The organism is Lentzea atacamensis (genome assembly GCF_003269295.1).
Classification (GTDB): Bacteria; Actinomycetota; Actinomycetes; order Mycobacteriales; family Pseudonocardiaceae; genus Lentzea; species Lentzea atacamensis.
On the sequence record NZ_QLTT01000018.1, the window covers coordinates 1 to 56151 of the forward strand.

The 56151-nt window shown below is 68.6% G+C and carries 56 protein-coding genes, 3 tRNA genes, 1 rRNA gene, 1 other RNA gene and 3 pseudogenes (1 of these 64 only partly in view); 41 read left to right on the plus strand and 23 right to left on the minus strand.

Translation table 11 applies throughout. The features are described 5' to 3' along the window. The 3 genes from rrf to C8D87_RS43880 form a co-directional block, all read left to right on the plus strand. A 5S ribosomal RNA gene (gene rrf, locus C8D87_RS43870) occupies window positions 1-98 on the plus strand; the annotation flags it as partial. Window positions 99-415: 317 nt separating this feature from the next. Next, window positions 416-1060, plus strand: coding sequence for a GNAT family N-acetyltransferase (locus tag C8D87_RS43875; RefSeq protein WP_170166808.1), 645 nt, complete (start codon window positions 416-418; stop codon window positions 1058-1060). After that, window positions 1048-1857, plus strand: a complete 810-nt coding sequence (locus C8D87_RS43880) for a GNAT family N-acetyltransferase (RefSeq protein ID WP_112232516.1) — start codon at window positions 1048-1050, stop codon at window positions 1855-1857. The genes C8D87_RS43875 and C8D87_RS43880 overlap by 13 nt, the downstream gene beginning before the upstream one ends. Before the next feature lie 157 nt (window positions 1858-2014). Here C8D87_RS43880 and C8D87_RS43885 read toward each other — a convergent pair whose 3' ends face one another. Then, window positions 2015-2464: an Lrp/AsnC family transcriptional regulator gene (locus C8D87_RS43885; protein ID WP_112232518.1), complete on the minus strand. Its 450-nt coding sequence runs from the start codon at window positions 2462-2464 to the stop codon at window positions 2015-2017. Between the two features lie 80 nt (window positions 2465-2544). Between C8D87_RS43885 and C8D87_RS43890 the strand changes: the two genes are divergently transcribed. From C8D87_RS43890 to C8D87_RS43915, 6 genes are all read left to right on the plus strand, one after another. Continuing rightward, window positions 2545-2976 (plus strand): rhodanese-like domain-containing protein, encoded by a 432-nt coding sequence (locus C8D87_RS43890; RefSeq protein ID WP_112232520.1) that lies wholly within the window; start codon window positions 2545-2547, stop codon window positions 2974-2976. A 25-nt stretch (window positions 2977-3001) separates the two neighbouring features. Next, complete coding sequence (locus C8D87_RS43895) at window positions 3002-3757, plus strand: type 1 glutamine amidotransferase (protein WP_233440035.1); 756 nt, start codon at window positions 3002-3004, stop codon at window positions 3755-3757. 85 nt (window positions 3758-3842) lie between these two features. Then, window positions 3843-4976, plus strand: a complete 1134-nt coding sequence (locus tag C8D87_RS43900) for an inorganic phosphate transporter (RefSeq protein ID WP_112232522.1) — start codon at window positions 3843-3845, stop codon at window positions 4974-4976. Beyond that, window positions 4973-5158 carry a hypothetical protein gene (locus C8D87_RS43905; RefSeq protein WP_112232524.1) on the plus strand — a complete coding sequence of 62 codons (186 nt, stop codon included), beginning with the start codon at window positions 4973-4975 and terminating at the stop codon, window positions 5156-5158. The genes C8D87_RS43900 and C8D87_RS43905 overlap by 4 nt, the downstream gene beginning before the upstream one ends. 26 nt (window positions 5159-5184) lie before the next feature. Next, window positions 5185-8085 carry a bifunctional [glutamine synthetase] adenylyltransferase/[glutamine synthetase]-adenylyl-L-tyrosine phosphorylase gene (locus tag C8D87_RS43910; protein WP_112232526.1) on the plus strand — a complete coding sequence of 967 codons (2901 nt, stop codon included), beginning with the start codon at window positions 5185-5187 and terminating at the stop codon, window positions 8083-8085. Next, window positions 8082-9014 carry an NADP-dependent oxidoreductase gene (locus tag C8D87_RS43915; protein ID WP_109639729.1) on the plus strand — a complete coding sequence of 311 codons (933 nt, stop codon included), beginning with the start codon at window positions 8082-8084 and terminating at the stop codon, window positions 9012-9014. The genes C8D87_RS43910 and C8D87_RS43915 overlap by 4 nt, the downstream gene beginning before the upstream one ends. Window positions 9015-9078: 64 nt before the next feature. Here C8D87_RS43915 and C8D87_RS43920 read toward each other — a convergent pair whose 3' ends face one another. After that, the gene (locus C8D87_RS43920; protein WP_109639731.1) at window positions 9079-9312 is read right to left on the minus strand and encodes a hypothetical protein; all 234 of its coding nucleotides are present in this window, start codon (window positions 9310-9312) and stop codon (window positions 9079-9081) included. A 103-nt stretch (window positions 9313-9415) separates the two neighbouring features. Here C8D87_RS43920 and C8D87_RS43925 point away from each other — a divergent pair, with 103 nt between their 5' ends. Genes C8D87_RS43925 through C8D87_RS43930 form a run of 3 tightly spaced genes read left to right on the plus strand, consistent with a single transcriptional unit; the run spans window position 9416 to window position 10703 of the window. Then, entirely contained in the window at window positions 9416-9991 is a 576-nt protein-coding gene (locus tag C8D87_RS43925; protein WP_112232528.1) for a hypothetical protein, read from the plus strand. Window positions 9992-10022: 31 nt separating this feature from the next. Then, complete coding sequence (locus C8D87_RS46610) at window positions 10023-10184, plus strand: hypothetical protein (protein ID WP_170155163.1); 162 nt, start codon at window positions 10023-10025, stop codon at window positions 10182-10184. 18 nt (window positions 10185-10202) lie between these two features. Next, window positions 10203-10703 carry an NADAR family protein gene (locus tag C8D87_RS43930; protein ID WP_109639735.1) on the plus strand — a complete coding sequence of 167 codons (501 nt, stop codon included), beginning with the start codon at window positions 10203-10205 and terminating at the stop codon, window positions 10701-10703. Here the strand turns inward: C8D87_RS43930 and C8D87_RS43935 are convergent. Then, window positions 10648-11133, minus strand: a complete 486-nt coding sequence (locus C8D87_RS43935; protein ID WP_215732666.1) for an NUDIX hydrolase — start codon at window positions 11131-11133, stop codon at window positions 10648-10650. The genes C8D87_RS43930 and C8D87_RS43935 overlap by 56 nt on opposite strands. 153 nt (window positions 11134-11286) lie before the next feature. Here C8D87_RS43935 and C8D87_RS43940 point away from each other — a divergent pair, with 153 nt between their 5' ends. Further along, on the plus strand, window positions 11287-11547 hold the full coding sequence (locus C8D87_RS43940) for a hypothetical protein (RefSeq protein WP_112232530.1): 261 nt from the start codon (window positions 11287-11289) through the stop codon (window positions 11545-11547). A gap of 54 nt (window positions 11548-11601) precedes the next feature. Here C8D87_RS43940 and glnA read toward each other — a convergent pair whose 3' ends face one another. Both glnA and C8D87_RS49385 read right to left on the minus strand, forming a co-directional pair. Beyond that, the gene (gene glnA, locus C8D87_RS43945) at window positions 11602-13026 is read right to left on the minus strand and encodes a type I glutamate--ammonia ligase (protein WP_109639746.1); all 1425 of its coding nucleotides are present in this window, start codon (window positions 13024-13026) and stop codon (window positions 11602-11604) included. A 270-nt stretch (window positions 13027-13296) separates the two neighbouring features. Then, entirely contained in the window at window positions 13297-14349 is a 1053-nt protein-coding gene (locus C8D87_RS49385; protein ID WP_411711540.1) for a cupin domain-containing protein, read from the minus strand. Between the two features lie 23 nt (window positions 14350-14372). On the opposite strand from C8D87_RS49385, the gene C8D87_RS43960 reads away from it, so the two are divergent. Further along, a complete protein-coding gene (locus tag C8D87_RS43960; protein ID WP_170166810.1) occupies window positions 14373-14645 on the plus strand; it encodes a DUF1330 domain-containing protein in 273 nt (90 codons plus the stop codon). Window positions 14646-14705: 60 nt separating this feature from the next. Here the strand turns inward: C8D87_RS43960 and C8D87_RS43965 are convergent, their stop codons facing one another. Then, window positions 14706-15434, minus strand: a complete 729-nt coding sequence (locus tag C8D87_RS43965; RefSeq protein WP_109639753.1) for a DUF4191 domain-containing protein — start codon at window positions 15432-15434, stop codon at window positions 14706-14708. 62 nt (window positions 15435-15496) lie between these two features. Between C8D87_RS43965 and C8D87_RS43970 the strand changes: the two genes are divergently transcribed. The 5 genes from C8D87_RS43970 (at window position 15497) to C8D87_RS46615 (ending at window position 19697) form a co-directional block, all read left to right on the plus strand. Next, a complete protein-coding gene (locus C8D87_RS43970; RefSeq protein WP_112232536.1) occupies window positions 15497-17566 on the plus strand; it encodes an ATP-dependent DNA helicase UvrD2 in 2070 nt (689 codons plus the stop codon). A 135-nt stretch (window positions 17567-17701) separates the two neighbouring features. Continuing rightward, window positions 17702-17947: a hypothetical protein gene (locus C8D87_RS43975; protein ID WP_112232538.1), complete on the plus strand. Its 246-nt coding sequence runs from the start codon at window positions 17702-17704 to the stop codon at window positions 17945-17947. Between the two features lie 100 nt (window positions 17948-18047). Continuing rightward, on the plus strand, window positions 18048-18371 hold the full coding sequence (locus tag C8D87_RS43980; RefSeq protein ID WP_109639759.1) for a WhiB family transcriptional regulator: 324 nt from the start codon (window positions 18048-18050) through the stop codon (window positions 18369-18371). A 286-nt stretch (window positions 18372-18657) separates the two neighbouring features. Beyond that, complete coding sequence (locus C8D87_RS43985; protein ID WP_109639761.1) at window positions 18658-19530, plus strand: class I SAM-dependent methyltransferase; 873 nt, start codon at window positions 18658-18660, stop codon at window positions 19528-19530. After that, window positions 19527-19697 carry a hypothetical protein gene (locus C8D87_RS46615; protein ID WP_170155165.1) on the plus strand — a complete coding sequence of 57 codons (171 nt, stop codon included), beginning with the start codon at window positions 19527-19529 and terminating at the stop codon, window positions 19695-19697. The genes C8D87_RS43985 and C8D87_RS46615 overlap by 4 nt, the downstream gene beginning before the upstream one ends. Window positions 19698-20208: 511 nt before the next feature. Here the strand turns inward: C8D87_RS46615 and C8D87_RS43990 are convergent. The 4 genes from C8D87_RS43990 to C8D87_RS46620 form a co-directional block, all read right to left on the minus strand. Beyond that, window positions 20209-20793 carry a hypothetical protein gene (locus tag C8D87_RS43990; RefSeq protein ID WP_112232540.1) on the minus strand — a complete coding sequence of 195 codons (585 nt, stop codon included), beginning with the start codon at window positions 20791-20793 and terminating at the stop codon, window positions 20209-20211. 86 nt (window positions 20794-20879) lie between these two features. After that, window positions 20880-22190 (minus strand): ABC1 kinase family protein, encoded by a 1311-nt coding sequence (locus C8D87_RS43995; protein ID WP_109639765.1) that lies wholly within the window; start codon window positions 22188-22190, stop codon window positions 20880-20882. Next, on the minus strand, window positions 22187-22987 hold the full coding sequence (locus C8D87_RS44000; RefSeq protein WP_146772095.1) for a cyclodehydratase: 801 nt from the start codon (window positions 22985-22987) through the stop codon (window positions 22187-22189). Before C8D87_RS44000 ends, C8D87_RS43995 begins: the two co-directional genes overlap by 4 nt. A 45-nt stretch (window positions 22988-23032) precedes the next feature. Further along, on the minus strand, window positions 23033-23188 hold the full coding sequence (locus C8D87_RS46620; RefSeq protein WP_169774275.1) for a DUF5679 domain-containing protein: 156 nt from the start codon (window positions 23186-23188) through the stop codon (window positions 23033-23035). Window positions 23189-23383: 195 nt separating this feature from the next. Between C8D87_RS46620 and C8D87_RS44010 the strand changes: the two genes are divergently transcribed. Beyond that, on the plus strand, window positions 23384-23911 hold the full coding sequence (locus C8D87_RS44010; RefSeq protein WP_109639770.1) for a M48 metallopeptidase family protein: 528 nt from the start codon (window positions 23384-23386) through the stop codon (window positions 23909-23911). A 175-nt stretch (window positions 23912-24086) separates the two neighbouring features. On the opposite strand, the gene C8D87_RS44015 is transcribed toward C8D87_RS44010, so the two are convergent. After that, a complete protein-coding gene (locus C8D87_RS44015) occupies window positions 24087-25388 on the minus strand; it encodes a zinc-dependent metalloprotease (RefSeq protein WP_112232545.1) in 1302 nt (433 codons plus the stop codon). 44 nt (window positions 25389-25432) lie between these two features. Here C8D87_RS44015 and C8D87_RS44020 point away from each other — a divergent pair, with 44 nt between their 5' ends. Then, the gene (locus C8D87_RS44020; protein ID WP_233442576.1) at window positions 25433-26512 is read left to right on the plus strand and encodes a YlbL family protein; all 1080 of its coding nucleotides are present in this window, start codon (window positions 25433-25435) and stop codon (window positions 26510-26512) included. A 232-nt stretch (window positions 26513-26744) separates the two neighbouring features. Here the strand turns inward: C8D87_RS44020 and C8D87_RS44025 are convergent, their stop codons facing one another. Continuing rightward, window positions 26745-27284 (minus strand): PPA1309 family protein, encoded by a 540-nt coding sequence (locus C8D87_RS44025; protein WP_112232549.1) that lies wholly within the window; start codon window positions 27282-27284, stop codon window positions 26745-26747. Window positions 27285-27378: 94 nt separating this feature from the next. On the opposite strand from C8D87_RS44025, the gene C8D87_RS44030 reads away from it, so the two are divergent. The 3 genes from C8D87_RS44030 to C8D87_RS44040 all read left to right on the plus strand — a co-directional run bounded on the left by C8D87_RS44030 (window position 27379) and on the right by C8D87_RS44040 (window position 30824). After that, window positions 27379-30378, plus strand: a complete 3000-nt coding sequence (locus tag C8D87_RS44030) for a UPF0182 family protein (RefSeq protein WP_112232551.1) — start codon at window positions 27379-27381, stop codon at window positions 30376-30378. A gap of 53 nt (window positions 30379-30431) precedes the next feature. Then, window positions 30432-30505 (plus strand) — tRNA-Met (locus C8D87_RS44035). Window positions 30506-30750: 245 nt separating this feature from the next. Next, window positions 30751-30824: transfer RNA gene (locus tag C8D87_RS44040), tRNA-Met, on the plus strand. Between the two features lie 78 nt (window positions 30825-30902). On the opposite strand, the gene C8D87_RS44045 is transcribed toward C8D87_RS44040, so the two are convergent. Next, entirely contained in the window at window positions 30903-31103 is a 201-nt protein-coding gene (locus tag C8D87_RS44045) for a hypothetical protein (RefSeq protein ID WP_030470381.1), read from the minus strand. A 386-nt stretch (window positions 31104-31489) separates the two neighbouring features. On the opposite strand from C8D87_RS44045, the gene C8D87_RS44050 reads away from it, so the two are divergent. The 6 genes from C8D87_RS44050 (at window position 31490) to C8D87_RS44075 (ending at window position 36295) form a co-directional block, all read left to right on the plus strand. Then, window positions 31490-31990: a PadR family transcriptional regulator gene (locus C8D87_RS44050; RefSeq protein ID WP_109639780.1), complete on the plus strand. Its 501-nt coding sequence runs from the start codon at window positions 31490-31492 to the stop codon at window positions 31988-31990. Window positions 31991-32049: 59 nt separating this feature from the next. Further along, the gene (gene prfB, locus C8D87_RS44055) at window positions 32050-33153 is read left to right on the plus strand and encodes a peptide chain release factor 2 (protein WP_109639781.1); all 1104 of its coding nucleotides are present in this window, start codon (window positions 32050-32052) and stop codon (window positions 33151-33153) included. Window positions 33154-33329: 176 nt separating this feature from the next. Then, window positions 33330-34019, plus strand: a complete 690-nt coding sequence (gene ftsE / locus C8D87_RS44060; RefSeq protein WP_109639783.1) for a cell division ATP-binding protein FtsE — start codon at window positions 33330-33332, stop codon at window positions 34017-34019. A gap of 39 nt (window positions 34020-34058) precedes the next feature. Continuing rightward, window positions 34059-34961 (plus strand): permease-like cell division protein FtsX, encoded by a 903-nt coding sequence (ftsX, locus tag C8D87_RS44065; RefSeq protein ID WP_109639785.1) that lies wholly within the window; start codon window positions 34059-34061, stop codon window positions 34959-34961. Between the two features lie 30 nt (window positions 34962-34991). Continuing rightward, window positions 34992-35468, plus strand: a complete 477-nt coding sequence (smpB, locus tag C8D87_RS44070) for an SsrA-binding protein SmpB (RefSeq protein WP_109639787.1) — start codon at window positions 34992-34994, stop codon at window positions 35466-35468. Then, a complete protein-coding gene (locus C8D87_RS44075) occupies window positions 35468-36295 on the plus strand; it encodes an amidohydrolase family protein (protein ID WP_112232553.1) in 828 nt (275 codons plus the stop codon). Before smpB ends, C8D87_RS44075 begins: the two co-directional genes overlap by 1 nt. On the opposite strand, the gene C8D87_RS44080 is transcribed toward C8D87_RS44075, so the two are convergent. Both C8D87_RS44080 and C8D87_RS44085 read right to left on the minus strand, forming a co-directional pair. Further along, entirely contained in the window at window positions 36280-36921 is a 642-nt protein-coding gene (locus C8D87_RS44080) for a response regulator transcription factor (RefSeq protein ID WP_170166811.1), read from the minus strand. The genes C8D87_RS44075 and C8D87_RS44080 overlap by 16 nt on opposite strands. Continuing rightward, window positions 36909-38147: a sensor histidine kinase gene (locus tag C8D87_RS44085; RefSeq protein ID WP_411711538.1), complete on the minus strand. Its 1239-nt coding sequence runs from the start codon at window positions 38145-38147 to the stop codon at window positions 36909-36911. Before C8D87_RS44085 ends, C8D87_RS44080 begins: the two co-directional genes overlap by 13 nt. A 121-nt stretch (window positions 38148-38268) precedes the next feature. Here C8D87_RS44085 and ssrA point away from each other — a divergent pair. Next, window positions 38269-38641, plus strand: a transfer-messenger RNA (tmRNA) gene (gene ssrA, locus C8D87_RS44090). A gap of 245 nt (window positions 38642-38886) precedes the next feature. Next, a complete protein-coding gene (locus tag C8D87_RS48805) occupies window positions 38887-39681 on the plus strand; it encodes a zinc-binding dehydrogenase (protein WP_411711541.1) in 795 nt (264 codons plus the stop codon). A gap of 6 nt (window positions 39682-39687) precedes the next feature. Here C8D87_RS48805 and C8D87_RS44100 read toward each other — a convergent pair whose 3' ends face one another. Beyond that, entirely contained in the window at window positions 39688-40611 is a 924-nt protein-coding gene (locus C8D87_RS44100; RefSeq protein ID WP_112232557.1) for a saccharopine dehydrogenase NADP-binding domain-containing protein, read from the minus strand. A gap of 53 nt (window positions 40612-40664) precedes the next feature. Between C8D87_RS44100 and C8D87_RS44105 the strand changes: the two genes are divergently transcribed. Genes C8D87_RS44105 through menC form a run of 4 tightly spaced genes read left to right on the plus strand, consistent with a single transcriptional unit; the run spans window position 40665 to window position 44847 of the window. Continuing rightward, window positions 40665-41609 (plus strand): GlxA family transcriptional regulator, encoded by a 945-nt coding sequence (locus tag C8D87_RS44105; RefSeq protein WP_112232559.1) that lies wholly within the window; start codon window positions 40665-40667, stop codon window positions 41607-41609. 28 nt (window positions 41610-41637) lie between these two features. Then, a complete protein-coding gene (locus tag C8D87_RS44110) occupies window positions 41638-43050 on the plus strand; it encodes an amino acid permease (RefSeq protein WP_112232561.1) in 1413 nt (470 codons plus the stop codon). Next, window positions 43040-43747, plus strand: a complete 708-nt coding sequence (locus C8D87_RS44115; RefSeq protein ID WP_215732668.1) for a hypothetical protein — start codon at window positions 43040-43042, stop codon at window positions 43745-43747. Before C8D87_RS44110 ends, C8D87_RS44115 begins: the two co-directional genes overlap by 11 nt. Further along, on the plus strand, window positions 43744-44847 hold the full coding sequence (gene menC / locus C8D87_RS44120; RefSeq protein WP_112232563.1) for an o-succinylbenzoate synthase: 1104 nt from the start codon (window positions 43744-43746) through the stop codon (window positions 44845-44847). Before C8D87_RS44115 ends, menC begins: the two co-directional genes overlap by 4 nt. Here the strand turns inward: menC and C8D87_RS44125 are convergent. The 5 genes and pseudogenes from C8D87_RS44125 to hrpB all read right to left on the minus strand — a co-directional run bounded on the left by C8D87_RS44125 (window position 44832) and on the right by hrpB (window position 49444). Continuing rightward, entirely contained in the window at window positions 44832-45434 is a 603-nt protein-coding gene (locus C8D87_RS44125; RefSeq protein ID WP_112232566.1) for an HD domain-containing protein, read from the minus strand. The two genes, menC and C8D87_RS44125, sit on opposite strands and share 16 nt — an antisense overlap. Beyond that, complete coding sequence (locus C8D87_RS44130; RefSeq protein ID WP_170166812.1) at window positions 45431-46489, minus strand: macrolide family glycosyltransferase; 1059 nt, start codon at window positions 46487-46489, stop codon at window positions 45431-45433. The genes C8D87_RS44125 and C8D87_RS44130 overlap by 4 nt, the downstream gene beginning before the upstream one ends. Beyond that, window positions 46482-46763, minus strand: a pseudogene (locus tag C8D87_RS46625) (hypothetical protein); the annotation flags it as partial. The gene C8D87_RS44130 and the pseudogene C8D87_RS46625, both read right to left, overlap by 8 nt. Before the next feature lie 55 nt (window positions 46764-46818). Beyond that, window positions 46819-46995, minus strand: a pseudogene (locus C8D87_RS44135) (hypothetical protein); the annotation flags it as partial. Window positions 46996-47176: 181 nt separating this feature from the next. Beyond that, window positions 47177-49444: an ATP-dependent helicase HrpB gene (gene hrpB / locus C8D87_RS44140; RefSeq protein ID WP_112232572.1), complete on the minus strand. Its 2268-nt coding sequence runs from the start codon at window positions 49442-49444 to the stop codon at window positions 47177-47179. Window positions 49445-49470: 26 nt separating this feature from the next. Between hrpB and C8D87_RS44145 the strand changes: the two genes are divergently transcribed. From C8D87_RS44145 to C8D87_RS44160, 4 genes are read left to right on the plus strand one after another with little or no spacing between them, the layout of a single operon-like run. After that, the gene (locus C8D87_RS44145) at window positions 49471-50520 is read left to right on the plus strand and encodes a glycosyltransferase family 2 protein (RefSeq protein WP_112232575.1); all 1050 of its coding nucleotides are present in this window, start codon (window positions 49471-49473) and stop codon (window positions 50518-50520) included. Beyond that, window positions 50513-51322, plus strand: coding sequence for a GNAT family N-acetyltransferase (locus C8D87_RS44150; RefSeq protein ID WP_109640070.1), 810 nt, complete (start codon window positions 50513-50515; stop codon window positions 51320-51322). The genes C8D87_RS44145 and C8D87_RS44150 overlap by 8 nt, the downstream gene beginning before the upstream one ends. A 50-nt stretch (window positions 51323-51372) precedes the next feature. After that, window positions 51373-52659 (plus strand): MFS transporter, encoded by a 1287-nt coding sequence (locus tag C8D87_RS44155; RefSeq protein WP_109639808.1) that lies wholly within the window; start codon window positions 51373-51375, stop codon window positions 52657-52659. A gap of 46 nt (window positions 52660-52705) precedes the next feature. Beyond that, on the plus strand, window positions 52706-53488 hold the full coding sequence (locus C8D87_RS44160; protein ID WP_112232577.1) for a DsbA family protein: 783 nt from the start codon (window positions 52706-52708) through the stop codon (window positions 53486-53488). A gap of 114 nt (window positions 53489-53602) precedes the next feature. Here the strand turns inward: C8D87_RS44160 and C8D87_RS49035 are convergent. Further along, window positions 53603-54721: pseudogene (locus C8D87_RS49035) on the minus strand (phenylacetate--CoA ligase family protein); the annotation flags it as partial. 123 nt (window positions 54722-54844) lie between these two features. On the opposite strand from C8D87_RS49035, the gene C8D87_RS44170 reads away from it, so the two are divergent. After that, window positions 54845-54917, plus strand: a tRNA-Ala gene (locus tag C8D87_RS44170). A 205-nt stretch (window positions 54918-55122) separates the two neighbouring features. Here C8D87_RS44170 and C8D87_RS44175 read toward each other — a convergent pair. Next, a protein-coding gene (locus tag C8D87_RS44175; protein WP_112232579.1) for a tyrosine-type recombinase/integrase crosses the window boundary here: on the minus strand, window positions 55123-56151 show its 3' portion. Its footprint extends 177 nt past the window's final position; only the last 1029 of its 1206 coding nucleotides appear in the window; its start codon lies beyond the right edge, outside the window — the gene reads right to left on this strand; it ends in the stop codon at window positions 55123-55125.

A 56151-nucleotide genomic window follows, 5' to 3' on the forward strand; every position in this document is an offset into this window, starting at 1 on the left:
GGGAAACACCCGGTCCCATTCCGAACCCGGTAGTTAAGCCCTTCTGCGCCGATGGTACTGCACTGGTTACGGTGTGGGAGAGTAGGTCGCCGCCGGACAATCGTTCAGAAGACCCCTGCGGGTCGAGCACTTCAAGTGCTCCCCGCAGGGGTCTTTTGCATGTCGTGGGCCGGCTCGATCCGAATTTCGCTTGCCCGTCCTGATGTCATGGACCCATGGACGCGCGAGTGCATCCCACCCTGGCATCGTTCGACGCCGACACCCTCGATCGGCTCGCAGCCGATCCGGTGCGCAACACGGTGGCTCTCACCTCACTGGACCGCGCCCGCCGCCTACCCTCCGCCGACAACCCGCCAACTCTGATCACCTTTCACGACAACGGCGAAGTGGTCGGCTCCCTGATCCGCACGCCACCGTGGCCGTTCCAGGCAGCCGACCTCCCGGTCGCCGCCGCGACCTCGCGGCGCAGATCGCCGCCGAAGTCGATCCGGAAGCCCCGGGAGTCACCGGCCCGAGGCAAAGATCACACGCCTTCGCCACCGCCTTCGCCACCGCCTTCGCCGCTGACCGCAGCTTCACCGAGTCCCTGGCGACCAGGCTCTATCGCCTGGGCACCCTGGTTCCGCCCACCTCTCCCGGCACCGGCCGCCTGGCGACCGAAGCCGACATCGAGCTCCTCGGCGCCTGGCGCAAGGCCTTCACCCGCGAAGCTGTGCCGGAGGCCCCGGACGAAGAGGCGACCGAGATCGTGCGCAGCTCCCTGCGCCTCGGCAACGGCCACGCCCTCTGGGAGGTGGACGGCACCCCGGTCGCCTGGGCCGCGGCCAGCCTCCCGCAGGTCGGCATGACCAGGGTCGGTCCGGTCTACACCCCACCCGAACACCGCAAGCACGGCTACGGCGCCGCCGTCAGCGCGTTGGCCAGCCAATGGGCGCTGGACCAGGGCGCCACCGACGTCATCCTCTTCGCGGACCTGACCAACCCGATCTCGAACTCGATCTACCAACGCATCGGCTACCAACCACTCGACGACTGGGCGGAGTTCTGGTGGAAGCGCTGAGCCATGACGACATCAAGGACTTCGTGGCGGTGGCCGGCGACTTCCTCGAAGCCGACCCCGTGAACCACAGCGTCCACCTCACCGCGGTGGACGCCGCACTGCGTGGAGAACGACAGCCCGCGACGCTGATCTCGTTGCACGACAACGGAGCTGTCGTCGGCGTGGTCACCCGGATGGATGGTCGTCCGCTGCACGTCGCCGCGATGCCGCCGGCCGCTGCTCCCGTCGTCGCGGAAGTACTGCGGGAGCGGGAGATCGACGAGGTCACCGGCACGCGGGACCGGGTCGACGCGTTCCGGAAGGTGTGGCGGGACGGCGGCAGAGAGGTCTACGCCCTGCGGCTCTACCGGCTCGAGGACCTGGTGGTGCCGCAGGTCCCGGGAGAGGCGAGGCTCGCGACCGCCGCCGAGAACGACCTGATCACCGAGTGGTGGATCGCGTTCGTGGCGGAGCTGGACGGTCTTTCGCGCGAAGACGCCGAGAAGCGGGCGATGGACAGCCGGCGGATGTCAGCCGGGCACGTCCTGTGGCTCGTCGACGGGGTTCCGGTGTCCTGGGCGGGGAGCACCACGCCGGTCGGTGGCGTGTCCAGGATCGGTCCGGTCTACACCCCGCCCGAGCACCGCCGCCACGGCTACGCGGCCGCGGTCACCGCGGCGATCAGCCGATGGGCGTACGAGGCGGGCGCCGAGCACGTCGTGCTCACCGCGGACCTGGCCAACCCCACCTCGAACTCCGTCTACCAGGGGATCGGCTTCCGCCCGGTCTCGGACTGGTCGGAGTACCGCTGGAGCTAGTGGCGCGACCCGGAACGTCGGCTGGGTGATTCACGCTCAGCAGGGCACCTCGCGGCACCGCCCGCGCCCCCGTACAACCAGTACGAGGACGCGGGGGCGGCACCACGATGCACCCGTCTGACCGCGAATTCGCCCGGCGACGTTCCGGGCCACGCCACTAGTCGAAGAGCGACGGGGACAGCGGGCGGTTCCGCACGTGCGACGAGAAGACGAGCGAGGTGGTGGTGTCGCCGTACCGCTGCATCACCTCGACGAGTTCCTCCAGCTCAACCATCGACCGGCAGACGACGCGCAGCAGCCAGCAGTCATCTCCTGTCACGTGGTCGGCATCCAGGATCTGCGGCAGCGCCAGCACGGTGGAGCGGAACCGGGGCGTGTCCAGGGACCGGACCCGGACGCGCACGATCGACTCGATCGGCAGTCCCAGCCGGGACGGCGACACCACCGCCACGAAGCCGGTGATCACGCCCAGTGACTCCAGGCGGCGCACCCGTTCGGTCACAGCGGGCGCGGACAGCGACACCTCGCGGCCCAGCGCGGTGAACGACATGCGGCCGTCGGCCTGCAGTAGGCTCAGGATCTTCCAGTCCACTACGTCGAGTTCCACCTGGAAATCATAAGGAGAACGGCCCGAACGCCTGGATTTCCGCATGTCGCGGACAACGTGGTCCCAGCAAGATCATGCGCATGACCAACGCACTGCGCTTCCCCGCCGCCGACCCCGCCGCCGCGGCGAGCTTCTTCGCCGCCGAGCTCGCGTTCGAGGCCGATCCCGACGACGTCCACCGCGACCTGCAGGACGGCAACACTCACGGTTACGTGCTGGTGGAGACACGGAGCCCGGAAGCGTTTGCGCAGGCCCGCATCCCCGGCGCCGTCAACCTGCCCTACCGCGACCTGCCCGACGAGCTCGACCTCGACCCGGACCTGGTCTACATCTGCTACTGCGAGAGCTTCCAGTGCAACGCCGCCACCAAGGGTGCGCTGGCGCTCGCGCAACGGGGGTACCGGGTGAAGCGGCTTGCCGGAGGCATCACGGCGTGGCGCGAGGCGGGTTACCCGATCGAGTCAGATGCGCACAGCGTCGTGGGTGTTTCTAAGGTCGCGTGTCATTGCTGAGTCAACCCGACATAGGCTCACATGTGTGACCGCACCGCGTTTGCTCGTCTTGCAGCCCTCGCAGTCCGACCCGCTGGCCAAGCTGGGTGACTGGCTGGAGGCCGACGGCATCGAGCTGCACCTCGTGTCGCTGCAGGACGAGCCCGCGCCGCAGAACCTCGACGGCTACCAGGGCGTGGTCTGCCTCGGTGGCGAGATGGGGGCGCTCGACGACGTGCAGCACCCGTGGCTCGCCGACGCGCGCCGGCTGCTGAGCAACGCCGTGGCGCAACAGCTGCCCACCCTCGCCATCTGTCTCGGCGCGCAGCTGCTCGCGGCCGCCACCGGTGGTCAGGTCCGAAAAGGACCGCAGGGGCCTGAGGTCGGCGTGCTGCTGGTGGCGAAGCGTGATGGCGCGGGCAACGATCCGTTGTTCGCGGATCTGCCCTGGACGCCCGACGTGCTGCAGTTCCACAGCGACGAGGTGCACGTGCTGCCGCCAGGCGCGGAACACCTCGCGGCGTCCCCGAAATACCCGAATCAGGCCTTTCGGGTAGGAACGAGTGCTTATGGTCTGCAGTTCCACATCGAGACGACCCCGGAAATCGTCTTGAACTGGGCGGCCAAGGATCCTGAATCGGCTGCGTGCGCCCGGTCGCACCACTTCGACCTGGACTTCCTCGCCGAGGCCCACCGCGACTTCGAAGAGGTGTGGCAGCCGTTCGTCACCAGATTCGCGAAGCTGGTGCGGGGAGAACTGGCGCCCGCGGGGTGTTCGGGCACACAACTTCCCTTGGTGTGACGTTACTTTCGTAGGTTATAAGGCATCCTGAGTACCCGGTACCGTCTCTCCAGAGCACCTTGTTCGATCCAGCCGGAGGATCAGTGTGGATCCCGCTCTTGTAGTGATCATCGTTGTCGTCACTGCTCTCATTTTCGACTTCACCAACGGGTTCCACGACACGGCCAACGCCATGGCCACCTCCATCGCCACCGGTGCGCTGAAGCCCCGCACGGCGGTCGCGCTGTCGGCGGTGCTCAACCTCGTGGGCGCGTTCCTGTCCGTCGAGGTGGCCAAGACCATCTCCGGCGGGATCGTCGACGACGCCCAGATCACGCCCGCGGTCATCTTCGGCGGGCTGGTCGGCGCGATCATGTGGAACCTCGTCACCTGGTACGTCGGTCTGCCGTCGAGCTCGTCGCACGCGCTGTTCGGCGGACTGATCGGCGCGGCCTGGGTCGCGTCCGGAGTGGACTCCATCCACTTCGCCAAGGTCGTCGACAAGGTCCTGGTTCCCGCGATCGTCGCGCCCCTGGTGGCCGGCCTCGTCGCGGCGGTCGCGACGATCATCGTCTACCGCCTCAAGCGGGCCGCGGACCCGCGCGTCTCGCACACCGGCTTCAAGGTCGGCCAGGTCGCGTCCGCCTCGCTGGTCTCGCTGGCGCACGGCACGAACGACGCGCAGAAGACCATGGGCATCATCACGCTCGCGCTGATCACGTCCGGTTCGCTCGCGCCCGGCTCCGGCCCACCCACCTGGGTGATCGTGAGCGCCGGTCTCGCGATCGCGCTCGGCACGTACCTCGGCGGCTGGCGCATCACACACACCCTCGGCCGCGGTCTCACGACCATCGAACCGGCCCAGGGCTTCGCCGCGCAGACCTCGACGGCCACCGCGATCCTCGCGTCGTCGCACCTCGGGTTCGCGCTCTCCACCACGCACGTCGCGTCCGGCGGCATCATGGGCTCCGGCCTCGGCCGCGACCGGCACGGCGTCAGGTGGGGAACGATGGGCAAGATGGCCGCGGGCTGGCTCCTCACGTTGCCCGCCGCCGGCATCGTCGGCGCCATCGCGGGCAAGTGGGCCTCGACCGGCACCAGCGGGGTCATCGGCGTCGCCGTCATCGGTGCCGCGGTGTCCATCGGCATCTGGATCCTGTCGCGTCGTGAGCCGGTGAAGCCGGAGCACATCGTCGACGAGGTCGCCGCCCAGGCCGAGCTGCACAAGGTCGCGGCATGAAGGTCAACTGGATCGCGCTGCTCCAGGTCTTCGGCGCCACGCTGCTGGTCACCGTCCTCGTGGTGACGTTGTTCGTCGTCGGCATCCGTGCGTTGTCGGGCGACAAGAAGATCCCTGCCTACGCCAGCTTCGCGGGTTGCGTCGCGGTTGTGCTGTACGGGCTCTCTCTGATCGTCTTCTAGCCGCGCGGGGACTAGGTTGGCTCCTGATGAGCGAACCGTTCCGCGCCGCGTCACCAGCCAGATTCGGGCTCACCGAGCCGCGCAGCGAAGAGGTGCTGCGCGGCCTCGGCCTGTGGGCGGACCGCCGCCCCGCCGACGGCGCCGAGCCCGTCCTGGCGGCGCTCTCCCGCTGTCCCGATCCCGACCTCGCGCTGCGCGGGCTCGAACGGCTGCACTCTGCGGCCGACTGGGACGCTCTGTCGGCCGCGCTGCACGAGGACGTGGTGGTGCGCGGCCGGTTGCTGGCCGTGCTCGGGTCGTCGACCGCGCTGTCGGACTTCCTCGTCGTGAACCCGAACCGGTGGCGTTCGCTCACCGGTGGGGTCGACGTGTCGCTGGATCTGTCGGCCGGCGATGTGCTGCGCACCGAGTACCGCGCGAAGCTGCTGCTCGTGGCAGCCAACGATCTGGCGCACGTCGTCGAGCCCACGCTGCCGTACGTCCCGTACGACACGGTGGCCGCGCAGCTGTCAGATCTCGCGGTGTCGGCGTTGCGGGCGTCGTTGAAGCTCGCCGCGGAACGCGTGAACGGCGCGGACCGCTGCAAGCTCGCGGTGATCGCCATGGGCAAGTGCGGCGCGAACGAGCTGAACTACGTGAGTGACGTCGACGTCGTGTTCGTCGCCGAGGGCGATCTGGGCGCGGCAACCCGGCTGGCCAGCACGATGATGCAGATCGCCGGCCAGTCGTGCTTCGAGGTCGACGCGGCGCTGCGGCCGGAGGGCAAGGCGGGCGCGCTGGTCCGCACGCTCGACGGGCACGCGTCGTACTACCAGAAGTGGGCGCGGACCTGGGAGTTCCAGGCGCTGCTGAAGGCACGGCCGGTCGCGGGCGACCCCGAGCTGGGGCAGGCGTACCTCGACGTCGTGCGGCCTTACGTGTGGACGGCGGCCGAGCGCGAGAACTTCGTCGAGGACGTGCAGGCGATGCGCCGCCGCGTCGAGGACCACGTGCCGTCAGGGCTCGCGGACCGTGAGCTGAAGCTCGGCCGGGGCGGGCTGCGCGACGTCGAGTTCGCGGTGCAGCTGCTGCAGCTCGTGCACGGCCGTTCCGACGAGAACCTGCGCATTCAGGCGACGACCGCCGCGTTGGCCGCGCTGGGCAGGGGCGGGTACATCGGGCGCAACGACGCGGCGGACTTCGGACGCTCGTACCGGTTCCTGCGGACGCTGGAGCACCGGCTGCAGCTGCAGCGTTTACTGCGCACGCACCTCTTCCCCGCGGACGACGACGTCACGGCGTTGCGCTGGCTGGCGCGCTCCGTCGGGCTGGCGGCGGACGGGCAGCGGTCGGAGGGGCAGGTGCTGCTCGCGGAGTTCCGCAAGCACGCCAACCAGGTCCGGCGCCTGCACGAGAAGCTGTTCTACCGGCCGCTGCTGCAGTCCGTCGCGGGTGTGCCGACCGAGGCGTTGCGGCTCACGACGAAGGAGGCCGTAGCGCGGCTCGCGGCGCTCGGCTACACGTCGCCGGACGGGGCGTTGCGGCACATCCAGGCGTTGACGCACGGCGTTTCCCGGCGTGCTCGCATCCAGGGCGCTCTGCTGCCGGTGCTGCTGGACCTGTTCGCCGGCACGCCTGATCCGGACGGCGGGCTGCTCGCCTACCGGAAGGTGTCGGAGGCGCTCGCGGAAACCCCCTGGTACCTGCGGCTGCTGCGGGACGAGGGCGCTGTCGTGGAACGGCTCGCGGTGCTGCTCGGCACCTCGCGGTTCGTCCCGGATCTGCTGGTGCGGGCTCCGGAGGTGCTGCGGCTGCTCGCGGACACCGAGGCGCTCGTCGGCCGTGATCCGCACTCGATCGGAAACCCGCTGCGCAGCGCGGTTTCGCGGTACGACGACCTGACGCGCGCTGTCGCGGCCGCGCGGTCGTTGCGGCGGCACGAGCTGCTGCGCATCGCTTCCGCGGACCTGCTGGGGTTCATGCCGCTGGAGACGGTGTGCGTGTCGCTGTCCGAGGTGTGGGGAGCGGTGCTGCAGAGCGCGCTGGACGCTGCGATGCGCGCGGCGGGCGAACCCGTCGCCACGCTGGCCGTGATCGGCATGGGGCGGCTCGGCGGGCACGAGCTCGGGTACGGCTCGGACGCGGACGTGATGTTCGTGTGCCGGCCGTGCGAGGGCGTGACCGATGCCGAGGCGGCGAAGTGGGCGAGCGGTGTCGTGGAGAAGATCCGGCGGCTGCTCGGCGCGCCGTCGCAGGACCCGCCGCTGCTGGTCGACGCGGATCTGCGGCCGGAGGGCAGGCAGGGTCCGCTGGTGCGCACGCTGGACTCGTACCGCGCGTACTACCGGCAGTGGGCGGAGCTCTGGGAGAAACAGGCGTTGCTGCGGGCCCGGTTCATCGCGGGTGATGCCGAGCTGGGGGCCGAGTTCGAGGCGTTGATCGAGCCGCTGCGGTATCCGGCGGGAGGGTTGGACACGGCGTCGGTGCGGGAAATCAGGCGGATCAAGGCGCGGGTCGACGCGGAACGGTTGCCGCGCGGTGCCGACCCGAGCACGCACACCAAGCTCGGGCGCGGTGGGCTGGCGGACGTCGAGTGGACCGTGCAGTTGTTGCAGCTGCAGCACTCCGGTGCGGTGCCGGAACTGCGCACACCGTCCACAATGGCCGCGATGGACGCTGCTGTCTCCGCCGGTCTGCTGGCCGCGGACGACGCGGCGGCGTTGAAGGCCGCGTGGAACCTCGCGACGCACGCGCGCAACGCCGTGACGCTGGTCCGGGGAAAGGCCTCCGACCAGCTGCCGACGTCCGGGCGTGACCTCGTCTCCGTCGCCTCCGTGATGGGGTACCCGCCCGGTGGCGATCCGGGGGAGTTCCTGGAGGAATATCGCCGCACGACCCGCCGTGCACGTGCAGTAGCCGAACGAGTCTTCTACGGTGAGGGATTGTGAAAGCGATCGCGCTTACCGAGTTCGGCGACGCCGACGTCATGTCGTTGCAGGAGCTGCCGGATCCGCTGCTGGGACCGGACCAGGTCCTGGTGGAGGTGAAGGCGGCCGGGGTGAACCCGGTGGACTTCAAGATCAGAGCCGGCTACCTGCGGGGCCTGATGCCTCACCACGTGCCGCTGATCCCCGGCTGGGACGTGGCGGGCGTCGTGCGGGCTGTCGGCATCGGCGTGACGGACTGGAAGCCGGGCGACGAGGTGCTCGCCTACGCGCGCAAGGACCACGTGCAGTTCGGTGCCTATGCCGAGCTGATCTCGCTGCCGGACCGGATGATCGCGCGCAAACCGTCCAACGTGGACTTCGTGACGGCCGCCGCCCTGCCGCTGGCCGGGCTGACGGCGTTGCAGGCGTTGAAGGCGGTCGGCACCGGGCCGGGAGACGTCGTGCTGGTGCACGCGGCCGCGGGCGGTGTCGGGCACCTTCAGGTGCAGATCGCGCGTGAGCTGGGTGCCGCGCGGGTGCTCGGCACGGCCTCGCCGCGCAACCACGACTTCGTCCGGTCGCTCGGAGCCGAACCGGTGGCCTACGGCGACGCGCTGGTCGACGCCGTTTCCGAGCTGGTCGGCGGCGACGGCGAGGTCGACGTGGTGATCGACAACGTCGGCGGAGTGGCGTTCGACCAGTCGTTGCGGCTCGTACGAGACCGGGCGCGGATGACATCCATTGTGGACGGGCCGAGGGCGCTGGAGAACGGCGTGATCAACACCTGGGCGCGGCCGAACGCCGAGCAGACGCAGTGGCTGGTCGACCTGGTGGCGGCGGGCTCGTTGCGCGTCGAGGTGCAGCAGACGTTCCCGTTGGCGGAGGCCGTGAAGGCGCACAAGTTGCTCGAAGGCGGGCACGTGCGCGGCAAAGTCGTACTGACAGTCTGAAAACTTCGTGTTCGTTTTCAGGTTTGGGGGCACTCCTGGTGGGGTGCCCCCATTTCTGGGCTGCTCAGTCCTCGTCCGAGTCGGGGTCCACCGCCGGAGCACTGGTGTAGACCTCGATCACCCACTCCTCCTCCAACGACTCGGCGTCGTCGGCGTCGGGAACGAGTCGGTTGTAGACGCGAACACCGAGGTCGAGCACGTCAGCGGCCTGGACCGCTTCGAGCGCCTCGGCTGCCGAGTCGACGATGTGGGTGGTGAGCAGCTGCGGAGCCGTGAATTCGGCGACTTCTTGGGACACGCGCGGACCCTAGCGCATTGACGTTTCACCCATTCGAGATGAGACTAGGGCGCGCTCAGCGGGGGAGCTGTGGGTTTGTCACGGGGGTCGAGCAGAGGAAGTCATGCAGCATCGTCGGGTCACGCGCCGAGGTAAGACCGTGATCGCCATCGCGGCTGTGGCTGCCGGAGTGCTCGCGTCACTCGGTGTGATTCAGTTTGCACTGAGTGGTGACAACTCCGCCGCCCAGCCCAACGTCACGGCAACGACGACCACGTCGAACGCCGTCGAAACCCCTGATGGCGCACTGGAAACCACCGAGCCGTCCGCCGAGGTCAAGGTCGCGACGGGCTCCTTCAAGCAGCAGCGCGGCATGCTCACCGTCGAGGTGACGCGCGTGGAGTCGGCAGGAGGCCGTCTCAAGCTCTTCGTGACGGCCACGAACGCCTCCCAGGCCCGCATGACCCTCCCCGTCGACGGCATCGCGGTTTTGGACGATCTGAAGCGCACCTACGCGGCCTCGACCAGCAAGTGGGACGGCCTCGTCACCCAGGGCACCACGACCTCGGGCATCGTCATCCTCGACGAGAAGCTCGGCGCTGGTGTGAACTCGGTCACCCTGACGTTCAACTCGATCTCCGGCCAGTTCGCCCCGACCGGCGCCGCGATCACCGTGACGGGCATCCCGGTCCCGAAGTGATTCGATCCGCCGCCGTGGGTACGCCTCGTGCATGACTCAACGCGGAAGTGATCAGCACGGCTTCGCCAAGGACGACCACCTGAAGAAGGAACTCGAGAACGAGCTGCGCGCAGGCGGCCCGACCCGCTCGCAGGAGTGGCGCGAGCCGGAGCTGCCCACCGCCGACGAAATGGATGAGGGCGAACGCACCTAGTCCACCTACTGTGGCGGCGTGAAGTTCCTGTTCTTCTGGGGCCATCGGCCTGAACGTGACGGCAGCCTCGGCAAGGGCTGCCTCTCGCAGTGGTGGCCGTGCTCGTTCGAGGCCGACGGACAGTCGTTCACGTCTGCCGAGCACTACATGATGTGGCGCAAGGCTTTGCTGTTCGACGACACCGCGGTGGCCGAGCGCGTGCGGGCCGCTCGCACTCCCGCCGAGGCGAAGGCGTTGGGGCGCCAGGTCTCCGGCTTCGACGACTCGGTGTGGGTGTCCTCGCGGCTTTCGATCGTGGTGGACGGCAACCTGGCGAAGTTCGGCCAGGACCCCGCTCTCCGCTCCTACCTGCTGGGCACGGGTTCCCGCGTCCTGGTCGAGGCGAGCCCGCTGGACCGCGTGTGGGGCATCGGCCTGGCCGCCGACGACCCGCGCGCCTCGGACCCGTCTTCCTGGCGGGGCCTCAACCTGCTGGGAGAGGCCTTGATGGAGGTCCGCTCCAGGTTGTCCGCAGAGTGAGACAGGTGGCCGGCGCCGCCAGCGTGATCCCGCGCGGAATCAGTCCTTTTCGGATCAACGCCGGGATCTCGCTGAGCGGCACCCACTCGACCTTCGCGGCCTCGGCGGGGTCCGGTTCCCCGGTCCTGACGGCCTGCGAGCCCACGAAGACGTGCGTCACGTGCGAACTGATGCCGTTCAACGGGTTCAGGGTGACCAGCGGCTCGATCCGGCCCGGCCGGTAGCCGGTTTCCTCCTCGGTCTCCCGCAGCGCCGTGACCTCCGCGGTCTCGCCTTCTTCGCAGCGGCCCGCCGGAATCTCCCAGCCCCACGCGTCGGTGGTGAACCGGTGGCGCCACATCAGGAGCACGTGGTCGTCGTCGTCGAGGTCGACGCTCATCCACTCCGACTCGTAGATCCGGCGGGTGCCGTGCACCGTCCACTGTGTCACGGCCAGCTCTATCACGTGCCGTTGACGGGTCGCCTTCCGTCCCGGCGGAACCGCAGGTCGTCGGCTTTCTGCCCGTTCTCGTGAACCACCTCGCCCGATGTCGCCGTGTTGGAGGCGGTAGATGCGGCCCAACTGATCGGACAGGGAGAACTGATGTTCAGCTACTCGGGACCAGCCCTGCTCATCTACCCCGATGGCAGCTCGGCCGAACTGGACCGGGTGAGCCTGATCGAGACGGTGAACGACGGCATCTGGCAGATGTCCGGTGCGGGCACCTCCGCCGAAGCCCTCAACGGTGGTGAGGCTCGGATCAAGCTGCCGACCGGGGGCGAGGCCGACGTCCTGGTCTCCAACGTCCGGGTTGGTGCGGATGCGGAAGGAGCGTCGACCAGCGTGACCTTCCTCGGCACCTGAAAGCCGGAAGGCCCGGCGGGATGTCCGCCGGGCCTTCCGGAAGAGCGCGATCGATCACACGTCGTAGTACAGCGCGAACTCGTAGGGGTTCGGGCGCAGACGCAGCGGGTCGATCTCCTGCTCACGCTTGAACGAGATCCAGGTGTCGATCACGTCCGGGGTGAACACGCCGCCCTCGAGCAGGAACTCGTGGTCGGCCTCCAGGTTGTCCAGGACGGCGTCGAGGGTCGCGGGGACCTGCTTGACGTCGCGGGCCTCCTCGGGCGGGAGCTCGTAGAGGTCCTTGTCGATCGGGGCCGGCGGCTCGATCTTGTTCTTCACGCCGTCGAGGCCGGCCATGACCATCGCCGAGAAGGCGAGGTACGGGTTGCCGGACGAGTCGGGGCAGCGGAACTCGATGCGCTTGGCCTTCGGGTTGTTGCCCGTGATCGGGATGCGGACGCACGCCGAGCGGTTGCGCTGGGAGTAGACCAGCGAGACCGGGGCCTCGTAGCCGGGGACCAGGCGGTGGTAGGAGTTCACCGTCGGGTTGGTGAAGGCCAGCAGCGACGGGGCGTGGTGCAGGATGCCGCCGATGTAGTGGCGGGCGGTGTCGGACAGGCCCGCGTAGCCGCTCTCGTCGTGGAACAGCGGCGCGCCGTCCTTCCACAGCGACTGGTGGGTGTGCATGCCCGAGCCGTTGTCGCCGAAGAGGGGCTTCGGCATGAAGGTCACGGTCTTGCCGGCCTGCCACGCCGTGTTCTTGATGATGTACTTGAACAGCATCAGGTCGTCGGCGGCGTGCAGCAGGGTGTTGAAGCGGTAGTTGATCTCCGCCTGGCCCGCGGTGCCGACCTCGTGGTGGGCGCGCTCGACCTGGAAGCCGTTGGCCTCCATGTTGAGGACCATCTTGTCGCGGAGGTCCGCGTAGTGGTCGGTCGGCGTGACGGGGAAGTAGCCGCCCTTGTACTTCACCTTGTAGCCGCGGTTGCCGCCCTCTTCCTCACGGCCGGTGTTCCACCAGCCGGAGATCGAGTCGATCTTGTGGAAGGAAGCGTTCGCGGTGGTGTCGAACTGGATCGAGTCGAAGATGTAGAACTCCGCCTCGGCACCGAAGTACGCGGTGTCGGCGATGCCCGAGTCGGTGATGTACTGCTCGGCCTTGCGCGCGATGTTGCGCGGGTCGCGGCTGTACGGCTCACGCGTGAACGGGTCGTGCACGAAGAAGTTGACGATCAGCGTCTTCTCGATGCGGAACGGGTCGAGGCGCGCGGTGTAGAGGTCGGGCAGCAGGAGCATGTCCGACTCGTGGATCGACTGGAAGCCGCGCACGGAGGAGCCGTCGAAGGCGAGACCCTCTTCGATCGCGTCGGCATCGAACGCCTTGGCCGGGAGCGTGAAGTGCTGCATCACGCCCGGCAGGTCGCTGAACCGCACGTCGACGAACTTGACGCCCTCGTCGGAGATGAACTTCAGCACCTCGTCGGAATTTTTGAACACCCTCGTCGACTCCTTGACTATGGACAACGGCTGGTCATCGCGAGCGACCGTATGTCCGTGGTGTTGCCCAACCGTCACTCGGATGTTTCGCCAGTGTTAACGGGACCGCCCAACCCGGCAAGACGACCTGCCGGTCCTCACCCGATGTTCACAGGCTTACTCTGGTGGAGTGAGCAGGTGGACCGGTTCGTGGCTGTCGGGACCCAACTCGGTGCTGTCGCCGGGTGATGGGTCGAACGACGGCACTCAGCAGCGCTGGCGTGGCGAGCGTCACGGCTTCCCGGAGAAGGGGCCGGGTTCCATCGCCTCGATCGGGCGGCGCACGTTCGCCATCCTCGTCGACTTCCTCCTCGCGGCAGGCGTCGCGGGACTCTTCACGAGGCCGGAGCTGCCGCGCAACTGGAGCCTGCTGGCCTGGTTCGTCATCACCGTGGTCGCGGTGGCCTTCTTCGGGTTCACGCCGGGGCACGCGCTGTTCGGGCTGCGAGTCGCGCGCATCGACGGCAAGGCCTTCGTGCACCTACCGCGCGCGCTGCTGCGGACCGTCCTCATCTTCCCGCTGATCCCGGCGCTGGTCTGGGACTCCGATGGCCGGTGCCTGCACGACAAGGCCGCGGGCACCGTCGTCATCCGGGTGCGCTGACCTGCGGAACCTGCCGGGCGCCACGCCGAACTCGCGCTTGAACGCGGCCGCGAAGGCGAACTCGGACGTGTAGCCCACTTTCGTGCCACCGACGCGAGCGTGTCGTCGCCGTCGAGCAGCAGTCGTGCGCCGGTGCTCAGCCGCCACCACGTCAGATAGGACATCGGTGCCTGTCCGACCAGTGCGGTGAACCGGCGGGCGAACGCCGTCTTCGACAGGCCCGCCTTCCCTGCGAGCTCGGTCACGGTCCACCGGGGTGCGGGGTTCTGGTGCACGTTGCTCAGCGCGGTGGCCACGACGGGATCGGTGAACGCGGCGCACCAGCCCGCGCCGGGCCTGCGGGCCGACTCCTCGTCCAGCCAGGCGCGCAGCAGGTAGACCAGCAGCAGGTCGAGCAGCGCGGGCAGGGCGGCGCCCGCTCCCGGCTTCGCTTCGGTGACGTCCGCGCCGAGCAGGTCGACGGCGGCGCGCAGGGCCGGGTGCCTGCCGGGACGGGAACGCAGGTGCAGCACCTCCGGCAGCGTGCGCAGGAACGGGTGCGCGTGACCGCGGTCCAGCCGGTACGCCCCGCACACCAGGTGTGTGTGCGGCTGGTCGGGCACGCCGTCGTCGGCGTCGGTCTCGCGTGCGGGTGGCAGTTCCTCGACGGCCGTGTCAGGGCGGTCGCTCAGACCGTGCAGCGCACCGGCTCCACCGCGAGCGCGTGTACTTCGCGCGACCCATCGCCGATGAAGAAGGGTTCCAGCAGTACGTCGACAGTGTGCTGCCGCTCATCGAGAAGACGGGTGCCCGCAACCTCCTCGTCGACACGAAGCCGCTGGTGCTGGAAGGCGACCGGGGGACGCGCACGCTCGTCATTCACGAGTACCCGAGCAAGGAAGCCGTCGAGGAGATCTGGAACTCGGAGGAGTACCAGCCGCTCAAGGAACTGCGTCGCCACTACTTCACCGTGAAGGTCGTGGTCGGCGAGGCCTGACACGTGAAGAGGCCCGCTGCCGATCCGGCAACGGGCCTCTTCACGTGGTGGGAGCTGGACCTAGCGGCGACGCAGCGTGCGCTGGACGTTGCGCATCTTCGCGCCCTGCGGCATCGGGCCCTTGGGCAGTGCGGCACCGCGGCTGGAGAGCGCGGAAAGACGGGTCTCGAGCGCGTCGACCTGGGCGGCCGTGATGTTGCGCGGCAGCTTCATCAGGGTCGACTGCAGCTTCTTCAGCGGGACCTGGCCCTGTTCGGTGCCGATGATGAAGTCGTAGATCGGGGTCTCGCCGACGACGCGCGCGATGCGCTTCTTCTCCTGCGCGAGCAGCGGCTTCACCCGCTGCGGGGCGCCCTCGGCGACCAGGACGACGCCAGGACGGCCGAGCACGCGGTGCACGGCGTCGAGCTGCGTGGTGCCCGCGACGGCGGGGGTCACGCGCCAGCGGCCGCGCAGGTTCTCCAGCGCCCACGCGCCGGCACCCGGCTGGCCGTCGGCCTTGCGGAAGACGTTGCTCTGCACGCGGCGGCCGAAGATGATCACGGCCAGCAGCGCGCCGATCGCGACGCCCAGCGGCACGAACATCCAGACCGCGTTGAAGACCAGGCCAAGGACCACGGCGATCGCGGTGACGCCGAGGATCGCGCCCAGCATCAGCGGGATCAGCGCCTTGTCCTCGCGGCGTTGCATCTTGAACGCCTCGAAGATCTGCTTGCGCCGTTCGCGTGAAGCCGCGCGACGAACCTTCGCCGCTTCCTTGGCAGCCGCCTTGTCCTGCTTACCAGCCATACCCACCAGGATACGGCGCGCTGGTCTCAGTGTTGCATCGGCCATCTGCGAGACTGCCGGGCATGGAGGCGTTGCTGGAGGGTCTTGATCCGGAACAGCGCGCAGCGGTGGAAGCGCCGCGCGGCCCGGTGTGCGTGCTGGCGGGAGCGGGTACCGGAAAAACCCGCACGATCACCCACCGCATCGCCTACCTGTGCCAACGCGGGCACGTCGCCCCGTCGCAGGTCCTCGCCGTCACGTTCACCAAGCGCGCCGCGGGGGAGATGCGCACCCGTCTGCGTTCTCTGGACGTGCACGGCGCACAGGCCGTGACGTTCCACGCCGCCGCCTCACGCCAGTTGCGCTACTTCTGGCCGCGGGTCATCGGCGGCCCGCGCTGGGAGCTCGTCGACCAGAAGATCCGCGTCGTCGGCCGTGCCGCTTCCCGGCTGGGCCTGCCGACCGAGGCCGACGCGCTGCGTGACCTCACCGGTGAGATCGAGTGGGCGAAGTCCTCGCTGCTCACGCCCGACGCGTACCCGGCAGCCGCCTCGCGGGCCGCGCGCGACATCCCCGCGCCCGCCGAGCAGATCATGAAGCTCTACGCGATGTACGAGCAGCTCAAGAACGAGGCGCAGCTGCTCGACTTCGACGACCTGCTGCTGCACACCGCCGCCGCGCTCGAGGACAACGCCGAGGTCGCACAGGAGTTCCGCGACCGCTACCGCTGCTTCGTCGTCGACGAGTACCAGGACGTGACGCCGCTGCAGCAGCGCGTGCTCGACGCGTGGCTCGGCGGCCGGGACGACCTGACCGTGGTCGGCGACGCGAACCAGACCATCTACTCGTTCGCCGGCGCCTCGCCGCAGCCGCTGCTCAACTTCGCGCGGCGGTTCCCCGAGGCCGTCGTCGTACGGCTGGAGCGCGACTACCGCTCGACGCCCCAGGTCGTGGCGCTGGCCAACGACGTGATCAAGTGGGCGCGCGGGCGTCCGGCCGGCTCACGGCTGAACCTCATCGGGCAGCGGCCGGACGGGCCCGCGCCGCGGTTCCACGAGTTCGACGACGAGCCCGCGGAAGCCGACTCGGTCGCGCGGCGCATCAAGACGCTGCTCGACGATGGCGTCGCGGCCTCCGAGATCGCGATCCTCTACCGCGTCAACGCGCAGTCCGAGGTGTACGAGCAGGCACTCGCGTCGCACGGCATCCCGTACCTGGTGCGCGGTGGCGAGCGGTTCTTCGAGCGGGCCGAGGTGCGCCAGGCGATGATCGCTTTGCGTGCGGCGGGTGAGGTCTCCGGAAGCCTGCCCGAGGTCGTCCGTTCCGTGCTCGGCCGCGTCGGGCTGACCGACGACCCGCCTACCGGTGGCTCCGCGCGCGAACGCTGGGAGTCGCTGCTCGCGCTGGTCGAGCTCGCCGAGGAGTTCGTCGCCGCGGTGCCCGGTGCCGACCTGCCGCGGTTCTGCGCGGAGCTGGACGTGCGGGCCGAGGCGCAGCACCCGCCGACGGTCGAGGGCGTGACGCTCGCGTCGCTGCACGCGTCGAAGGGTCTGGAGTGGGACGCCGTGTTCCTCGTCGGACTGGTCGAGGGCACGATGCCGATCCAGTACGCCGACGGCGACGAGTCGAAGGTCGAAGAAGAACGTCGTCTTCTCTACGTGGGCGTGACGCGCGCGCGTGAGCACCTCTGGCTGTCGTGGGCGTTGTCGCGCGCGGCCGGTGGACGCAAGTACCGCCGCCGGTCGCGGTTCCTCTACAGCCTCGTGCCGGAGAACCACCCGGCCGCACGTGTATCTGCGGGCGCCGGGCGGCCACCTCTGATGAAGAAGGAAAAGCCGACCTGCCGGGTGTGCGCGGCGACTTTGGTCGAAGCGCAGTCCGTCAAGCTCGGTCGTTGCAAGTCCTGCCCGTCCGATGTGGACGAAGAGCTGCTCGAGTCGCTGCGTCAGTGGCGTGCGGCGAGGGCGCGGGAGCTGAAGGTTCCCGCGTACGTCGTCTTCACCGACGCGACGCTGATGGCGATCGCGGAGCAGCGACCCACGGATTCGGCCGGACTTGTGGCGATCTCAGGCATCGGCGCGTCCAAGCTTGATAAGTTCGGAGACGACGTGTTGGGCCTGGTCCGAGCCGGTGTCGGGTACTCCGCCACCTGATCGGGACAAGTTTCGTTAAATAGGTTGCACGCCCCAGGTACGGGGTCATAACCTGCTCATGCCGGGTCCGGAGGACCCGTCTGGGGAAGAAGAACTACTACTAGCTCGCAGAGACCTCTGAGGGAGGTGCCGGTTGTGAAGAAGATCCAGAGCATCGAATGCGCACTCGGCCTCCCCTTGTCCGAGCACCTCTGCATGCCCGCAAACGCTCAGGCCGTGTGGCAGAAGTCTGCCCTCAAGCCAGTGGCACTGCTGGGTCGTGAGCGCGGCATCGGCCTGTTCATCGAGCAGCCGATCGTCCGGCCGACCGCTGATGACGTTCCCAACTACACGACTGCGCTGTCCGCGCATCAAGTGAGAAGGCTCCTGCCGACCCCATAGAAGGGGTCGAAGGACCACCAGGCTCACGAAAGCCGCGGACTCGCACAGAGTCCGCGGCTTTCGTGTTTTTTGCTGTACCCCACACAAGGAGAAAACCCTGATGTTGACCGCGACTGTCCCGCTCACCGGCGAGACACTTCCGGACCTCGCGGACGGGCTTGACCTGCCCTGCCGCACCCACAACCCCGACCTCTGGTTCGCTGACACGCCGGCCGACCTCGAGAAGGCGAAGTCCTTCTGCGGGACCTGCCCGGTGCTGGCGGAGTGCCTCGCCGGCGCGCTCGCCCGTCACGAGCCGTGGGGTGTCTGGGGTGGAGAGATCTTCGAGCGCGGGGCCGTCATCGCGCGGAAGCGGCCGCGTGGCCGTCCGCGCAAGGACGCGGCAGCTGTTGTCACTGCTGACAAGACGGAGGCGGCAGCGTGAACACCGTGCACATCAACCACAACGCAACGCCCACCTACCTGAACGAGGGTCTGACACCCATGTCCATGAATGAAGAGCTCGTGCGAATACGAATACAAGAAGCCCAGAGGTTCGCTGAAGAGCAACGCATGGCGAACCGCCTCGCGTCAGCGCAACGTTGGCGCAGGTTGGCGCGATGGGCCGGTCGCAGAGCGGCTCGCTTCGACCTCTGACAGTCTCGAGCTGAGGCCGTCATCCACGAGAAGGTGGATGGCGGCCTCGGCCGTTCCTCCGTACCGTTCCGGTTGTGCCGCATCACACCCACGACGGAATCGACTGGTCCGCTCGGTTGAGCGGGATGAGGCGCTACGGCGCCCTGCAGGAGGAAGCGCTGTCTTCTGTTGCGCGGAGACTCGTCGCCCCTCTACCCGACTCACCGGTCGTGATGGACGTCGGCTGCGGCGCCGGCGCCATGAGCGTGCCGCTGGTCTCGGCGTTGCGCGAACACGGCGGCGGCGTCCTCGTGCTGGTCGACGCCACACCCGAACTGCTCGACGCGGCCTGCACCGCGGCGCGTGCCGAGGCGGACGGCGCCGTGTCGGTGAAGCCCGTGCTCGCGGACCTCGCGACCGAGGACCCGCTGTCCTTCTCCGGACCGGTCGAGCTCATCTGGGCCTCGCGGGTGATCCACCACCTCCCTGATCAGTTGCGTGGCGTGCGCCGCCTGGTGTCCGCCCTGGCTCCCGGCGGATGGCTGGCCCTGGCCGAAGGCGGGCTGGAAACTCGATTTCTGCCCTGGGACCTCGGCGTCGGCGAACCGGGCCTGCAGGACCGCGTGGCCGCGGCCCGCGCGGAGTGGTTCACGTTGATGCGCGAGAACATGGCCGGCTCCGTCCGGCTGCCGGTCGGCTGGAACGTCGCCCTGGCCGACGCGGGCCTCGGCGAGATCAGCGCCTTCAGCTTCGTCGTCGACCACCCGGCTCCTGCCAAGCACCTCGTCCGCGAATGGGCGGTCGACCGCCTGACCTGGCTCGCCGAGATCACCGGCCCCTACCTGCATGCGGCCGATCGCGCCGCCTTGCGTCGGCTGTTGAATCCCTCCGACTCCGAGTACGTCGGGGCTCGGGAGGACGTGTTCCTGCTCGAGACCGACACCGTCCACCTGGGACGGCGCAGGTGATCGCCTGCCACAGATGCGGGCGGTCGCGTGCCTCCGTTTCCGACCTGGAGTTCCTGGCCTGGTCGTCTGAGCGGGTCGGTGGGGCGACCCGGTGGTTGTGTCACGTGTGCGCGAAGACCCATGTGCGGGACATCGAGGGCAAGCTGCCGGACGAGTACTGGCGCTGACGCCGCCCAGTGGGTTGGCCGCTGGGGTGGGGTTGGTCAGGCGCGCCGGGTTTTGGGCCGGCACGACTCATGTGGGTTGTTGCGCTCGGGTTCGCGTTGCTCGGTGGGTTGGCGAGTTCGGGCGCGCCCCGGCTTGGGGTTGGTCGCGGCTGGCGGCCGATTTCGTGGGGCGAGCTCGGGTGCGTCTCTGGTCCGGGGTGGGGCGTGGCTTGTGGCCGGATGGTCGTGGGGTTGGTGACGTCGCGCCGCGCCGGGTTTTGGGCTGGCAAGCTTCATGTGGGTTGTGCGCTCGGGTTGGCGTTGCTCGGTAAGTTGGCGAGTTCGGGCGCGCCCCGGCTTGGGGTTGGTCACGGCTGGTGGCCGATCGTCGTGGGGTGAGCTCGGATGCGTCTCCGGTTCGGCGTCGGGCGTGGCTGGTGGCCGGGGATCGTCGTGGCGGGGACATCGCGCCGCGCCGGGGTTCAGGGGTGCGCAATTGTCGGCGCGGGGCGGGCCGGGGTGCGTCGCCGGCTCAGTCCGGCCGGACTCGTGGGCGGGCCTGAGGCGACGAGACGCGAAGCGGGTACAGGTGGCGTAAGGCCTGCCTGACCAGCGCCGTTCCTCGTCGGCTGCTCAACCCCAGCTCTTCGTGAAGATCAGCTGGCGAGCACAGCCGCGCGTCCACCACGGCGTCGAGGATCTCCACGACGGCGCGCGGGTTGGTCTCTCGGCGAGCCATGTCCAGGGCGGCCCGTGCCGGGTGGGCCAGCCGCAGGCCGTGGCACTCCACGACGCCCGGCGGCCGGTTCGTGCGTTCGAGAAGAATCTGCGGATGTGCTCTTCGCGTGTTCTTTCCCGCGAGCACGTGAATGTGCCGGGGGAGAGGAATCGTGGCGCCTTGCCGGGACAGCGCGTCCGCCCCCGTGATCACCGCTGAAGGGCCCGCGAAGAACAGAACCGCGCGAAGCCGGTCCAGGCGGGTCGGCGGTGACGGCTTTTGCAGGACTACGCCGGGAAGCACCTGTTGCCAAGGACCGGCGGGGGTGCAGTGGCGCAGGATCTCGCGCGGTGAGAGTCCGGATTTGCGCAGGTCAGCGGTGGTTGCGATGGGGGTCATGCGGTCTATCGTGGCGGACGGGGACGCCGTCGAACCGGGGTGAGCGTCAACCTGTGGACAACTTGGCCCGGGTTCACTCGGACGAGTTAGTCGTCGAATCCCGGCTGCCAGCGCGCCACGATTTCGCGTGCAGTCACATGGGCGTCCAATTGGCAGAGGATGCCCGTCGCGCCCAATGTCACGCGGTGAATCAGCAGGTACTGCGGTGGCAGGTTCAGGGAGCGGCCCGTTTGGGAATCAGGGCTGCGCAGGTCGCCCACTCGTTCCGCCTGCGACTGCAGCCAGCGGCGGGTGAAGTGGAACGACTCCGTGCGCAGCGGCTCCACGAACGGGGCGAGGTAGCCGAGCACGTCGTCGCCGTGCAGGACCATGCCCTCGCGGATGAAGTTCTCGGTGCGCAGGAGCTCGACCAGGTCCGCGGAGCGGCCGTCCAGCGCGAGCCTCGTCATCAGGCCCAGGGTCTTGGGCAGGCCGTCGGGGAGGCGGGCCACGGCGCCGAAGTCGATCACGCGCAGACGGCCGTCGTCGCCCAGCATGAAGTTGCCGGGGTGCGGGTCGGCGTGCAGCAGGCCCGAGCGCGAGGGGGCCGAGAAGTGGAACTCGGCCAGTCGCTGGCCGGCCAGGTCGCGGTCCTCGACGGAGCCCTCGCGGATGATCGTCGACAGGCCGACACCGGACGTCCACTCGGTGACCATGACCTTGGGCGACGAGGCGACGACGCGAGGGACGAGCACGTGCGGGTCGTCCTCGAAGGCCTTGGCGAAGGTGCGCTGGTTGGCGGCCTCGTCGCGGTAGTCGAGCTCCTCCAGGTACCGGTCGCGCAGCTCCTCCAGCAGCGGGCGCACGTCGGTGCCGGGCATGATCGCCTGCAGCAGCCGGGAGAAGCGCAGCAGCTGCTTGAGGTCGGCGCGCAGGGCCTCGTCGGCGCCGGGGTACTGGACCTTCACCGCCACGTCGCGGCCGTCGTGCCACACCGCGCGGTGCACCTGGCCGATGGACGCCGATGCGGCAGGGTCGTCGTCGAACGACTTGAAGCGCTTCGTCCAGGACGCGCCGAGCTGTTCGGCGAGCACGCGGTGGGTGGTGCGGGCGGGCATCGGCGGGGCCGCGGTCTGCAGCTTGGTCAGCGCCTCGCGGTACGGGGCGGCCAGCTCGTCCGGGACGGCGGCCTCGAAGACGCTCAGGGCCTGGCCGAACTTCATCGCGCCGCCCTTGAGCTGGCCGAGCACCGCGAAGACCTGCTCCGCCGTCTTGGCCGTCACCTCCGCGTTGACCTCATCGGCCGCGCGTCCGGTCAGTCGCTTCCCCCAGCCACCGACAACCCGGCCTGCCACCCCGAGCGGGAGGCTCGCCAGCTTGGCGGTGCGCTGCACGGCCTTGCGCGGAATCTCGGTCACTCGGCCATGTTATGTGCGGAGCACTGACAGTCAGGGTGCGGATACCAGCTTCGCCTCTCAGCAACGCCCGCCACCAGGTCGAGTTCGAGAGTGGCGTTCAGCACTGGTGGCGGGGGCAGGTCGCGCCCGCGGACGTAGATCAACGACTCCAGGGTCTGCACCACGGCGAACGCTGCCGTGCCCGACGCGAACAGCACGTCGGTGGAGGCCGGTTTGCCGGCGAGCTGCGCCGCGATGGCGGGCCACGCCGGGTCCTGGTCGGCGCGGTGCAGGTCGGCGCAGTTCAGGCAGCTCGTGCGGCCGGGCAGGACGAGCGGCCCGATGATGCCCACGCCCTCACGCACGCGCACGGCCAGATGAGGCGTGCGGGACGCCATCAGCGCGCTGACGAGTCCCGGATCCGGGACGAGCGTCGCGGCGAGCACCACGAGGTCGGCGTTGTGGGCGAGCCGGATGCCCGATTCGGCCAGCAGCGAAGTGATGTAGAGGGCGAGGTGCCCGGCGCCGTGGACGGCGACCGTCGCGCCCTTCGCGGGGGAGCCGGTGTCGAGCAGGCCGGCCTCTTCGAGCGCGGCGAGCACGTCACCCAGCTGGGTGGGGTCCTCGCCGCGGCTTTTCAGTCTTTCACCCAGTTCAGCGATGGTGTGGCGGCCGTCCAGGGTGAGGAGCTCGTCGACCAGCGATTCAGGCAGTGAGTCGATCACCACGGCGTGTTTCGGGTCGATGCCGACCTGCACGGTGCCGGGGCCGCGGCGCACCACGGCGAGTCCTGGGCGTACGCGAGGTCTTGAGTCCACAACAGAAAGACTGGCAGGGGGCGAGGCCCCCTGCCAGCGGAAACGTCAAACCTTGGCCTTGCCGAGGATCCGCGTCATCTTCGTGCCGCAGACTGGGCAGGTGCCCTTCGCCATGCGCCGGCCGTTGGTCTCCTCGACCTTGCCGTCGAAGTCGCGCTTCTCCCGACACTTGACGCAGTAGCCGTTGTACTTCTCGGCCACAGCCCCTCCCTTGCAGTTGTGAGTGCGGACACACTCGGGGACCTTGTCGCGACGGTACCTGGGCGAGACGGTGAAACCGCGCATGTTCATCCTGCGCGTGTCCAGCCGCCGTTCGGTGGAACTTCACCCGCCGGGTGCGCGGCTGCCGCCGGTTGGGGGCCGAAAATTGTCGGTGGCGCCGTTTACGGTGACTGCATGGCCGAACCGCGGGTGGAGGTGCGGCGGAGCCCCCGGCGCCGCCGCATGGTCAGCGCGTACCGGGAGGGCGACACCGTCGTCGTCCTTCTGCCGGCACGGATGACCAAGGGGGAAGAGAAGCACTGGGTGGCGGAGATGTTGAGCCGCCTCCAGCGCAGCGAGACGCGCAGGAAGAGCCCTGCGCGAACGTCGGACGAGGCGTTGATGGCGCGGTGCACCGAGCTGTCGGCGCGCTACCTGGACTCGCTCGCCGACCCCGTCAGCGTGCGCTGGGTGCCGCCCATGCGCACGCGCTGGGCGTCGTGCACGCCGACCGAGGGCACCATCAGGGTGTCCGAGCGGCTGCGCGACGTACCGCCGTGGGTGCTCGACTACGTGCTGGTGCACGAGCTCGCGCACCTGCTGGTGCCCGGCCACGGCAAGGACTTCTGGGAGTGGGTGCACAACTACCCGAAGACCGAGCGGGCCATGGGCTACCTGGAAGGACTCTCGGCCGCCGCAGGCCTTGGGATGACGGAGGACTGAAGGGTTCACTCAAAGGAGGGGTGTGCTCGCGGAGTGCGCTCGCCGCATTTCGTTCCACGTGTCTTCTGGGGCCGAGTCCCCAGACCCCACGCCGGGGGCAAGCCCCCGGACCCCCGACGCGAAAGCGCCCGGCGAGGACAGTCCTCGCCGGGCGTTTCGCATGTTCAGGAGCCGATCAGCTCTCCTCGGTCTTGTCCCCGCCCTTGTCGCCGTCCTCGCGCATCGTGCGCTCCAGCTCGGCGATCGGGTCCTCGAGCGCCTTGCGGGTGCTGGCCAGGCGCTCGGCGAACTCCAGCGGGTCGTCCAGGTCCTCCGCGGTCGGGATGAGCTCGGCGTGCTCCCACACGCTGTCGCGCACCTCGACGCCGTGCTGGTCGCCGACGAGCTTCCACAGGGCAGAGGCGGCCCGCAGGCGACGCGGGCGCAGTTCGAGGCCGACGAGCGTGGCGAACGTCTGCTCAGCAGGACCACCGGAGGCGCGGCGGCGGCGCAGGGTCTCGCGCAGTGCCGCGGCGCCGGGCAGGCGATCGGACACGGCGGCGTCCACCACCACGTCCACCCAGCCCTCGACCAGGGCCAGCATCGTCTCCAGGCGGGTCAGCGCCGCCTTCTGCTCCGGGGTGGTCTGCGGTTCGAGCAGGCCGGAGCTCATGGCCTCCTCGATGGAGGCGGGGTTCGACGGGTCGATCTGGCCCGCGAGCTGCTCCAGGGCGGACGTGTCGACCTTGATGCCCTTGGCGAACTCCTCGACCGTGTCGAGCAGACGCTGCCGCAGCCACGGCACGTGCGTGAAGAGGCGCTGGTGAGCGGCCTCGCGGGCGGCGAGGAACACCATGACCTCGGACGCCGGGCGCTCCAGGCCCTCGGTGAACTTCTCGATGTTCGCGGGCAGCAGCGCCGCCGTGCCCTCGGGGCCGAGCGGCAGTCCGACGTCGGTCGAGGTGAGGACCTCGGCGCCGAGCTGCGCCAGCGCGTTGCCGAGCTGCGAGCCGAACGCCATGCCGCCCATCTGGCCGAGCATCGACAGCAGCGGACCGGCCGCCTGCTTCGCCTCGGCGGGCATCGCCTCGACCCACGCGCCGGACATCCGCTGCGCGACCGGGTCGCACAGGCGCTGCCAGGTGGGGATGGTCTTCTCGATCCAGTCACGCGCGGTCCAGGCCTGCGTCGTGCGGGTGCCGGCGGGCAGCGAGGTGACCGGGTCGAGCCACATCTCGGCCAGGTGCACGGCGTCGGTGACCGCGCCGGACTGGTCGGCGGCGAACCCGACGGTGGTCGTCGAGGACAGCTGCTGGAACGCGATCTGCTTGGCGAGGTCGTAGTTCACCGGCCCGCTCGACGATCCTGCGCTGCTCAGCATCGCGCCCAGCTGGCTCAGCATGTTGCCCAGCTGGCTGAAGTCGAACGGGTTGTCTCCCGGCTTCCCGCTCTTGTCGTCGGGGTCGTGCGGGCTGAACCCGAACGGCACGTCACTCATGCCTCTACCGTACGCGGATCCACATGGTCGTACGCTGTTCAGCCGTGAGTGAAACCGTCACGACCGCACCCGCTCCCGCGCCCCCGCCGAGGGAGCGCGGACTGACCCGCCGGACGTGGACGCTGATCGTCAGCTTCCTAGTGGTGGCGGCACTCGGACTGCTCGGCGGTTTCGCCAGAGTCCCGTACGTCGCGCTGGGCCCCGGCCCGACCTACGACGTGCTCGGCAAGGTCAAGGACGCCGACGTGATCTCGGTGGAAGGCCAGAACACCTTCCCCACCAACGGGACACTGCGCATGACGACGGTCTCGCTCACCGACGACATGTCCCTCTTCGGCGCACTCGGCCTGTGGCTCTCCGGCCGCTACGCGCTCGCGCCGCGCGAGGAGTTCTTCAAGCCCGGCGAGTCGGAGGAGGAGGTGCAGCGCAACAACGAGCTCGCGTTCAGCGAGTCCCAGACCTCCGCGGAGGTCGCCGCACTGGACTACCTCGGCTATCCGGGCAAGGTGATCGCGAACCAGGTCACGAAGGGCAGCCCGGCGGAGAACGTGATCCCGCTCGGCGCCCGCATCATCTCGGTCAACGGCAAGCAGGTGCAGAGCTCCGCGGACGTCAGCGCCGCCCTGGAGAACACCAAGCCCGGCGACCGCATCGAGGTGGCCTTCGAGAAGGACGGCACCTCGAAGTCGACCCAGCTCACCCTCGGCACCCGCGACGACGGCCGCCCGGCGGGCTTCATCGGCATCTCGCCGGTCGACCGCGCCGACGTGCCGTTCAAGATCAAGATCAGCCTGTCTGACGTCGGCGGTCCGTCCGCGGGCCTGATCTTCGCGCTGGCGATCGTCGACAAGCTGACGCCCGGTGAGCTCAACGGCGGCAAGGCCATCGCGGGCACCGGCGAGATCACCGGCGACGGCACGGTCAAGCCGATCGGCGGCATCGCGTTCAAGATGGTCGCGGCGAAGGAAGCGGGCGCTACGGCGTTCCTCGTGCCCTCGGCCAACTGCACGGACGCGAAGCAGCAGGCCCCCGAGGGTCTGACGCTGATCAAGGTCGAGAACCTCAAGGACGCGGTGTCGTCGCTGGAGGCGCTGAACAAGGGCGAGCCCACCCCGGGCTGCTGACGGCCGGTCAGCTCGAGCCTCGATGACGGGCGGATCGTCGATCCCCGGGAGCCGCCCCACCGTCTCGCGGCCCGCCTTCACGAGCTCTGCCAGGGAGATGGGGACGTGCATGGTCCCGACCAGGTCGACCGTCACAGCGGATGGTCGTCCGCTTCTCGCGAACAGCGCACAACGAGTTGACAACCCCGGCGCGAGCAGGCGCCGGGGTTGTGCCAGCCTGGGGGTGTGACGACTAGGGCCGCAGCGTGGCGAGCAGGGCGTCGGTGAGGTTGGGCGCCAGCTCGGGGTGCTCGACGACCTCTTCTGGCACCTCGACCGTTCCGCGCAGCCGCAGCACGCAGGAGACCGAACCGTCGCGCAGCACGGCCGCCACCAGGCGGGCCTCGCGGCGTGCCGGGTGCTCTGCGGCGAACCTGCGGGCCGCTTCGTCGTCCAGTTCGCCGTGGTGGAGCTCGGTCTCCGCCTCCGGGGGCAGGACCACGATCTCCTGGGCCAGCGCGCAGCCGGTGACGGCCGGCGGCCACTCGATGCCCGCGAGCGCGTCGCCCAGGTCGCCTTCCAGGGCGTCCTGCGCGATCGGCGTCAGCGGGGACGACTCCGGATCGAGCTGGTCACGCAGCTCCGGCTGCTGGGCGATCAGGTCTGAGGTGGCCACGAGGGCGAAGAGTTGCGGGGGCTGCTCCCAGCCGCCCGCACCTACGAACTCCTCAACCTCGCGGGCGACCGTCGGGAGGATGACCGCTGGCGTTTCACTCGCTGACACGCGTGTCATCGTAAGACTGCGGGCTTCGCGGGAACCCAGGGCGTCGTCCGTAGAGTTGGACTAAACGTACGTATTGAAATTCCGCGATCCAGGAGCGTGCCTCGTGGCCACACGGCCTCCAGTCGGACTGCCGAAACTGTCCCGACGCAGCCGAATCCTGCTCATCGTCGGTGTTGTGCTCCTGTTCGGTCTCATCACGGGATCGCGGCTGCTCGACACCTACGTGAACTGGCTGTGGTTCGGCGAGGTGAATTTCCGCAACGTCTACAGCACAGTTCTGCTCACCCGGCTGGGTCTGTTCGTGGCCGCAGGGGTCGTGGTCGGCGGCATCGTCGCCCTGAACCTCTGGCTCGCGTACCGGTCGCGACCGGTGTTCGTGCCGGTCTCGGGGCCCGATGACCCGGTGGCCCGCTACCGCACCGTCGTGATGCGGCGGATGGGGTTGTTCGCGATCGGCATCCCCGTGTTCATCGGGTTGATCGCGGGCGCGTCGGCGCAGGCGGACTGGCAGCAGATCCAGCTGTTCCTGAACGCCCAGCCGTTCGGCGTGACGGATCCGCAGTTCGGGCACGACATCGGCTTCTACGCGTTCCAGCTGCCGTTCTACCAGTGGGTGCTGTCGTGGCTGTTCATCACGACCGCGGTGTCGTTCATCGGCGCGGTGATCGCGCACTACCTGTTCGGCGGCATCCGGCTCGCCGGTCGCGGCGGTCAGCTGTCCGGGCCCGCCCGGCTGCACCTGGCGCTGGTCGCCGGCACGTTCGTGCTGCTGAAGGCCGTCGCGTACTTCTTCGACCGGTACGAGCTGCTGCTGCACGACACCGAGAAGTTCGTCGGCGCGAGCTACACCGACCTCAACGCGGTGATGCCGGCCAAGCTGATCCTGCTGTGCATCGCGGTGTTCTGCGCGATCGCGTTCTTCGCGGGTGCGTTCATGCGCAACGTGCAGCTGCCGGCCATCGCGACGGTCCTGCTGGTGCTCTCGAGCGTGCTCGTCGGCGCGGCCTGGCCCGCGGTGCTGGAGCAGTTCTCGGTCAAGCCGAACGCCATCGCGAAGGAAGCCGAGTCGATCACGCGCAACATCGCGGCGACCCGGCAGGCGTTCGGACTGACCGACGACAAGGTCGAGACGAAGCCCTACGACGGCAAGCAGACCATCAGCAACGACCAGATCAAGACCAACGACGCGGGCACGCTCGGCAACATCCGCCTGCTCGACCCCGCGGTGCTCGCGCGGACGTTCACGCAGTTCCAGCAGCTGCGGCCGTTCTACGGCTTCCCGAACAAGCTCGACGTCGACCGGTACACAGTGGACGGCAAGCTGCGCGACTACATCGTCGCGGTGCGTGAGCTGAAGCTCGACAGCCTGCCGCAGGGCCAGCGCGACTGGATCAACCAGCACCTCATCTACACGCACGGCAACGGCTTCGTCTACGCCGAGGCCAACAAGGTCAACGCCGTGGCCGACCAGACCAACGGCGGCTACCCCGAGTTCAAGACCGGTGAGGTCGCGCCGGACGGCGCGGTCCGCAACGCCGAGAACGGCATCAAGGTCGACCAGCCGCGCACCTACTACGGCGAGCTGTTCGGCGCCAACGACTACTCGATCGTCGGCGGCCGGCCGCAGGGTTCGGCGGCGGAGTACGACACCGACGCCAAGGCCTACACCTACACCGGCTCCGGCGGCGTCCCGATCGGCGGCCTGTTCAACAAGCTCGCGTTCGCGGCCTACTACGGCGAACGGAACATCCTCTTCAACCAGTCGATCGCGGACGAGTCGAAGATCCTGTTCAAGCGCACGCCGCGCGACCGCGTGCAGGCCGTCGCGCCGTGGCTGACGGTGGACAGCGACCCGTACCCCGCCGTGGTCAACGGTCGCATCACGTGGATCGTCGACGGCTACACCACGCTCGACAGCTACCCGTACGCGCAGCGCACGCCGCTGGGTGACGCGACGAACGACTCGCTGACCGCGGACGGCGTGGTGGTCTCGCAGGTCAACAAGCCGGTCAACTACATCCGCAACTCGGTCAAGGCCACTGTGGACGCCTACGACGGCACGGTGAACCTGTACGCGATCGACGAGAAGGACCCCGTCCTCAAGGCGTGGATGGGCGTCTTCCCCGGCACGGTCAAGCCGAGCAGCGACATCAAGCCCGAGCTGCGCCAGCACTTCCGCTACCCGGAGGACCTGTTCAAGGTGCAGCGGCAGATGCTGTCGAAGTACCACGTCTCGTCGCCGTCGGACTTCTACTCCGGTGTCGGCTACTGGGAGCCGCCGCAGGACCCGACGATCGACAACGTGACGACGGCGGACGCACAGCGCGACGCGGCGAGCAAGCGCAGGGACCGCCAGCCACCGTTCTACGTGCTGGCCGGTGACCCGAACGACCCGAAGAAGGTCAGCTTCCAGCTGCAGAGCCCGCTGGTCCGGGAAAACCGCGAGTTCATGGCGGCCTACGTCTCGGTCGCGTCCGATCCGGACAACTACGGCAAGATCAGCGTGCTGCAACTGACACAGGACGCCAAGGGGCCGCAGCAGATCCAGACGCAGTTCCTCACCTCCGACAACGTCAGTCGCGAGCTCAACCTGCTGGCACAGCAGAAGACGACGGTCGTCTACGGCAACCTGCTCACCCTCCCGGTTGGTGGCGCGCTGCTCTACGTCGAACCCGTCTACATCGAACGTGCCTCGCAGAACACGTCGTACCCGCAGCTGTCCAAGGTGCTCGTCTGGTACGGCGACCGGGTCGGCTACGCGTCCACGCTGAACGAGGCGCTGGACCAGGTGCTGAGCGGTGCCGGTGCGGTCGTGCCGCCACCGAGCGACAACAACGGCAACGGCCAGACCTCGACGCCGCCGACGACGCCGCCTGCCAACGGGGTGCTCAGCCCCGACCTGCAGAAGGCGATCAACGACATCGACGCTGCGCTGGCCGACGTCAAGAAGGCTCAGCAGAGCGGCAACTTCACCGAGCTCGGCCAGGCGTACGCGCGCCTGGACGACGCGACGAAGCGGTTCAAGCAGTACAACACCGGGGCTCCCGCGGCGCCGCCGACCGGCCAGTCGTCGGTGGCTCCGTCGCCCACACCCTCGGGCTGACCACCCGATTTGCACAAAGCGCTCCACCCCGCGTAAGGTTCTATTCATACCGACGCGGGGTGGAGCAGCTCGGTAGCTCGCTGGGCTCATAACCCAGAGGTCGCAGGTTCAAATCCTGTCCCCGCTACAAAGCCGGGAGAGCCCTGTTCGCGGAGAACGCGAACAGGGCTTTTTCGCATTTGTTTTGGGGGCGGAGCCCCAAGCCCCGCCCTGGGGGCAGGCCCTCAGACCCCCGTAGGTTGAACAGGCCGCGCTGTGCCGGCGGTGAACCTGCCGATGACCTGCGGAAATCGCAGTTCGCGGGGGGTGGTGAAAACGGGTTTCCAGAGGGTGTATAGTTCTCCTTACAACAGCAAGACAAGCTAGAAGCGGCGCGGGGTGGAGCAGCTCGGTAGCTCGCTGGGCTCATAACCCAGAGGTCGCAGGTTCAAATCCTGTCCCCGCTACTAGACAGAAGGCCGGAGCCATCAGGCTCCGGCCTTCTGCTTATTCCCGATCAACGCGAAGAGCGCGGCCGGTGTGTTTCAGGTCATGTTCTCCGCCCAGTACTGGGCGCACAGCATGCTGGAGCAGATCCGCCCCTCGCCGTTGACCGTGCGGTGCTTGCGGATCTGCTTGCCGCACACCATGCACTCGTCCTTGCCCGCCTGCTCCGGGATGCCTCCGGTCATCCACGCCACCGTGTGCGCCGCCACCTTCTTGTGGTCCAGCCACTTGATGTTCATCGTCCCCGACCTCCGTGGTCTCGCGAGCCTGCCTGGCAATGATCATTTTCCCGGTTGTGCAGGCGCGGGAAAGGGGTGCGCGCGGACATCACCAGGTTGTGCGACGAAGGCTCACGTCCGTCCATTCGGGTGGCTCCGGCCGGTGAGAGTCGTACCGCCGATCGAGTGAGATCGGGTGACTTTCGTTTCTGCGAAAGGCTTTTTCCATCCGGGATGGACACGGACGGTCAAGCGGCCAAACGCGTGAGGCGCGGAAACTGCCGCTTACTCAGCGAGACTTTTCGTTGCTCCGCATGGCCCAACAGGCTAGCCCGGTGATCAGCCACTGTGGACAGAACGGCTGACCATTGTGGACAGCTTCCCCCAGACGTGGGAACGTTGTCGTTGTGTCAGACCTGAATGCGACCGCAGCCGCCCTGCTCGGGCTGCTGCACGACGGACCCAAGACCGGTGGCCAGTTGGTGGCGGAGGCAGGAGACCGCTTCGGCGCGTTCTTCAGCGTGACCCGCAGCCAGGTGTACCGCGAGCTGCCCGCGCTGGCCGATCAGGGCCTGCTGCGACTCGGCAAGCAAGGACCGCGGTCCAGCCAGCAGTACGTGCTCACCGCGGCGGGCAAGAAGGCCTTCAAGAACTGGCTGCTGTCCGAGCCCGGCCCGGACCACCTTCGCAGCCCGCTCATCCTGCGCCTGGTGCACGCCGGCTCGCTGACCGCCAAGCAGCGAGAGGCCCTGATCACGACCGCGCGCACGACGTACGGTCAGGAGCAGGAGAGCGCGAAGAGCGCGGCCAAGACCGCTGAGGACCCCTACGCGAAGGCGGTGGCCGAGTTCGGCCTGGCTCACGCGAAGGCCGTTCTCAAGCTGCTCGACGCGATTCCGACCGCGTAGAAGAGAGCGCCAGCAGCACCGGTCGCGAACTGTGACCGGTGCTGGCGTAATCTTTTGTCGTGAACCCGGACGTCGAAGCAGACATCAAGGACCTCTCCGCCACCCTTTCCAGCATCGAGGCGGTGATGGACCTCGATGCCCTGCGCGCCGCGGTCGCGGACTTGGAGGAGCAGGCAGCGCGCCCTGACCTCTGGAACGACCAGGAGAAGGCGCAGCAGGTCACCAGCCAGCTCTCCCACAAGCAGGGTGAGCTGCGTCGCATCACCGGCCTGCGGGAACGGCTCGACGACCTTCCGCTGCTCTACGAGCTCGCGGAGGAGGCCGAGGACGCCGACGCCCAGGCCGACGCCGACAACGAGCGGGCGAAGCTGCGCGAGGAGATCGCGAGCCTCGAGGTCCGCACGCTGCTGTCCGGCGAGTACGACGAGCGCAACGCGCTGGTCACCATTCGTGCCGAGGCCGGTGGCGTCGACGCCGCGGACTTCGCCGAGATGCTGCTGCGCATGTACTCGCGCTGGGCCGAGCGCCACAACTACGGCATCGAGGTGTTCGACACCTCGTACGCGGAAGAGGCGGGCATCAAGTCCGCCACGTTCCGCGTCACGGCGCCGTACGCCTACGGCACGCTGAGCGTCGAGCAGGGCACGCACCGTCTCGTGCGCATCTCGCCGTTCGACAACCAGGGCCGTCGCCAGACGTCGTTCGCCGGTGTCGAGGTCGTGCCCGTCGTCGAGCAGACCGACCACGTCGAGATCGACGAGAAGGACCTGCGCGTCGACGTCTACCGCTCGTCCGGCCCCGGTGGTCAGGGCGTCAACACGACCGACTCGGCGGTCCGCCTCACGCACATCCCGACCGGCATCGTGGTGTCCTGCCAGAACGAGCGCTCGCAGCTGCAGAACAAGGCGACCGCCATGAACGTCCTGCAGGCGAAGCTGCTCGAGCGGCGCAGGCAGGAGGAGCAGGCGAAGATGGACGCGCTGAAGGACTCCGGCTCCAGCTGGGGCAACCAGATGCGCTCCTACGTGCTGCACCCGTACCAGATGGTCAAGGACCTCCGGAACAACCACGAGGTCGGCAACCCGTCGGCGGTGCTCGACGGGGAGATCGACGACTTCCTCGAGGCCGGCATCCGGTGGCGCAAGCAGTCCCAGCAGGGGTAGCGGAACTGGTCTGAGGTGAAGAGCACGTTCGGCCACCAGGTGGTCCGAACGTGCTTTTTTCGTCAACCGGTTGTGCCGCTCTGACCACGCCATGTGGAGGTTTCTGTCCGCCCTTCCGGGGCCGGAAGTTAACCGGAACGGGGGCTTTACCCCGGCCATGGGTAGACTCGCGCCTCGTGATTCGCCTCGAACACGTTTCCAAGGTCTACAAGACCTCCACGCGTCCCGCGCTCGACGACGTGTCCGTCGAGGTGGACAAGGGTGAGTTCGTGTTCCTGATCGGGCCTTCCGGGTCCGGTAAGTCGACGTTCTTGCGCCTGTTGCTGCGCGAAGAGGTGCCGACCAGGGGACGCGTCTACGTGTCCAACTTCGACGTCGCCAAGATGTCGCGGCGCAGGGTCCCCCGCCTGCGTCAGTCCATCGGCTGCGTGTTCCAGGACTTCCGCCTGCTGCCGACGAAGACGGTCGCCGAGAACGTGGCCTTCGCGCTGGAGGTCATCGGCAAGCCGCGCAACACCATCGTCAAGGTGGTGCCCGAGGTGCTGCAGCTGGTGGGTCTCGACGGCAAGGAGGACCGGTTCCCGACCGAGCTGTCGGGTGGTGAGCAGCAGCGCGTCGCGATCGCCCGTGCGTTCGTGAACCGGCCGCTGGTTCTCATCGCCGACGAGCCGACCGGAAACCTGGACCCCGACACGAGCCAGGACATCATGTTGCTGCTGGAGCGGATCAACCGCACCGGCACGACGGTCATCATGGCCACTCACGACCACGGCATCGTCGACTCGATGCGCCGCCGTGTGGTGGAGCTGGCGTTCGGCAAGGTCGTCCGTGATGACGCGCGCGGTGTTTACGGCGTCGGCCGTTAAACACTCCTAACCCCCGACCCCCAAGGAACCCCGCCCCCGATGCGTACCAGCTTCGTGTTCAGCGAGGTCGTCACCGGACTTCGCCGGAACGTCACGATGACGATCGCGATGATCCTCACGACCGCCATCTCGCTCGGGCTGCTCGGCGGTGGCCTGCTCGTCGTCCGCATGGTCGACAAGATGCAGGCCAACTACGCGGGCAAGCTCGAGGTCTCAGTGCTGCTGACCAACGACGTCAGCGCCAACGACAAGGACTGCACCCAGCAGCCCTGCGCGGGCCTGCGTTCCCAGCTCGAGCAGACCTCCGGCGTCGAGACCGTGGTGTTCCAGAACCGCGACGAGGGCTTCGAGCGCTTCAAGCGGATCTTCGAGGCGCAGCCGGAGCTGCTCAAGCTCGCGCGTCCGGAGGCGATCCCCGCGACCTTCCGCGTCAAGCTGGAGGACCCGGAGCGCACCGACGTCATCAAGCAGGCCTTCGAGGGCAAGCCGGGCGTCAAGGGCGTCGACGACCAGGGCAAGTTCCTCGAGCGGTTCTTCGAGGGCCTGAACGGCCTGCGCGACGTCGCCCTGATCCTCGCGCTCATCCAGGCGTTCGCCGCGTTGCTGCTGATCTCGAACACCATCCAGGTGTCGGCGTTCACCCGCCGCGTCGAGGTCGGCATCATGCGCCTGGTCGGCGCGACCCGGTGGTACACGCAGCTGCCGTTCCTCATCGAGGCGGTCGTCGCGGGCATCATCGGCGCGGTCTCCGCGGTCGCCGGCCTGGTGCTGTTCAAGGCGTTCTTCCTCGACCGGATCACCAGAAACCTCACGGAGTCGGGCATCATTCCGCCGATCGGGTACCTGGACATCCTGATCGTGTCGCCGTGGCTGTTCCTCGTCGCGATCGTCATCTCGGCCACGACGGGCTACGTCACGCTGCGTCTCTACGTGCGGCTTTAACGACTTTGCCGACCACGTAAAGTTGTCGTCATGGTCAAGGAACGCGGGCAGAAGGCCATCGCGTCGAACCGCAAGGCTCGGCACGACTGGACCATTCTGGACACCTATGAGGCGGGCATTCAGCTCGTCGGCACCGAGGTGAAGAGCCTGCGCATGGGACGGGCGTCCCTCGTGGACGCCTTCGCCCAGGTCGACGACGGCGAGATCTGGTTGCACGCGCTGCACATCCCGGAGTACGTCGCGGGGACGTGGACGAACCACGACGTCCGGCGCAAGCGCAAGCTCCTGCTGCACAAGGCGGAGATCGAACGCCTGATCGGCAAGACCAAGGAGTCCGGTCTGTCGCTCATCCCGCTGCAGATGTACTTCAAGGACGGCTACGTCAAGGTCGAGATCGCCCTCGCGAAGGGCAAGAAGGCCTACGACAAGCGCCAGGACATCGCGAAGCGCGACGCCAACCGCGAGATCGCCAAGGCGCACGGACGGGCGCTGAAGGGCCGTTACTGATGGCACTGGTGGACGTCCACGTCCACTTCATGCCGCAGAACGTCCTGGACAAGGTCTGGAGCTACTTCGACCGCGTCCGCGAGTCCGGGGTCGACTGGTACATCCACTACCGCACGGACGAGAACGCCCGGCTCACCGCACTGCGGGAGCTGGGCGTCGTCGCGTTCGCACCGCTCGTCTACCCGCACAAGCCCGGCATGGCCGAGTGGCTGAACGAGTGGGCGGCCGACTTCGCCTCACGCGTCCCCGAAGCCGTCCAGACCGGCACCTTCTACGCCGAACCCGGCGCGGACGCGTACGTGCGCAAGGCGCTGGAGGCCGGTGCGCGCTGTTTCAAGTCCCACGTCCAGGTGGGCGGCTACGACCCGCGTGACGAGCTGCTGGACGGCGTCTGGGGCCAGCTGGCCGAGGCAGGCGTGCCGGTCGTCGTGCACGGCGGTGACGGGCCGATCCCCGGTGAGTTCACCGGGCTCGGGATCCTCGACGAGGTGTTGCGGCGGCACCCACGGCTGACCGCGGTGATCGCTCACGCCGGCATGCCGGACTACCGGGGTGCGCTGGACCTCGTCGAGCGCTACCCGAACGTGCACATCGACACCTGCATGGTCGGGGTCCCGTTCACCACGCGGATGGTGGCGCTGCCGGACGACTGGAACCTGCGGATCGCGGGGATCGCGGACCGGGTCGTGCTGGGCAGCGACTTCCCGAACATCCCGTACCCGTACGAGGTGCAGCTCGACGCCGTCCGGTCGTGGGGCCTCGACGCCGCCGCCGAGCAGGCGATCCTGCACGACAACGGCGCCCGCCTGCTTCAGCTGTCCAGGTAGGCGAGCACCGCGCGCACCCGGCGGTGCTCGGAGTTCGACGGTTCCAGGCCGAGCTTCGCGAAGATGTTGCCGACGTGCTTCTCCACCGCGCCGTCGGACACCACGAGCGTCGCGGCGATGGCCGTGTTGGACAGTCCCTGGGCCATCAGCCCGAGCACCTCGCGTTCGCGGGGCGTCAACGAGTCGACGGGGCTCTTCTTGCTGCGCACCATGAGCTGGGTGATCACCTCGTGGTCGATGCTCGTGCCGCCGTCAGCGACCCTGCGCACCGCGTCGACGAACTCCTTCACGTCCGCGACCCGCTCCTTGAGCAGGTAGCCGACCCCGCTCGCACCGCCCGCGAGGAGCTCCACGGCGTAGCGCTCCTCGACGTACTGCGACAGCACCAGCACCGGCAGCCCGGGAGAGCGGCGGCGGGCTTCGATGGCGGCCCGCAGGCCCTCGTCGGTGAACGTCGGCGGCATCCGCACGTCCACCACGCACAGGTCGGGCTTGTGCTCGACGACGGCGTCCAGCAACGCGTCGCCGTTCTCCACGGCCGCAACGGTTTCGATGCCCTCGTCGGCGAGCAACCGCTGCACGCCCTCCCTCAGCAGCACCGAGTCCTCGGCGATCACCACACGCACGGCAACTCCGCTCGAATCACAGTCGGCCCGCCGGACGGGCTGACGACGACAACCACACCGTCGATCGTGGCAGCCCGGTCGGCCAGGCCGGCGAGCCCGCCACCGGGCTTCAGCTCGGCGCCGCCCTGACCGTTGTCGGTGACCTCGACCAGCACACCCGTCTCCACCCGTTCGACCAGCACGGTCGCCCTGGTGGCGTTGGAGTGCTTGGTGATGTTCGTGAGCGCCTCGCCGACGGTGAAGTACGCGGTGCTCTCCACCGCTGTCGGCGGCCGCGGATCCACGTCGACGCTCAGCTCGACCTCGATCGGGACACGGGCAGCCAGCGCCGACAACGCCGCGTCGAGACCGCGGTCGCCCAGCACCGACGGGTAGATGCCCCGCGCCAGGTCCCGCAGCTCCTTGATGGCGAGCTTCGCGTCCGCGTGCGCCTCGGCGATGAGCGCGGCAGCCCCCTCCGGATCGGAGTCCATCTTGGACTTCGCGCGGCCCAGCCCCATCGCCACCGCCACGAGCCGCTGCTGCGCGCCGTCGTGCAGGTCGCGTTCGATGCGCCGGCGCTCCGCCTCCGCCGCCTCGACACCGCGGGCCCTGCTCGACTGCAGCCGCTCCGCCTCGATCGCCAGCTGGTCGGCGCGCGTCGGCCCCAGCATGGCGCGGGCCATCCTGCCGTGCACCGCGCCCAGCGAGCGCGTGCCCCACAGCGCGAACGGGATCAGCGCCAGCCCGATCGCCGCGACCGGCAGCGCGGAGTAGAACGAGTCGATCGTCCAGACCTCGCCCACGACCACGGCGAACGGCGCGTAGCCGATCCAGAACGGCACGGCGATCAACGCCGCGACGACCGACCACATCGCGATGACCGAGGCGAACTCCAGCGCCCCCACCGGCACGAGCAGCGCCAGGTAACCGAAATCACGCCAGGTGGCCGGGTCGGTGAACTGGTGCTTCCACTTCTGCAACAGCGGCCCGTCGACCCGCTCGCGGTACGGCTTGGGAATGTCCGTGCGCAACGCCACCCGCACCCACGCCCGCTCCGTCGACGCACCCGCGCGCACGACGTTCATCGCCACCCAGAGGATCGGGAGCCCGACGCCGAGAACGAACGTCGCGAACCCCACCACGGTCAGCACCAGAGCGAGGGTGAACCAGAAGATGCCGGTCACCAGGTTGGTCAGCAGGTAGAACCCGGCTGCGAGCGCGTTCGGTTTCCTCATGCCGTCCATCGTGTCGTTCCCGCTGGTCAGGGACCATCTGGCTAGCTATCCGGTCCAGGGTGGGGACAGCCCTACCTGCCTCGGGAAGAACTCGGTGGCCGCCATCGTTATGCTAGGCGTACCACTACAAGGGGGTGAACGGTTTCGACTGTGGACGTTGATTCAGGGGAAGCGTGCCGGTGCAGGCGAGAGACCACCGCAAGCGTCATCGCAAACCAATAAGCGCCGAGTCTAACGACAAGCGCGCGTTCGCTCTCGCCGCCTGAGGCGAGTAGCAACGCTGTCGGCCTAGGAGCGCCTTCGGCCTAGTGTCCGGCATCAGCTAGAGGGCTTACCGGCAGTCCCGGTCGCGGGGACTGTTCGGGACATTCACAGCGACTGGGCCCGTCACACCAGCTTGTTCGCGTGACTGGTGGGGTCAAGCAGAGGCCTAGCGAACTGCGCACGGAGAAGCCCTGATGAGCCGCCACAGGACCCGGGTTCGATTCCCGGCACCTCCACTCGGCCGAAGGCTGCTCAGCGGCCTTTGGCCGCTTTCGCCAGCTCGTTCCGGGTGTTTTCTGGGGGTCCAACCCCCAGACCCCGGCCGGGGGCTCCGCCCCCGGACCCCCGCCCGCCTCGCCGCTTCGCGGCCTTGGCGGGCTTTCCTTTTTGTGGCTCATCGTGGTTGGGGGACGTTGTGCGTGCTGTTCGGGTGGATCGGGCTGGCGGGCCTGAGGTTTTGCGGGTTGTTGATGTGGCGGAGCCGGTGGTTGGGGCTGGTGAGGTCTTGATCCGGGTGGTTGCTACCAGCATCAACCCTGTTGATGACAAGACTCGGCAGGGGATTTTCGGGATCGACGCGTCTGTCACGCTTGGGTGGGACCTTGCTGGGGTGGTCATCGGCGGTGAGCTGCCGGTGGGAGAGCGCGTGATCGCCATGTCGCATCAGCTTGGGACCGGGCGCGGGACTTGGGCGGATGTTGTGGTGTTGCCTGTTGGGGCGGTGGTGCGGGCGCCTGAGTCGGTGAGTTTGGTGGAGGCGGCGACGTTGCCGTTGGCTGGGCTCACGGCGCTGCAGACGCTTGACTGGCTGGAGGTCGGGGCTGGGGAGCGGCTCCTGGTTGCCGGGGCGGCTGGGGCTGTGGGTGGGATTGCGGTGCAGGTTGCGGCTGCTCGTGGGGTGCGGGTGGACGCGCTGGTGTCGCGTGAGGGACAGCAGGTGCCGGGGGCGGAGCTTGTGACCACCGATCCTCGTGCGCTCACGGGGTACGACGTTGTGTTTGACACTTATGGGGCGTTTGTTCTGGGGGCTGTGGTCGAGGGTGGGCGGTACGCCTCGATCGCTTCGCAGGCCGGGGTGGTGCCGGAGGTGGACGGGGTGCGGACCGCGAACATTCAGGTTCGGGAAGACGGCGCCGGGCTGGGGGAACTGGTCGGCCTCGTGGACGACGGGGTGGTCGGGCTCAGGGTCGACTCGACGTTTGCGATCAGGGACGTTCGGGCGGCTCATGAGCGGTTTGGGCAGCGTGGGTTGAGCGGCAAGGTCGCGATGGTGTTCTGACGGGCGTCAGGCACGGCGGGTGGCCGGTAGGACGGCGGACAGCGCGGCCAGGAAGTCGGCGGCGTCGAACATCGCGCCTGCTGAGGCAACGCCGTTGACCTTGAAGCGGTTGGTCAGCAGGCGCTCCACCGCCTCTACGGCCAGAGGTGCGCTCACCGCGTAGATGTCGCGGCCGGTGATGGTCAGCTGACGTTCTTCGGTGCCGCGGCGTACTCGCACGTCCACCTCGAAGGTTTCCGGGTCCTGGCGGGCTGAGGCTTGGCTCAGGCCCTGGGCTGCGGTCGTGGACATGTACGAGGTCACCGACGGGATCGGCAGGTGGCTGGGGATCGTGACGATGTCCGCCATCGAGAACTCGCCGATGACCTGGCGCGGGCCGCCGGGGAAGTCCCAGTCGAGGGTCGGCTGGGTGTCGTCGTGGTACTGCAGCGCACCGTCGCGGAAGCGGACGCGCTGGCCGGCCCTGCGCTCGCGCGAGACCGCGCCGGCGGTGAGCGTGCCAGGGGTGGGCTGCCAGCCGCTCAGGCCGTAGGCGATGTGCGCGGAGTCGGCCGTGGTCCAGTCGGCCATCGCGGCGGTGACCAGCAGGTCCGCCAGGCCGCCGAAGAACGCCATCGCGGGCACCACCGGGACGGAGGCGCCGCGGGCGAACGTGTCGGCGTTCGCCTCGATCTCGGCCGCCACGTCGACGTACGGGATGCCCGCGCGTTCGGCCGCGGCGATCAGCGGAAGAGCGGTGATCGCGAACGGGCCAGCTGTGTTGATCACGGCGGAGGCGCCCGTCAGCGCGCGGTCCAGGGCGTCCGGGTCGTCCGCGGTGGCCTGTGCTCGTCCGAACGGCAGCGGTTCGAAGCCGCGCTTCTCCAGTTCTGCCACGACGAAGCGGCCAGTGGTTCCCGAAGCGCCGTAGACCGCGATCTTGTGTCCCATGTGGACCATCAAAGCCCGGGAGGGCAGCACCCACTAGTGTCTGGAACGACACGATGCGTACAGTTTCGGACATGCTGGCATTTGCCGTGACCGACGGGATGCTCCACTTCGAGCTGACCGCGACCTACGAGATCTTCACCGCGCCCCAGCTCGACTACCCCGTGGTGATCTGCGGCAACGGGCCCGTGCGCGTCGGCAGGTTCACGCTGGAACCCGATCTGCCGCTCGACCAGCTCGACCAGGCGGACACCGTGATCGTGCCCGCCATCGCGGACGTGGACGAGCCGATCGACGAGGCCCTGGTCGAGGCCGTGCGCAAGGCTCACGACAAGGGTGCGCGGATCGTGTCGTTGTGCACGGGCGCGTTCGTGCTGGCGGAGGCCGGGTTGCTCGACGGGCTCAGGGCGACCACGCACTGGGCGCACACCGACGTGCTGGCTCAGCGCTACCCGAAGGTCGAAGTCGACCCGGACGTGCTCTACGTCGACAACGGCCGGGTGCTGACGAGCGCGGGCAAGGCGGCGGCGATCGACCTGAGCCTGCACCTGATCCGCGCCGACCACGGCACCGCGACGGCCAACACGGCGGCGCGCAGGCTCGTCGTGCCACCGCATCGGGACGGCGGGCAGGCGCAGTTCGTGCTCGCGCCCGTGCCGTCCGAGGAAGGCCATCCGCTGACCGAGCTGTTCGGTTGGGCCGGCAACCGGCTCGACCGGACGCTGACGGTGGAGGACCTGGCACGCCAGGCGAACATGAGCTCGCGCCACCTCGCCAGGCTCTTCAAGGCGGTGACGGGCACCACGCCGTTGCAATGGCTGCACACGCAACGGATCAGGCGAGCGCAGGAGCTGCTGGAGATGACAGACGACAGCGTCGACCAGATCGCCGAGGCGTCCGGCATGGGGACGGCCACGACGTTGCGGCGGCACTTCCACCGAACGGTCGGTGTGCCACCGGACACATACCGCCGCACGTTCCGACCGATCGGTGGCAAATAGGCCGGCCGGCGGACGTTATGTTGGCCCGATGAGCAACCAACAGCGCGTCGGGGCGCGGGTGTTGCGGCGCAAGCCGATCGACCAGCTGACTCACCCCGGCAGCGAGCTGAAGCGCAGCCTCGGTGTCGGCCACCTCACGATGATCAGCATCGGCGCCACGCTCGGCACCGGCATCTTCGTCGTGCTGGGCCAGGCGGTGCCGCTGGCCGGTCCCGCCATCGTGGTGTCGTTCGTGCTCGCGGGCATCACCGCGTTGTTCTCCGCGCTGTCGTACGCCGAGCTCGCGGGCCTCATCCCCGCCTCCGGCTCCTCGTACTCGTACACGTACGCCACGCTCGGCGAGATCGTCGCGTGGGTGTGCGGCTGGTGCCTCGTGCTGGAGTACGGGGTCTCGGTCGCGGCGGTCGCGGTCGGGTGGGGGCAGTACGTCAACGAGTTGCTGCACCTGGTGACCGGGCTGCGGATTCCGGACGTGCTGAGCCAGCCGCCGGGTGCGGGCGGGATCGTCAACATCCCCGCCGTGCTCGTCGTGGTGATCTCGATGCTGGTGCTGCTGGGCGGCGCCAAGGGCAGTGCGCGCACGAACACGATCCTGGTGTGGGTGAAGGTCGGCGCGTTGCTGATGTTCTGCGCGGTTGCGTTCACCGCTTTCCGGGCGGGCAACCTGGAGCCGTTGTTCCCGCTGGGGCTCGCGGGCATGAGCGCCGGTGCGGCCACGTTGTTCTTCTCCTACATCGGGTTCGACGCCGCGTCGACCGCCGGTGAGGAGGCCAAGAACCCGCAGCGCGATCTGCCGCGCGCGATCATCCTCTCGCTGGTCGTGATCACCGCGCTGTACTGCGCGGTCGCGCTGGCCGCGGTCGGTGCGATGCCCTGGCAGTCGTTCGAGGGCACCGAGGCCGCGCTGAGCCGGGTGCTGACCGACAACGTCAGCGGCTCGATCTGGCCGATCCTGCTGTCGATCGGTGCTGTCGTCGCGACGACCAGCGTCGTGCTGACCGTCCTCTACGGACAGACGCGCATCCTGTACGCGATGTCCCGTGACGGGCTGGTGCCGTCGATCTTCGCGAAGCTCAGCCCGCGCACCGGTGTGCCGTTCACGAACACGGTGCTCGTCGGCCTGTTCATCGCCGTGCTCGCCGCGCTCGTGCCGTTGGGGTCCCTGGCCGACGCGACCAGCATCGGCACGCTCTTCGCGTTCGGGCTGGTCAACATCGCGGTGATCATCCTGCGCCGCACCGAACCGGACCGGCGGCGCAGCTTCCGCGTGCCGTTCTCGCCGGTCACGCCGTTGCTGGGCCTGGCCTTCTGCATCTACATGATGTTCAGCCTTGGACTCGACACGTGGATCGCGTTCATCGGGTGGATGGTGCTCGGGTTCGTCATCTACTTCGGTTACAGCGTCAGGAAGGCACGCCTTGCGGTTCCGAGTGATCAGTGACGTCCCCGGCATCGCCAGGGTCGCCGCGTACTACGCCGAGGTGTGGCAGACCAGCACCGACGTGCTGTCCTCCGAGACGTTGCACTGCATCCGGCACGCGGGCGGTGCGACGATCGGGGCGTTCGACGGTGACGAGCTGGCCGGGGCCACGACCGGGCTCTTCTGCCCGGACGGCTCGGTGTACTCGATGATCGCGGCCGCTCGCGCCGGCGTCGGGCATCCGTTGAAGCTCGCGCAGAAGGACTGGGCGGCAGGGCTCGGCGCGAAGTCGATGCGGTGGACCTACGACCCGCTGGTGTCGCGCAACGCCCGGTTCAACCTGGTCAAGCTCGGCGCGGTCGTCACCGAGTACACCGTCGACTTCTACGGGCCGATGAACGACGGCGTGAACGAGGGCGACCAGAGCGACCGCCTGACCGTGCAGTGGGACCTCACCGGGTCCCGTGAATCGCACGAGTCGGTACCCGCCGGTGAGGTGACGTCGACGGCTCCGGACGGAGAACCGTTGGCGCGCACGGACGGCGAGCGGATCTGGTGCCGGGTACCGCGTGACATCGTGCAGGTGCGCAAGGAGTCGCGGGACCTCGCGAGGCAGTGGCGGGAAGCGGTGCGCGGAGTGTTCGTCGACGCCTTCGAGCGCGGCTACGTGGCGACCTCGATGTCGCGCGACGGCTGGTACGAACTGGAGCGCAAGTGAAGATCGAGCGCATTGAGCTGCTGCACGTCGCCATTCCACTGGTGCAGTCGTTCCGCACGTCGTTCGGGACGATGACGACGAAGGACACGTTCCTGCTGCGGGTCGTGACGGACACGGCAGAGGGCTGGTCGGAGTTCGCCGCCGACCCGGAACCTCTGTACTGCTCCGAGTTCGTCGTCGCCGCGGAGCTCGTGCTGGCCGATCACCTCGTGCCGCGGGTGACGCCGGAGGTCACGGCCGCGGAGGTCGCGCACCGGACCGAGGCGATCAAGGGGCACAAGCTCGCGAAAGCCGCCCTGGAGACCGCGATCCTGGACGCCGAACTGCGGTCGTACGGAATGCCGATCGGCACGTTCCTGGGCGCCACCGCCGAGCGCGTGCCGTCCGGGATCTCGGTCGGGATCAAGAACTCGATCGCGCAGCTGCTGGACGACGTCGAGGAGCACCTCGCCGACGGCTACGTCCGGATCAAGCTCAAGATCGAGCCCGGCTGGGACGTCGAACCGGTGCGGGCGGTGCGGGAACGGTTCGGCGACATCCCGCTGCAGGTCGACGCGAACACCGCGTACACGCTGGCCGACGCCGACCAGCTGCGCAAGCTCGACGAGTTCGACCTGCTGCTGATCGAACAGCCGCTCGACGAGGACGACCTGCGCGGGCACGCGCTGCTCGCCCAGCGGGTCCGCACGCCGATCTGCCTCGACGAGTCGATCACATCGGCCAGGGACGCGGCCACGGCCATCGCGCTGGCCGCCTGCCGGGTGATCAACATCAAGCCCGCCCGCGTCGGTGGCTACCTGGAGGCACGCCGGATCCACGACGTCGCCGTCGCACACGGGATTCCGGTGTGGTGCGGGGGAATGCTCGAGACGGGGATCGGACGCGGGCCGAACCTCGCGCTCGCGGCGCTGCCCGGTTTCGTGCTGCCCGGCGACACCTCCGCGTCCCGGCGGTGGTTCGCGGAGGACATCACCGAGCCGTTCGAGCTGGAGGACGGCTCCATCGCCGTGCCGACCGGGCCCGGCATCGGGGTCGAGCCGATTCCGGAGACGCTCCAACGCTTCACCACCGCGACGAAGGTGCTCTACGCCAAGGACTGAAGCTCGCGGGCGAGGTTGAGCCGCGCGGCGGCGTCCCACAGCTGTCGCGCCGGCTCGGTCACGAACAGGTGCTCGCGGCCGAGCAGCGTTCGGAGCACGTGGGCTCGGCCGGCGCGCCACGTGGCGTCGTCGTACTGCGAGTACTCCTGGCGCACCGCCTGGCTGTAGCGGTCGTAATGCGTCGGTGCCGAACCGAGAATCGCGAGGTCGGCGTCGAGCAGCACGTGCGCGAGCGGGTCGTCGGACGAGTGCGTGATCGTGGCCAGCACCAACGACTCCACGCGCGCGATCTGCTCTTCTTCCATCCCGGCCAGTCGTTCGCGCGCCCACGCGGCGGACGCGCGTTCGTCCTCGCCAGGCTTGCCGTCGTAGATCACGTCGTGCGCGCAGGCGGCCAACGCGAGGATCGCGCGTTCCTCCACCGAGAACGCGAACGCGTCGGCCAGCGCCGACGAGTCGCGGACCACGGACACCACGTGGAAGGTGTTGTGGTAGGCGCGATGCGGTTCGGCATAGCGTTCGACCAGGTCACCCGCGTCCGGTGTGCCACCGAGCGCGCGGACTGCGTCGTCCCAGATCCGTTTCACCGCGTCAGCTCCTCCTCGACGACGTCCGCGGCGACCGTGCTGCCGCCCGCCCGTTGAATCATCCGCTGCATGTCCTTCACCCGTGCGGCGATCGCGGAATCCGACGCCAGCTGACTCACCAGCGAGCGCACGCTCTCCTCGGTCACGGTGTCCAGCAGCACGCCGAGTCCGAGCTCCTCGACGCGCTGGCCGTTGAACCGCTGGTCGGCCATGTGCGGCACGACGATCATCGGGACGCCGTGGTGCATCGCCTCCATCACGCCGCTCAGCCCACCGCGGGTGATGAACACGCTCGCGTGCTCCAGAACGGCGAGCTGCGGAACGTCGTCGTGCACCTCGACGTTAGGTGCCGGGTGGCGAACCCTGCCCTTCGTGACGAGGTGCCACGGCCTTCCACGCGCTGCCTCCGCGCAGGTCCGCACACCGGTCGTCGCGAGCACCACCGGACTGTCGCAGGGCGGTGTCCACGTGCCCTGGAACGCGCGTTCGGTCAGGCACGGGCCGGTGAAGGCGAACCGCTCGTCGAACGTGTCGCCCTCCGGCTGGAACTCCCTGGGGAACAGTCCGATCCTGCGGCGCGCGCCCGAGACGAACTCCGGCAGCGCGCAGCCGAAGAAGCCCTGGACCCCGGTGAAGAACCGGATCGCCGCGGAGTCGAACGTCCGCGCCGGCATCATCGAGGCGCCGAGCGACCAGTGCGAGTTGCTGGTCAGGAAGCTCTCCAGCAGCAGGTGCGGGACGCCCAGCCGGTGCGCGATGACGCCGCCCGCCCAGGCCGCGATGTCCCACAGCACGAGGTCGGGAGGGTCCGCGCGGAACACCGGTTCCAGCCGGGGCAGCGCGGACTCGGCCTCGGCGAGTGCGAGCTGGGCCGCGTCGTAGAGCGACTCCGGCAGCTCCTTCGGAAGCGTTGTGGTGCAGGGGACCGCGGTGGCTCCGCACTCGGTCACCGCCGCGGTGAACGGGGCGGGGACCGGGCAGCTCACGCGATGGCCGCGGCGCACGAGCTCCGCGATCAACCCGAGCGCCGGGTGGACGTGTCCGCGCTCAGGCATGAGGAAGATCGCGATGTGCGCCATAGCTGAGATTAACGTTGTTCGATTCCTGAAGGTTCAGATCGGTGGCGGTGATGCGACTCAAGTTCCGTTCCGCGAGGGTGATAGGTGAAGTCGTCCGAGAAGACTTTCCGATTCCGAAGAGGTCCGCGCGATATGTCGTGAGGTTTGTTCGGTTGATCTGGTCGAACACGCCCTTGACCGCGCGGATCGACGGTTTCATCTGCTCGCGTCGCCAGTCGAGGGTGATCCCGTCGGTTTCGCGGTCGTAGCGGAACGTGCCGCACTCTGAGGTTCTTCGTGATCGTTAGGTACAGCGACGTGAGGGTCTCGCCGCCCGCGGGGATCGGGTCGATCTCGGCGAACACCTTGTGCCGTAGCCGGCGTTCGCGGCGTGGCGGCGGGCGGCGTACTGGTACCAGCTCGTCGACTCCAGGAACGCGCTGCGGATCGTGTTGACCCTGAGCGTCTTGTTGGCCAGCGGGAAGAACCGGCCGTACATCCACTGCCGGCCCATCTCCAGCATCGTCGTCCTGAATCCCTTCTCACCTAGTCGCCGGGGGCGACGGCGGCTCCGTAGCCGGTGCCGATGACGACGGCCTCGCTGAAGTCCGACTCTGCCTCGGCGGTTCCCACCGTGGTCATGCCCAGCGCCGTCAGCGCCAGGAAGCGCCGGCGAGATATCCCTCATGTGCCTTTGCTGTAGGGCCGTTCGGGCCAGTGGTGCTTGGGATACCTGCCCTTCAGCTCACTGCGCACCCGCAGGTATCCGTTGCGCCAGAAGGACCTGAGATCGCTGGTCACGGCGGTGGGACGGCCCGCGGGGGAGAGCAGGTGCACCACCACCGGAACTCCCGCGATCTGCGGCGTGTCGGCCCACTTCATGGCGTCCTGGATTCGGACGTAAAGGGCGGGCTGGTCCTGCGTGTAGTCGACCTTGCCCTGGCCGATGCGTTCCGGGGCGAGCTGGTCGAACTCCGCCGCCTCCGGCCACGGCAGCAGGCTGCGCAGCAGCATCGTCGTGTCGATCTTGGCCAGGTCCGAGCGCTTCTTGGCCTTGCCGAGGTCGACCGCGCGGATCAGGCTCTCGTCGTCGACGCTGGGCCAGTCGCGGGTCCGGTGCAGGAACGCCATGCGCTCGCGCAAGCGTTTGGCGGCGTCGGTCCACTTGAGCAGGCCCAGGCCTTCGGTCTCGAGGCCGAGGCGGAGTGCCTGCTGGGACTTGGCGAGGTCGTTGAGCGGGCGTTCGTCGAGCGTGATCGCGCCCAGCTTGCGGACGCTGTTCGCGATGACGTCGCCGTTCCACCGGATGTCGTCGACCGTGTGCACGAGGGCTTGGGCGGCGGTCACGGCGAGCTCCTCGTCGGCAGGAGCGGCGAGGCGGATGCGGCCGTGCTTGCTGCCCGGTTCGCGGTCGGCGATCGCGACGGCCAGCCACTTGGAGTGCGAGTTGGTGTGCTCGACGGCCGTGCCGTTGGCCATCAGGTAGACGTTGCTGTTCTTGGACCGGCGTTTCGCCAGTCGTTCGGGGTAGGCGAGCGCGACGACGAGCGCCGGGTCGCCGTTGCCCGTCGGGTTGGTGCCGAGCTTCTCGAGCTTCTGAGCTTCTTTGCGCCACTTGCCAGGGGCTTTCAGCGCGGTCGCCAGGTCGTCCGTGCTGGGGTGCGAGCTGTCGTCGAGCAGTGCCACGACCTCGGCGGCGGTCCGGTTGCCGGCGAGCGCGCTGCCGTCGATGAGCGCGCGGCCCAGCCGTGGGTGCAGGCCGACGCTCGCGATGCGGTCGCGGCGGTCGGGTTCGAGCGCCCCGATCGCGTTCAGGGTCTCCTGGGCGGCCTTGAGCGCGCCCTCCGGCGGGGCGTCCCACCAGCTCAGGCCTTCGCCGTCCGGCGTGCCCCACACCGCCAGCTCCAGCGCGAGCCTGGTCAGGTCGGCCGTGCGGATCTCGGGTTCGGGATAGCGGGGGAGCGTCGAGTGCTCGTGCTCCGGCCAGCAGCGGTAGACGCGGCCAGGAGCTTCTCGTCCTGCTCGTCCGGCGCGTTGGTCGGCGACGGCCTGGGAGACGCGGACCGTGGTGAGGCCCGCGAGACCTCGTCTGTGGTCCACGCGGGGGACTCGGGCCAGGCCCGCGTCGACGACCGCGCGGACGCCGGGGACGGTGAGGCTGGACTCGGCGATGCTGGTCGCGAGCACCACTCGCTGGCGGCTGCCGGGCTTCAGCGCTGCGTCCTGGGTCCGGGCGCTCAGCTGGCCGTGCAGGATGACCGTGTCGGCGTTGAGGAGGCTCGCGGTCCGGTTGATCTCCCTGACTCCGGGCAGGAACGCCAGCACATCTCCGTCCACTTCGGACAGGGCCTTGTTGATGGCCCTGGCGACGGTGGTCTCGATGTGCTCGTTGCGGCCGGGCGGGACGTAGGTGATCTCCGTCGGGTACATGCGCGACTCGGTGTGCAGGACCGGAGCGTTGAGCAGGTCGGAGAGTCGTTGTGCGGCAACGGTTGCGCTGGTGGCGAGCAGCTTCAGGTCCGGGCGCAGGCCTGCTTTGGCGTCCAGCAGGAGCGTGAGGAGAAGGTCGGCGTCGAGGTGGCGTTCGTGGCACTCGTCGAGCAGGACCGTGCCGACGCCCTTCAGCTCCTGGTCGTGCTGGAGCCTGCGCACCAGAAGACCGCTGGTCACGACCTCGATCCGGGTGTGCTTGCTCGTCTTGCGGTCGCCCCGGACCGAATAGCCCACGGTGTGGCCCACGGGTTCGCCGAGGAGGCTCGCCATGCGTGCGGCGGCGGCTCTGGCGGCGATGCGGCGTGGCTCGGCGACGACGACCTTGCCGTTGAGCGCCAGCGGGACGAGCGTCGTCTTGCCGGTGCCCGGCGGGGCGACGAGCACGGCGGCCCCGTGGTCGTCGAGGGTCTGGAGAAGCTCGGGGAGAACGGACTTCACCGGGAGATCGGGCAGGTGCACGCTGTTGAGTGTGTCAGGGTGGAGTCATGGGGATGATTGGTGTGGTGTCCGGCGTCCTGTCCACACTGCGGTCCGCGCGCACGGTTGCGCAGTGGAAGCACGTTCCTCCTGTGTCGGCTTCGTCGAAGTCGGCGTCGGTGCTGGCCGTCGTGCCCGCACGCAACGAGGAAGCCGCCTTGCCGTCGTTGCTGTCCGGATTGGTCGGCCAGCCGGGCGTGCGGGTTGTGGTGGTGGACGACGCTTCTGGGGACGCGACGGCCGCTGTGGCCCGGTCCTGCGGGGCCGAGGTGATCGAGTCGTCCGGTCCGCCTCTCGGGTGGGCGGGCAAGGTCGCCGCGATGCACCTGGGCGTGGGGGCCGCTCAGGACGAGGAGTGGCTGCTGTTCGTGGACGCGGACGTGACCTGCACGCCTGACCTGGTGGGACGGCTGGTGGCTTCGGCCGGCGAGCTGGGTGCGGACCTCGTGTCGTCTTCTGCGCGGGGAGACGGGGTGGCGTGGTGGTTCCTGCTGCCCGCGTTCAACACGCTGGTGTTCGAGGGCTCGCCACCGGACGGCCGCGGTGTCACGGCGCTCGGAGTGGGGCACTGCATCCTGGTGCGGCGTTCGGTGTTCCTCGCGGCCGGTGGCTGGGAGGCGCTCGCCGAGACCCACGCCGACGACGTCGGGCTGGCGACGTTGATCAGGGACTCCGGCGGGGTCGTGCGGTTCATCGACGCGACGGCGCTGCTCACCACCTCGGGACTGGATTCCTTCGGTGACACGTGGCGGTCGTTGCGCAAGAGCATCCAGCCGTCGGTGAGGGAGATGTTCGGGCCGTGGGGGCGCGTGTTGCTGGTGGTCGCCGGGCTGCTGCACCTCGCGTACGGGCTGACCCCGGTGTTGCGGTGGCGCTCGCCGTGGTCGTGGCTGGCGTGGTTCGCGCAGGCCGTTTCTCATCGTGAGTTCGTGCGGCGAGTCGGCTCGCCGGAGGTGTCGGCTGTGCTGGCGCCGCTGTCGTGGGCGACGATCGGGGTGTTCCTCCTGGACTGCGCACTGCGTCCAGGTGCCGCGTGGAAAGGCCGTCGAGTTGGTTGACCCGTTGCGCGACCCGGACGACCCGGAGTTGCTGGACCCGTACCAGGCGCGATCGCTGGCGATCCTGGTCGAAGGCGCGCGGCTCGCGTCCGGTGCGGTCCGCTACGGCAAGGTCGGCAGGGTCGGGTGCGCTGCGGTCGTGATCAACCGGGAGAACCCGCTGCCGTCCGGCAACTTCGGCTGCGCGCTGGACGGCTCGTCGGTCGAGGTCGCGTCGACGTTGCTGCAGCTGGAGCAGACGTTCGCGGACGTGGGGCGTGCCGAGGCGGTGGTGTACGCGTCGCCGACGACGGTGGACGAGATCGAGGGCATAGCCGACGACTCCGGCTGGTACGCGGTCGAGGAGCTCTTGACCGTCGTTCATCGCGGGACTGCTTCGGTGGCCTCGGAGGTCCGGCGGGCCGTTGACACGGACCTCCCGGGGATCGTCGAGCTGCTGTCCGACGAGCTGGTCGGGAACCGGGAGCGGTTGTCGCGGTGGCTCGGGCATCGAATGGACGATCCGCGTTGTTTGTTGTTGGTGGTGGACGACGGCGATCGGATCGGTGGGTTCGCGTCGGGGTTCGCTGAGCGCGGTGTGGGGTTGGTCGAGCAGTGTGTCGTCCGTCCGGCGCGGCGTCGTCGTGGCGTTGGGCGGTCGTTGGTGGTATCTGCTGCTGCGGCCTTGCGTTCGGCTGGGGCTCACTTGGTGGCCTCGCAGGTCGACGAGGGTCCGGGGGAGCGGTTCGCCGAGGCGTGCGGCTTCGTCGCGGCGTATCCCGTGACGGCATATGTACGCAGAGTGGATGAGCTGCTCGACTGAGTTATTTAGTTGCCGCGTGACATATCCTTAGCAGGGCTAAGGGAGGCTTTGTGCGCGAGCGGTTGCCGGTCGAGGTGTGGGTTCTGGTCGCGGCGAGCTTCATCATCGCCGTGGGATTCGGGATCGTGGCACCCGTACTGCCGGTGTACGCGGCCACGTTCGGCGTCGGTCACACCGCGATTGCGGCTCTGATCAGCTCTTTTGCGTTCGTGCGGCTGGCGTTCGCGCCCATGAGCGGCAAGCTGGTCAACCGGTTCGGCGAGCCGAACGTGTACATCGTCGGCATCCTGATCGTGGCGGTCGGCACCGCGCTGTCGGGCTTCTCGGGGAGCTACGCCGAGATGCTGACATGGCGCGCGTTGGCCGGCGTCGGCTCGACGATGTTCACTGTGGCCGCTCTCGGCCTCTTGATCCGGATCACTCCGGCACCGCTGCGTGGACGTGCCTCCGGCATGTGGGCGGCGGGCTTCCTCATCGGCAACGTGGCGGGCCCGATCGTCGGTGCCGGCCTCGTGCCGTTCGGGCTGTGGGTGCCGTTCGTGTCGTACGGCGTGATGCTGTGCCTCGCGGCGTTCGTGGTCTGGTTCTTCCTGCGGCGATCGACTCTCGCGGCGCTGGACAAGTCCAACAGCGATACGCCGATGTCGGTGCGTGAGGCCGTGAAGCACCGGGCCTATCGCGCGGCCCTGGCGTCCGGGTTCGCGAACGGCTGGGCCGTGTTCGGCGTGCGGATCTCGTTGGTGCCGGTGTTCGTCATCGAGGCGTTGAAGCACAGCCCGGCCGTGGCGGGCATCTCGATGTCGGTGTTCGCCGGCGGCAACGCGGCGATGCTGTTCCTGTCCGGCAAGATCGCCGACACCCGCGGCCGCAAGCCGGTCGCCATCGCCGGTCTCGTCGTCAGCGGTCTCGCCACGATCTGGATGGGCTTCACCGGTGACGTGTGGACGTTCATGGCCGCCTCCTTGATCGCGGGCATGGGCGCCGGCCTGCTGAACCCGCCGCAGAACGCCGTCGTGGCGGACGTGATCGGCGCGCGCGGCAAGGGCGGCCCCGTCCTGGCGGGCTTCCAGATGGTGACCGACCTGGGCGCGATCATCGGCCCGATGTGCGCGGGCCTGCTGGCCGACTCGTTCGGCTTCGAAGCCTCGTTCGCCATCACCGGTGCCGCGCTGCTGCTGTCCGTCGCCTTCTGGTTCGTCGCCCCCGAGACCCTCCCCACACATGAGGAGGAGCACACGGCCGCGGCGGTAGCACCGGAATGCGGCTGCCTCGACGAAAGTGCCGAGGTCCCGACGGGCGAGCGCGTGGGCGGCAAGCCACGCCACCCAGAAGCGTGATTGCCCACTCAGCTTCTTTTTAGTTTGGCTCGCTACCCTCGTCGCCGTGGGTGGTGCAGAGCGCAGTGCGCGGAAGAAGAAGCAGGCCGCGCGTGCGGTGGCCCAGGCCCGTACCTCGGGCGGGGATCGAACCAAGGTGATCGCCGGCATCGCCGTCGTGGCGGTGCTCGCCGTCGCGGTCATCGGCTACGTCGTGTTCCAGCAGCTGAAGCCGTCGACGTCCACCACGGACACGATCGCGCAGGCCCCGGCCGACCACGTGATCTCGGCCCCCGCGGTCCGCGACGGCAGCACGGTGCTGGTGGGCAAGGATTCTGCCTCGGTCACGGTCGACGTGTACGAGGACTTCCTGTGCCCGATCTGCGGCACGTTCGAGAAGACCTACGGCACCGACATCAAGAAGGCCGTGGAAGACGGCAAGGTGAAGGTCCGCTACCACATCCTGCCGATGCTGAACCGCCTCTCGAAGCCCGAGGGCTACTCGACCGACTCGGCCAACGCCGCCCTGTGCGTGGCCGACGACGGCAAGTTCAACGCGTTCCACGCGGCGCTGTTCGCCAAGCAGCCGGAGGAAGGCGAAGCGGGCTACACCAAGGACCAGCTCATCAAGCTGGGCAAGGACGTCGGCGTCACGTCCGCCGGCTTCGAGTCGTGCGTGCAGAACAACACCTACAAGACGCAGCTGGACGAGCTGATGTCGAAGACGAGCAACGACCCCGTTCTTCGCGATCCCGAGACGGGTCGCTTCCGCGGCACGCCCAGCGTCGCCTCCGGTGGCAAGCTCGTGGACCTCGACAACAAGAACTGGCTCTCCGACCTGACTAAGTGAGACCGTCGATCGGCGCCTGGCCCTGACTCCATCGGGCCAGGCGCTGAGCTTTCCTTGTTCCGTGCGCGGCAACTTGCCCGGCTCGAGCACGTGCACCCGGCACGTGATGCCCAGACGTTCTTTGAGTCTCGCGCCGAGTGCCGTCGCGATGTCCTGTGTGGACTCGACCGCCACGTGCAACTGCGGCGTGCTGGTCCTGCGGTCCTCGACGATCAGGTAGTGCGGGCTCGCGAGCTCCAGCACCACCGCCTCGATCTCCGTCGGGAACACGTTGACGCCGCGGATGACGAGCATGTCGTCCTTGCGCCCCTTGAGCTTGCTCATCCGCCTCAGAGTCCGCCGGCCCTTCGGTTCGTGGATCGTCGCCACGTCACCCGTGCGGTACCTCAGCAGCGGCATACCGGTCTTGGTGAGCGTGGTGAAGATGAGCTCGCCTTCGTCGGTCTCCGGGTAGAAGTGGTCCTCCGCGATGTTGAGAAGCCCTTCCGAGTCAAGGGATTCACACGCCACGCCCGGACCGATCACTTCGGACAGTCCGTAGATGTCGAGCGCCCTGATGTTCAGTCGCTGCTCGATCTCGTGGCGCATCTCCTCGGTCCACGGCTCGGCGCCGAAGATGCCGACCTCGATGCTGTTGTCCTTGTCGAGGTCTTCCGCCAGCCGCAGCGCGTACGACGGCGTGCAGCAGAGGACATCCGGCCTCAGGTCCTCGATGAGCCTGACCTGCCGCTCCGTCATACCGCCGGACATGGGAATGACCGTCGCCTGCAGCCTGAGGCCACCGTGGTGCACCCCGAGCCCACCCGTGAAAAGCCCGTAGCCGTAAGCGTTGTGGATGATCGAGCTCCTGGTGGCGCCCGCACCCGCGAGCGCCCTGGCCATGACCTCGGCCCAGACCTCGACATCGTTGGCGGTGTAGGGAATGAGCGTCGGCCGCCCACCCGTGCCAGACGACCCGTGCACGCACACGACGTCCTCCTGCGGCACCAGCTGCAGCCCGAACGGGTAGTGGTCCCACAGGTCCTGCTTGGTGATCGTCGGCAGCAGGTGGATCTCGTCGAGCGTGACATCTGTGCCGCGCGTCACTCCAAGATCTTTGAGCCGCGCACCCTGGAAGTTGTCGGTGCCGAGCAGGCGGTCGACGAGCCCCTGCAGACGCCGTTCCTGCAGCTCGCGACGGGCCTCGGGGTCCATGCACTCGATCTTGGGGTCGAACGGCGCTCCGGCGGTCATCACCCGGTCCTACCAGGCCGAATGCGCTTTGGGTACCCCCGATTTTCATCTCGTGGACCTCTTGATGTACGGTATTGCCACACGAGAACGGAAGGGAAACCTCCCGGGAACGTGGACCTTCAAGGGGCTGTGGCGCAGCTGGTAGCGCATCACACTGGCAGTGTGAGGGTCAGGGGTTCGAGTCCCCTCAGCTCCACTTGAAGTAGAGCCCGTCTGATCGAGCGATTTCGCTGGTCAGGCGGGTTTCTTGCTGTTCTGGGGTTGATCTTTGGTGATCGTGTTGTGCTGCCCCTATGGAGCAGTTCTGGAGCGGGATTCTCCGGCTTGATCGGTGTGCTGGTCGCTGGACTGGGTGATCGTCGTGCCCCTCCCACTAACGGTGTGTGGGGCAGCGGCATTGGTTATGCCGCAAGTGGTCCGGAGACGTGACGTTGTGACGGTTCCGGGGCAGTGGGGTGTGTTCGGACGTTGAGGTCTGCCTGGTGCCAGCGGTGTTGGAGGTCGTTGAGGAGTCGGAGTTCGACTTCGGGTGCGACGTGGGAGTAGACCTCGGTGACGCGGTTGGGCAGGTGGTGTCCGAGTCGGCGGGCTTGGGCGATTTCGGGTGCGCCGCCGGCGATCAGCCAGGTCTTGTGGCTGTGCCGTAGTCCGTGGAAGGTGAGGCCGGGGCGGATCGGCACCGTGCGGACGCCTGACAGTGGGCGTCCTTCGTTGCCGTTGACCGCGGGTTTGAGTACGCGGCGGATGAAGGTGCTGCGCCACAACCATGTTCCGCCTTCGGCGGTGAACACGAACTCGTTGTCGTGCCGTTCGAGATCCTTGCGCAGCATGGTGATGAGGAACGGCGGGAGTGTGATGGCTCGGGCGGACGAGGCTGTCTTGGGTGAGCCGAGCCACCGCGTGTGCGCACTCTCGTGCAGGGACCCGGTGCGCGGGTCGATGACGAAAGCGCCGCGGTCGAGGTCGACGTTGTCACGTCGCAGTCCGGTGAGCTCACCCCAGCGACAGCCGGTCCACGCGGCGGTGATGATCAGCACGCCGGCGGTCTCGCCGCCGAGTGCGGCAGCCTGTTCCGCGATGCGGAGGACTTCGGTGGGTGACGCCCAGACGCGTTCGCGTTCGATGCGGTGGCTGCGGCGCCCGCGGCGTCGGTAGCGGCGGATGGGGTTGGCGGGGATGAGGTGTTCGTCGGCGGCGTCGGTGAGGATCATGGAGAGGACTTTGACGATGGTGGCGACGGTGGTGTTGGCGTAGCCGAGCTGCCGCAGGTCGCTGATCCACTTGTTCACGCCGAGCGCGGTGATGGCGCCCAGTGGTGTTGCTCCCCATCGGAGCAGGATGTGGCAGCGCAGCATGCTGCGGTAGTTGTCGATCGTGCGTGGGTCGAGGTCGAGCGCGGCGAACCAGGTGGTGACCCAATCGGCGACGGT

Bases quoted from the DNA above. Each gene is read 5' to 3' on its own strand.
- C8D87_RS44075 (WP_112232553.1), top strand. From the start codon at position 35,468: ATGGCACTGGTGGACGTCCACGTCCACTTCATGCCGCAGAACGTCCTG.
- C8D87_RS43970 (WP_112232536.1), top strand. From the start codon at position 15,497: ATGGAGGCGTTGCTGGAGGGTCTTGATCCGGAACAGCGCGCAGCGGTG.
- C8D87_RS44015 (WP_112232545.1), bottom strand. From the start codon at position 25,388: ATGAGTGACGTGCCGTTCGGGTTCAGCCCGCACGACCCCGACGACAAG.
- C8D87_RS46610 (WP_170155163.1), top strand. From the start codon at position 10,023: ATGACTCAACGCGGAAGTGATCAGCACGGCTTCGCCAAGGACGACCAC.
- smpB (WP_109639787.1), top strand. From the start codon at position 34,992: ATGGTCAAGGAACGCGGGCAGAAGGCCATCGCGTCGAACCGCAAGGCT.
- C8D87_RS43890 (WP_112232520.1), top strand. From the start codon at position 2,545: ATGACCAACGCACTGCGCTTCCCCGCCGCCGACCCCGCCGCCGCGGCG.
- C8D87_RS43980 (WP_109639759.1), top strand. From the start codon at position 18,048: ATGTTGACCGCGACTGTCCCGCTCACCGGCGAGACACTTCCGGACCTC.
- C8D87_RS44105 (WP_112232559.1), top strand. From the start codon at position 40,665: ATGCGTACAGTTTCGGACATGCTGGCATTTGCCGTGACCGACGGGATG.
- C8D87_RS44010 (WP_109639770.1), top strand. From the start codon at position 23,384: ATGGCCGAACCGCGGGTGGAGGTGCGGCGGAGCCCCCGGCGCCGCCGC.
- ftsX (WP_109639785.1), top strand. From the start codon at position 34,059: ATGCGTACCAGCTTCGTGTTCAGCGAGGTCGTCACCGGACTTCGCCGG.
- C8D87_RS44100 (WP_112232557.1), bottom strand. From the start codon at position 40,611: ATGGGACACAAGATCGCGGTCTACGGCGCTTCGGGAACCACTGGCCGC.
- C8D87_RS43990 (WP_112232540.1), bottom strand. From the start codon at position 20,793: ATGACCCCCATCGCAACCACCGCTGACCTGCGCAAATCCGGACTCTCA.
- C8D87_RS44025 (WP_112232549.1), bottom strand. From the start codon at position 27,284: ATGACACGCGTGTCAGCGAGTGAAACGCCAGCGGTCATCCTCCCGACG.
- C8D87_RS44045 (WP_030470381.1), bottom strand. From the start codon at position 31,103: ATGAACATCAAGTGGCTGGACCACAAGAAGGTGGCGGCGCACACGGTG.
- C8D87_RS44085 (WP_411711538.1), bottom strand. From the start codon at position 38,147: ATGGACGGCATGAGGAAACCGAACGCGCTCGCAGCCGGGTTCTACCTG.
- C8D87_RS43940 (WP_112232530.1), top strand. From the start codon at position 11,287: ATGTTCAGCTACTCGGGACCAGCCCTGCTCATCTACCCCGATGGCAGC.
- C8D87_RS44110 (WP_112232561.1), top strand. From the start codon at position 41,638: ATGAGCAACCAACAGCGCGTCGGGGCGCGGGTGTTGCGGCGCAAGCCG.
- C8D87_RS43965 (WP_109639753.1), bottom strand. From the start codon at position 15,434: ATGGCTGGTAAGCAGGACAAGGCGGCTGCCAAGGAAGCGGCGAAGGTT.
- C8D87_RS43925 (WP_112232528.1), top strand. From the start codon at position 9,416: ATGCAGCATCGTCGGGTCACGCGCCGAGGTAAGACCGTGATCGCCATC.
- C8D87_RS43910 (WP_112232526.1), top strand. From the start codon at position 5,185: ATGAGCGAACCGTTCCGCGCCGCGTCACCAGCCAGATTCGGGCTCACC.
- C8D87_RS44130 (WP_170166812.1), bottom strand. From the start codon at position 46,489: ATGCCTGAGCGCGGACACGTCCACCCGGCGCTCGGGTTGATCGCGGAG.
- C8D87_RS43905 (WP_112232524.1), top strand. From the start codon at position 4,973: ATGAAGGTCAACTGGATCGCGCTGCTCCAGGTCTTCGGCGCCACGCTG.
- C8D87_RS44145 (WP_112232575.1), top strand. From the start codon at position 49,471: ATGGGGATGATTGGTGTGGTGTCCGGCGTCCTGTCCACACTGCGGTCC.